This is a genomic window from Pseudomonas entomophila, assembly GCF_029193575.1.
In the GTDB taxonomy this organism is placed as follows: Bacteria; Pseudomonadota; Gammaproteobacteria; order Pseudomonadales; family Pseudomonadaceae; genus Aquipseudomonas; species Aquipseudomonas entomophila_G.
Genome location: NZ_JARGCS010000024.1, coordinates 110,004 through 164,902 on the forward strand (window position 1 = coordinate 110,004; position 54,899 = coordinate 164,902).

The 54,899-nt window shown below is 64.9% G+C and carries 54 protein-coding genes and 1 pseudogene (2 of these 55 cut by a window edge); 35 read left to right on the forward strand and 20 right to left on the reverse strand.

What is annotated here, in order from left to right; all coding sequences use genetic code 11:
- On the forward strand, positions 1-436 hold the final stretch of the coding sequence (locus tag P0Y43_RS11680) for an MFS transporter (protein WP_275637418.1). 746 nt of this gene lie to the left of the window's left edge; the window shows 436 of its 1,182 coding nt (coding positions 747-1,182); its start codon lies off the left edge, out of view; its stop codon occupies positions 434-436.
- Positions 436-1,545 carry a class II histone deacetylase gene (locus tag P0Y43_RS11685; protein WP_275637419.1) on the forward strand — a complete coding sequence of 370 codons (1,110 nt, stop codon included), beginning with the start codon at positions 436-438 and terminating at the stop codon, positions 1,543-1,545. The genes P0Y43_RS11680 and P0Y43_RS11685 overlap by 1 nt, the downstream gene beginning before the upstream one ends.
- A 41-nt stretch (positions 1,546-1,586) precedes the next feature.
- On the opposite strand, the gene P0Y43_RS11690 is transcribed toward P0Y43_RS11685, so the two are convergent.
- Entirely contained in the window at positions 1,587-2,588 is a 1,002-nt protein-coding gene (locus P0Y43_RS11690; protein ID WP_275637420.1) for a GlxA family transcriptional regulator, read from the reverse strand.
- Positions 2,589-2,687: 99 nt separating this feature from the next.
- On the opposite strand from P0Y43_RS11690, the gene P0Y43_RS11695 reads away from it, so the two are divergent.
- The 5 genes and pseudogenes from P0Y43_RS11695 (at position 2,688) to P0Y43_RS11715 (ending at position 8,088) form a co-directional block, all read left to right on the forward strand.
- Positions 2,688-3,242 (forward strand): cysteine hydrolase family protein, encoded by a 555-nt coding sequence (locus P0Y43_RS11695; protein WP_275637530.1) that lies wholly within the window; start codon positions 2,688-2,690, stop codon positions 3,240-3,242.
- A gap of 19 nt (positions 3,243-3,261) precedes the next feature.
- Positions 3,262-3,633: pseudogene (locus P0Y43_RS11700) on the forward strand (transposase); the annotation flags it as partial.
- Positions 3,634-4,517: 884 nt separating this feature from the next.
- Positions 4,518-6,017 (forward strand): DUF262 domain-containing protein, encoded by a 1,500-nt coding sequence (locus P0Y43_RS11705; protein WP_275637421.1) that lies wholly within the window; start codon positions 4,518-4,520, stop codon positions 6,015-6,017.
- A complete protein-coding gene (locus P0Y43_RS11710) occupies positions 6,014-7,132 on the forward strand; it encodes a DUF3696 domain-containing protein (protein ID WP_275637422.1) in 1,119 nt (372 codons plus the stop codon). Before P0Y43_RS11705 ends, P0Y43_RS11710 begins: the two co-directional genes overlap by 4 nt.
- Positions 7,129-8,088, forward strand: coding sequence for a hypothetical protein (locus P0Y43_RS11715; RefSeq protein ID WP_275637423.1), 960 nt, complete (start codon positions 7,129-7,131; stop codon positions 8,086-8,088). Before P0Y43_RS11710 ends, P0Y43_RS11715 begins: the two co-directional genes overlap by 4 nt.
- 325 nt (positions 8,089-8,413) lie before the next feature.
- Here P0Y43_RS11715 and P0Y43_RS11720 read toward each other — a convergent pair whose 3' ends face one another.
- Positions 8,414-9,115 (reverse strand): LexA family transcriptional regulator, encoded by a 702-nt coding sequence (locus tag P0Y43_RS11720; RefSeq protein WP_275637424.1) that lies wholly within the window; start codon positions 9,113-9,115, stop codon positions 8,414-8,416.
- Between the two features lie 333 nt (positions 9,116-9,448).
- On the opposite strand from P0Y43_RS11720, the gene P0Y43_RS11725 reads away from it, so the two are divergent.
- The 8 genes from P0Y43_RS11725 (at position 9,449) to P0Y43_RS11760 (ending at position 17,186) form a co-directional block, all read left to right on the forward strand.
- Positions 9,449-9,961 carry a sigma-70 family RNA polymerase sigma factor gene (locus P0Y43_RS11725; RefSeq protein WP_275637425.1) on the forward strand — a complete coding sequence of 171 codons (513 nt, stop codon included), beginning with the start codon at positions 9,449-9,451 and terminating at the stop codon, positions 9,959-9,961.
- Complete coding sequence (locus tag P0Y43_RS11730; RefSeq protein ID WP_275637426.1) at positions 9,958-10,932, forward strand: FecR family protein; 975 nt, start codon at positions 9,958-9,960, stop codon at positions 10,930-10,932. Before P0Y43_RS11725 ends, P0Y43_RS11730 begins: the two co-directional genes overlap by 4 nt.
- A 97-nt stretch (positions 10,933-11,029) precedes the next feature.
- A complete protein-coding gene (locus P0Y43_RS11735) occupies positions 11,030-13,780 on the forward strand; it encodes a TonB-dependent receptor (RefSeq protein ID WP_275637427.1) in 2,751 nt (916 codons plus the stop codon).
- 9 nt (positions 13,781-13,789) lie between these two features.
- Entirely contained in the window at positions 13,790-14,242 is a 453-nt protein-coding gene (locus P0Y43_RS11740; protein ID WP_275637428.1) for a PPC domain-containing DNA-binding protein, read from the forward strand.
- Positions 14,239-14,820 carry a hypothetical protein gene (locus tag P0Y43_RS11745; protein WP_275637429.1) on the forward strand — a complete coding sequence of 194 codons (582 nt, stop codon included), beginning with the start codon at positions 14,239-14,241 and terminating at the stop codon, positions 14,818-14,820. The genes P0Y43_RS11740 and P0Y43_RS11745 overlap by 4 nt, the downstream gene beginning before the upstream one ends.
- Positions 14,817-15,581 (forward strand): energy-coupling factor transporter transmembrane component T family protein, encoded by a 765-nt coding sequence (locus P0Y43_RS11750; protein WP_275637430.1) that lies wholly within the window; start codon positions 14,817-14,819, stop codon positions 15,579-15,581. The genes P0Y43_RS11745 and P0Y43_RS11750 overlap by 4 nt, the downstream gene beginning before the upstream one ends.
- A complete protein-coding gene (locus P0Y43_RS11755) occupies positions 15,572-16,414 on the forward strand; it encodes an energy-coupling factor ABC transporter ATP-binding protein (protein WP_275637431.1) in 843 nt (280 codons plus the stop codon). Before P0Y43_RS11750 ends, P0Y43_RS11755 begins: the two co-directional genes overlap by 10 nt.
- Positions 16,407-17,186 (forward strand): energy-coupling factor ABC transporter ATP-binding protein, encoded by a 780-nt coding sequence (locus P0Y43_RS11760; protein ID WP_275637432.1) that lies wholly within the window; start codon positions 16,407-16,409, stop codon positions 17,184-17,186. Before P0Y43_RS11755 ends, P0Y43_RS11760 begins: the two co-directional genes overlap by 8 nt.
- Positions 17,187-17,258: 72 nt before the next feature.
- On the opposite strand, the gene ppa is transcribed toward P0Y43_RS11760, so the two are convergent.
- The 8 genes from ppa to exaC all read right to left on the reverse strand — a co-directional run bounded on the left by ppa (position 17,259) and on the right by exaC (position 25,650).
- Entirely contained in the window at positions 17,259-17,786 is a 528-nt protein-coding gene (ppa, locus tag P0Y43_RS11765) for an inorganic diphosphatase (protein WP_275637433.1), read from the reverse strand.
- Positions 17,787-17,879: 93 nt separating this feature from the next.
- Positions 17,880-18,695: a zinc-dependent peptidase gene (locus P0Y43_RS11770; RefSeq protein WP_275637434.1), complete on the reverse strand. Its 816-nt coding sequence runs from the start codon at positions 18,693-18,695 to the stop codon at positions 17,880-17,882.
- A 7-nt stretch (positions 18,696-18,702) separates the two neighbouring features.
- On the reverse strand, positions 18,703-19,353 hold the full coding sequence (locus P0Y43_RS11775; protein WP_275637435.1) for a DedA family protein: 651 nt from the start codon (positions 19,351-19,353) through the stop codon (positions 18,703-18,705).
- 318 nt (positions 19,354-19,671) lie between these two features.
- Positions 19,672-20,130: a GNAT family N-acetyltransferase gene (locus P0Y43_RS11780; RefSeq protein ID WP_275637436.1), complete on the reverse strand. Its 459-nt coding sequence runs from the start codon at positions 20,128-20,130 to the stop codon at positions 19,672-19,674.
- A gap of 109 nt (positions 20,131-20,239) precedes the next feature.
- The gene (gene eutC, locus P0Y43_RS11785) at positions 20,240-21,058 is read right to left on the reverse strand and encodes an ethanolamine ammonia-lyase subunit EutC (RefSeq protein ID WP_275637437.1); all 819 of its coding nucleotides are present in this window, start codon (positions 21,056-21,058) and stop codon (positions 20,240-20,242) included.
- Between the two features lie 8 nt (positions 21,059-21,066).
- Positions 21,067-22,461: an ethanolamine ammonia-lyase subunit EutB gene (locus P0Y43_RS11790; RefSeq protein WP_275637438.1), complete on the reverse strand. Its 1,395-nt coding sequence runs from the start codon at positions 22,459-22,461 to the stop codon at positions 21,067-21,069.
- A gap of 49 nt (positions 22,462-22,510) precedes the next feature.
- Positions 22,511-23,959 (reverse strand): ethanolamine permease, encoded by a 1,449-nt coding sequence (gene eat, locus P0Y43_RS11795; protein ID WP_275637439.1) that lies wholly within the window; start codon positions 23,957-23,959, stop codon positions 22,511-22,513.
- Positions 23,960-24,129: 170 nt separating this feature from the next.
- The gene (gene exaC, locus P0Y43_RS11800) at positions 24,130-25,650 is read right to left on the reverse strand and encodes an acetaldehyde dehydrogenase ExaC (protein ID WP_275637440.1); all 1,521 of its coding nucleotides are present in this window, start codon (positions 25,648-25,650) and stop codon (positions 24,130-24,132) included.
- 268 nt (positions 25,651-25,918) lie between these two features.
- On the opposite strand from exaC, the gene P0Y43_RS11805 reads away from it, so the two are divergent.
- From P0Y43_RS11805 to P0Y43_RS11820, 4 genes are all read left to right on the forward strand, one after another.
- Positions 25,919-27,811, forward strand: a complete 1,893-nt coding sequence (locus tag P0Y43_RS11805; protein ID WP_275637441.1) for a sigma-54-dependent Fis family transcriptional regulator — start codon at positions 25,919-25,921, stop codon at positions 27,809-27,811.
- A gap of 66 nt (positions 27,812-27,877) precedes the next feature.
- Complete coding sequence (gene mpl / locus P0Y43_RS11810) at positions 27,878-29,227, forward strand: UDP-N-acetylmuramate:L-alanyl-gamma-D-glutamyl-meso-diaminopimelate ligase (protein WP_275637442.1); 1,350 nt, start codon at positions 27,878-27,880, stop codon at positions 29,225-29,227.
- The gene (gene ubiX, locus P0Y43_RS11815; protein ID WP_275637443.1) at positions 29,224-29,853 is read left to right on the forward strand and encodes a flavin prenyltransferase UbiX; all 630 of its coding nucleotides are present in this window, start codon (positions 29,224-29,226) and stop codon (positions 29,851-29,853) included. Before mpl ends, ubiX begins: the two co-directional genes overlap by 4 nt.
- Positions 29,850-30,137 carry a YceK/YidQ family lipoprotein gene (locus P0Y43_RS11820; RefSeq protein ID WP_275637444.1) on the forward strand — a complete coding sequence of 96 codons (288 nt, stop codon included), beginning with the start codon at positions 29,850-29,852 and terminating at the stop codon, positions 30,135-30,137. Before ubiX ends, P0Y43_RS11820 begins: the two co-directional genes overlap by 4 nt.
- Positions 30,138-30,184: 47 nt before the next feature.
- Here P0Y43_RS11820 and P0Y43_RS11825 read toward each other — a convergent pair whose 3' ends face one another.
- From P0Y43_RS11825 to P0Y43_RS11835, 3 genes are all read right to left on the reverse strand, one after another.
- Entirely contained in the window at positions 30,185-30,829 is a 645-nt protein-coding gene (locus tag P0Y43_RS11825) for an oxidoreductase (protein WP_275637445.1), read from the reverse strand.
- Positions 30,830-30,856: 27 nt separating this feature from the next.
- Entirely contained in the window at positions 30,857-32,590 is a 1,734-nt protein-coding gene (locus P0Y43_RS11830) for a C13 family peptidase (protein ID WP_275637446.1), read from the reverse strand.
- A 198-nt stretch (positions 32,591-32,788) separates the two neighbouring features.
- Positions 32,789-33,244 (reverse strand): MaoC family dehydratase, encoded by a 456-nt coding sequence (locus P0Y43_RS11835; protein ID WP_275637447.1) that lies wholly within the window; start codon positions 33,242-33,244, stop codon positions 32,789-32,791.
- Positions 33,245-33,392: 148 nt separating this feature from the next.
- On the opposite strand from P0Y43_RS11835, the gene P0Y43_RS11840 reads away from it, so the two are divergent.
- Genes P0Y43_RS11840 through P0Y43_RS11850 form a run of 3 tightly spaced genes read left to right on the forward strand, consistent with a single transcriptional unit; the run spans position 33,393 to position 35,068 of the window.
- Positions 33,393-33,755: a CidA/LrgA family protein gene (locus P0Y43_RS11840; protein ID WP_275637448.1), complete on the forward strand. Its 363-nt coding sequence runs from the start codon at positions 33,393-33,395 to the stop codon at positions 33,753-33,755.
- Entirely contained in the window at positions 33,752-34,468 is a 717-nt protein-coding gene (locus P0Y43_RS11845; RefSeq protein WP_275637449.1) for an LrgB family protein, read from the forward strand. Before P0Y43_RS11840 ends, P0Y43_RS11845 begins: the two co-directional genes overlap by 4 nt.
- A gap of 9 nt (positions 34,469-34,477) precedes the next feature.
- Positions 34,478-35,068 carry an LON peptidase substrate-binding domain-containing protein gene (locus P0Y43_RS11850; protein ID WP_275637450.1) on the forward strand — a complete coding sequence of 197 codons (591 nt, stop codon included), beginning with the start codon at positions 34,478-34,480 and terminating at the stop codon, positions 35,066-35,068.
- Positions 35,069-35,126: 58 nt separating this feature from the next.
- On the opposite strand, the gene P0Y43_RS11855 is transcribed toward P0Y43_RS11850, so the two are convergent.
- The gene (locus P0Y43_RS11855) at positions 35,127-36,443 is read right to left on the reverse strand and encodes a bifunctional DedA family/phosphatase PAP2 family protein (protein ID WP_275637451.1); all 1,317 of its coding nucleotides are present in this window, start codon (positions 36,441-36,443) and stop codon (positions 35,127-35,129) included.
- A 3-nt stretch (positions 36,444-36,446) separates the two neighbouring features.
- Positions 36,447-37,139: a DNA-3-methyladenine glycosylase gene (locus P0Y43_RS11860; RefSeq protein ID WP_275637452.1), complete on the reverse strand. Its 693-nt coding sequence runs from the start codon at positions 37,137-37,139 to the stop codon at positions 36,447-36,449.
- A 318-nt stretch (positions 37,140-37,457) separates the two neighbouring features.
- Here P0Y43_RS11860 and P0Y43_RS11865 point away from each other — a divergent pair, with 318 nt between their 5' ends.
- The 13 genes from P0Y43_RS11865 (at position 37,458) to P0Y43_RS11925 (ending at position 49,821) form a co-directional block, all read left to right on the forward strand.
- The gene (locus P0Y43_RS11865; RefSeq protein WP_275637453.1) at positions 37,458-38,729 is read left to right on the forward strand and encodes a glutamate-5-semialdehyde dehydrogenase; all 1,272 of its coding nucleotides are present in this window, start codon (positions 37,458-37,460) and stop codon (positions 38,727-38,729) included.
- The gene (gene nadD, locus P0Y43_RS11870; RefSeq protein ID WP_275637454.1) at positions 38,698-39,390 is read left to right on the forward strand and encodes a nicotinate-nucleotide adenylyltransferase; all 693 of its coding nucleotides are present in this window, start codon (positions 38,698-38,700) and stop codon (positions 39,388-39,390) included. Before P0Y43_RS11865 ends, nadD begins: the two co-directional genes overlap by 32 nt.
- A gap of 45 nt (positions 39,391-39,435) precedes the next feature.
- On the forward strand, positions 39,436-39,855 hold the full coding sequence (gene rsfS / locus P0Y43_RS11875) for a ribosome silencing factor (protein ID WP_275637455.1): 420 nt from the start codon (positions 39,436-39,438) through the stop codon (positions 39,853-39,855).
- 9 nt (positions 39,856-39,864) lie between these two features.
- Complete coding sequence (rlmH, locus tag P0Y43_RS11880; protein ID WP_275637456.1) at positions 39,865-40,332, forward strand: 23S rRNA (pseudouridine(1915)-N(3))-methyltransferase RlmH; 468 nt, start codon at positions 39,865-39,867, stop codon at positions 40,330-40,332.
- Positions 40,333-40,345: 13 nt separating this feature from the next.
- Positions 40,346-42,235, forward strand: a complete 1,890-nt coding sequence (gene mrdA / locus P0Y43_RS11885) for a penicillin-binding protein 2 (RefSeq protein WP_275637457.1) — start codon at positions 40,346-40,348, stop codon at positions 42,233-42,235.
- A gap of 38 nt (positions 42,236-42,273) precedes the next feature.
- A complete protein-coding gene (rodA, locus tag P0Y43_RS11890) occupies positions 42,274-43,377 on the forward strand; it encodes a rod shape-determining protein RodA (protein ID WP_275637531.1) in 1,104 nt (367 codons plus the stop codon).
- 17 nt (positions 43,378-43,394) lie between these two features.
- Positions 43,395-44,405: a lytic murein transglycosylase B gene (gene mltB / locus P0Y43_RS11895; RefSeq protein WP_275637458.1), complete on the forward strand. Its 1,011-nt coding sequence runs from the start codon at positions 43,395-43,397 to the stop codon at positions 44,403-44,405.
- The gene (locus P0Y43_RS11900) at positions 44,405-45,400 is read left to right on the forward strand and encodes a septal ring lytic transglycosylase RlpA family protein (protein WP_275637459.1); all 996 of its coding nucleotides are present in this window, start codon (positions 44,405-44,407) and stop codon (positions 45,398-45,400) included. The genes mltB and P0Y43_RS11900 overlap by 1 nt, the downstream gene beginning before the upstream one ends.
- Before the next feature lie 172 nt (positions 45,401-45,572).
- Positions 45,573-46,733: a D-alanyl-D-alanine carboxypeptidase family protein gene (locus P0Y43_RS11905; protein WP_275637460.1), complete on the forward strand. Its 1,161-nt coding sequence runs from the start codon at positions 45,573-45,575 to the stop codon at positions 46,731-46,733.
- A gap of 73 nt (positions 46,734-46,806) precedes the next feature.
- Positions 46,807-47,082 (forward strand): DUF493 domain-containing protein, encoded by a 276-nt coding sequence (locus P0Y43_RS11910; RefSeq protein ID WP_213658440.1) that lies wholly within the window; start codon positions 46,807-46,809, stop codon positions 47,080-47,082.
- Entirely contained in the window at positions 47,082-47,729 is a 648-nt protein-coding gene (gene lipB, locus P0Y43_RS11915; protein WP_275637461.1) for a lipoyl(octanoyl) transferase LipB, read from the forward strand. The genes P0Y43_RS11910 and lipB overlap by 1 nt, the downstream gene beginning before the upstream one ends.
- Positions 47,730-47,731: 2 nt before the next feature.
- Complete coding sequence (gene lipA, locus P0Y43_RS11920) at positions 47,732-48,748, forward strand: lipoyl synthase (RefSeq protein WP_275637462.1); 1,017 nt, start codon at positions 47,732-47,734, stop codon at positions 48,746-48,748.
- 137 nt (positions 48,749-48,885) lie between these two features.
- Positions 48,886-49,821 (forward strand): S66 peptidase family protein, encoded by a 936-nt coding sequence (locus P0Y43_RS11925; protein WP_275637463.1) that lies wholly within the window; start codon positions 48,886-48,888, stop codon positions 49,819-49,821.
- A gap of 110 nt (positions 49,822-49,931) precedes the next feature.
- Here P0Y43_RS11925 and P0Y43_RS11930 read toward each other — a convergent pair whose 3' ends face one another.
- The 5 genes from P0Y43_RS11930 to leuS all read right to left on the reverse strand — a co-directional run.
- On the reverse strand, positions 49,932-51,248 hold the full coding sequence (locus P0Y43_RS11930) for a lytic murein transglycosylase (protein WP_275637464.1): 1,317 nt from the start codon (positions 51,246-51,248) through the stop codon (positions 49,932-49,934).
- Positions 51,249-51,301: 53 nt separating this feature from the next.
- The gene (arfA, locus tag P0Y43_RS11935; protein ID WP_275637465.1) at positions 51,302-51,466 is read right to left on the reverse strand and encodes an alternative ribosome rescue factor ArfA; all 165 of its coding nucleotides are present in this window, start codon (positions 51,464-51,466) and stop codon (positions 51,302-51,304) included.
- A 134-nt stretch (positions 51,467-51,600) separates the two neighbouring features.
- On the reverse strand, positions 51,601-52,638 hold the full coding sequence (holA, locus tag P0Y43_RS11940; protein WP_275637466.1) for a DNA polymerase III subunit delta: 1,038 nt from the start codon (positions 52,636-52,638) through the stop codon (positions 51,601-51,603).
- A 36-nt stretch (positions 52,639-52,674) separates the two neighbouring features.
- Complete coding sequence (gene lptE / locus P0Y43_RS11945; RefSeq protein WP_275637467.1) at positions 52,675-53,280, reverse strand: LPS assembly lipoprotein LptE; 606 nt, start codon at positions 53,278-53,280, stop codon at positions 52,675-52,677.
- 61 nt (positions 53,281-53,341) lie between these two features.
- On the reverse strand, positions 53,342-54,899 hold the 3' portion of the coding sequence (gene leuS / locus P0Y43_RS11950) for a leucine--tRNA ligase (protein ID WP_275637468.1). The gene runs 1,049 nt beyond the window's last position; the window shows 1,558 of its 2,607 coding nt (coding positions 1,050-2,607); its start codon lies off the right edge, out of view — the gene reads right to left on this strand; its stop codon occupies positions 53,342-53,344.

Consider the following 54,899-nt stretch of genomic DNA (forward strand, 5'->3'; position numbering starts at 1 on the left):
ACTGCTGGGGATCGTCGGCTCCATCGTTGCCACGCTGATCGGCCCGCGCTGGCCACGTACCGTGCTGTTGCTGCTCGGCTATGCGCTGATGGTCGGTGCCGTGTGCCTGCTGCTGGGAACGCCTGACGCCGCACGCTTCGCGTTAGCGGCGTTGCTGTTCAAGTACAGCTGGACCTTCGTGCTGCCGTTCGTGCTCGCCAGCCTCGCTGACCGCGATCACCAGGGGCGCCTGATGAACAGCGTCAACCTGGTCATTGGCGGTGGCCTGGCCCTCGGCCCGGTCATCGCCGGGCCCGTACTGGAAAGCCCCCTGGGCATGTCGACGGTACTGCTGGGCAGCGCCTGCTGCCTGCTGCTGTCGCTCGTTGTACTGATGCCTGGCCAGCTTCGTCGGCCTGGTGTCATTCATTCTCTGACCACAAAAGGAGTTTCCTGATGACACGACGGACAGCGTTCTTCTCCGATGAACTGTGCTTCTGGCATAGCGCGGGCATGCATGCACTGGTGCTCCCGGTCGGTGGCTGGGTACAGCCGCCTGCGGCCACCGGCTTCGCCGAGTCCCCTGAAACCAAGCGGCGGCTCAAGAGCCTGCTGGAGGTGTCGGGGCTCAGCCGCGCGTTGAAACAGTGCACCGCCGAGCCCGCCAGCGAAGCTGACTTGCTGCGTATCCACCCAGCAGCCTACCTGGCACGCTTCAAGGCACTCAGCGATGCCGGCGGTGGCGAATTGGGCCCGCAGGCACCGATCGGCCCAGGCTCTTATGAAATCGCCAAGCTCTCCGCTGGCCTGGCGATCGCAGCCGTCGATGCGGTGATGCGCGGTGAGGTCGACAACGCCTACTCGCTGTCCCGCCCACCGGGGCACCATTGCTTGGCCGACCAGGCCATGGGCTTCTGCTTCCTGGCCAACATCCCGATCGCCATCGAAGCGGCCAAGGCACGCCATGGCCTCAAGCGGGTCGCGGTGATCGACTGGGACGTCCACCATGGCAATGGCACGCAATCAATCTACGAAAACCGCAGCGATGTGCTGACCATTTCGTTGCACCAGGAGCACTGCTACCCACCGGGCTACAGCGGTGTCGAGGACCGCGGGCGTGGCGAAGGCCAGGGCTGCAACCTGAATATCCCCTTGCTCGCGGGCAGTGGCCATGACGCCTATCTGCAGGCCATGCAACAGATCGTGGTGCCGGCGTTGGCGCGTTTCCAGCCAGAGTTGATCGTGGTCGCTTGCGGCTATGACGCCAATGCGGTGGACCCGTTGGCCCGTATGCTGTTGCACAGCGATTCGTTCCGCGCCATGACCGCGATCGTGCGTGAGGCCGCCGAGCGCCATTGCAACGGGCGCCTGGTGCTGGTGCACGAGGGGGGGTACGCGGAAGCCTATGTGCCGTTCTGCGGCCTGGCCGCTATCGAGGAATTGGCGGGCCTACGCACGTCGGTGGAAGACCCGATGCTCGAGCTTATCCAGATGCAGCAACCGGGTGCTGAACATAGCCGGTTCCTGGAGGGCTATGTCGAGGGCCTGGCCCAGCGCTTGGCCTGATGCGCAGGGCGTGCCTGGCGGTGGCCGGGCATGCCGCCCCCCTAGGTTCGCGAAGCCGGAGGCGACTCGTGCAAGGCGAACTTCTTGCGGTATTCGCGGGGTATCAAGCCAGTGAACTTCTTGAACATCTGGCGAAAGGTGCCGGCATCCTGGTAACCCACTTCTCCGGCCACGCTCTCGATGGGGCGCTGGGTAAGCTCGAGCAGTTCACGGGCCTTCTCGATGCGCATGCGTTGGAGGTATTCGTTGGGTTTGTAGCCCGTGGCGGCGCTGAACCGGCGCAGGAAGGTGCGTTCGCCCAGGGCTGCACAAGTGGCCATCTGCGCGGAGGTGATCCCGCCCAGCGATTGGTTGCTCAGCCAGCGCTGCACTTTCAATATCACTTCATCACCGTGGCTGAAGTTGGGTTTGAAGGTGATGAAGTGCTGTTGTGAGTGGCGACCTGGGTCAGCGACCAGGAAGCGTGCGGTATGGCTGGCGATGGTCGCGCCCAGCAGGCGGTTGACGATCGAAAGGCCCAGGTCGATCCAGGCGGTCAGCCCGCCAGCGGTAATGATGTCGCCTTCGTCGATGAGCAGTTTGTCCGCTTCTACCCGTACCTTCGGAAAACCGTTGGCGAGTTCGTGGGCCAGGGCCCAATGGGTGGTTGCACGGCGGCCATCGAGCAGTCCTGAGTGCGCCAGAATGAAGGCCCCCGCGCACACGGAACCGATGATTGCGCCCTGCTGGTACTGCTCCCGTAGCCAGTCGATCAAGGGGGCGATCTGCACCGGGGCCGGGCGCTGGTTCAGGCAGGGCGGCGCGAGGAGGATCGTGGCGTTTTCGTCGTGGCCGGGGTGGGTATCGAAGTCGCACTCCATGCGTTTCAAATCATCCGCCAAACGCCAATGGCGCACCCTGATCGGCGGTTGCTTCGCGCCCAGTTGTTCCAGTGCAATACGGTTGGCGACATGAAAGAGATCGGTCAAGCCGTGCACCGCCGCCAACTGAGCGCCAGGATAAAGCAGCAAGCCAATATCCTTCATCGTGCGGTCGATGGGCATGTGTCAGTATTCCTTGTGTAAATGTCGTTATATACCGTGTTAACTGCGAGTTGGCGTGTTTACGCTTTGCACTCATTGTTTATTGAGTGAGGGATGACCATGGCAACGCAGGCGCTGATTATTGTCGACTTCCAGAACGATTATTTTCCGGGTGGCAAATGGTTGTTGGAAGGGATCCAGAGTGCTGCCGATAATGCGGTGCGAGCGCTGGAGCACGCAAGGGCGACAGGGCAGGCGGTGATTCATGTGCGGCATGAGTTCGCTGACGAGCAAGCACCGTTCCTGGCCGCGGGCTCCGAGGGCGCGCGCGTCTACCCGGGCCTGGCGGAGCAGGGCGATGAGCCGGTGATCGTCAAGCAGCAGGTCAATGCCTTCAAGGACACGCGGTTGGAGGCCCTGCTGGATGAGTTGGGCATTGAGCAGTTACTGGTGGTCGGCAACATGAGCCATGTTTGTGTCGATGCCATTGTGCGAGCCGGTGCGGACCTTGGCTATAAGATCACCGTGCTGCACGATGCGTGCGCCACGCATGATCAAATGTTCAATGGCGCGAAGATTTCGGCGGCTGAAGTGCAAGGTGCATTCATGGCGGGGCTGGCATTTGGGTATGCCGAGGTTGTGTCCACGGATAATTACTTGGCGACCTATCGCTGACAGGTGTGTCGCGCGATAAGTGGCCATGTTGTTGCATGGCAATGAAAACATCGTATGCGCCGATGCGGGCTACACCGGCCTGGAGAAAAGGCCAGAGCATGCGGGACGGCAAGTGATCTGGCAGATCGCAGCCCGCCGCAGTACCTACAAGCACCTGAGCAAACGCAGTGTGCTCTACAAAGCCAAACGTCAGATCGAGAAGGTCAAGGCACAGGCCCGGGCGAAAGTCGAACATCCCTTCCGTGTGATCAAGCGTCAGTTCGGTTATGTGAAAACCCGCTTCCGTGGCTTGGCCAAGAACACGGCACAGCTGAGCACGCTGTTTGCGCTGTCGAATCTGTGGATGGTGCGCCGCCATTTATTGGCTGTTGCGGGAGAGGTGCGCCCGTGAGAGCAGATAACCAAGGCGTTGCCTTGGTTATCCAATAATCAGCGGCTGAAAATCGGGCGTTTCGGCATCCCCAAGCCGCCTATTTCCGGCTGATGGACAACTTGTTCGGAGTTTCCCTAGGTTGGGCTAAATTTGTCAGTCCCCAAATGAAGCAGTACTTCCGTCGCTATCTGCTGTGTACGAAGTTTGACGCAAAAACGATCACAATCCGGCTAGATCACGATTCTGCTGAGGCATCGCTGAGGGCGCCACGAGGTCCAGCAAATCATCTTGCCGAGGTGATCAAGCGGACCTTGGCAAAACTGGGCATCGAGGCTGAGCTTGCCTTCAATTTAGAGTTCAATCATACCGGCAACACTGAGAACCATCCGCTCCACATCCATGGTGCACTATGTCTCCCGGGGGCCAGGGTAGATGAGGTCTCAGGGGCACTCAGGAAAGCGTTGGCGATGGATTACAGGCAACGCTACTCGAATCTTGCCGTGTACATAGAAAGGCCTCGAAGCGCTCACTTGTGGGCTGTGTACTGTATTAAGGAATGTGGCATCACCGCTTGTAGGCTCGAGGCTGAGCGAGGCCGAAAAGGCAGTCCGGACTACTCCTCTCAAAAATTGACACAGGAGGCGAAAGCTTTCTATGAGGAGATCGCTGCTTGGCTTCTCGCCTGTGGATAGCCTAGCCGGGATGACTTGCATGGCTGTTTTGTTATGCTTTCAGGGCTATGCTCTGTCTCGAGCTCTGAAGAAGCCGAGTAGGCGTCTGCGCGTAGAATCTAAGCTGGGCTCAGCATCTGCTGGCTTCTGATGGTAGAGTCCGAATACTCCTCCAAACCTGAGCCTGTCGCCCCGTTTGGTAACCCCACAAAACGTATTACTGAGGGCCCCATGTCAAAGTCTCTTGGAATGAGCCGTGTCGCTCAGGCGCGCGATGAACCATCGGTTATTTCGTCGTTGTCAAAGCTTACCGGCTTATCCGAAGAAATCGTCAGCGATCGACTTGGTTCGGCAAACGGCTTGACGTTGTTACGCAATGCGTTTAGTGATGTCTGGCCAACAGAGTCGCAACTCGGGCGCTGGACAGTAGCATTTGCGAAAAAACATGGTTTGGATCGTGACCTGGCCCAGATCACTGGAGCAACCCCTCGGGCAGTTTCTAAGCGGCTGGAAGATGCTCCAGTAAGGATGCTATTACGAAATGTTTTCAAAGACTGCTGGCCTGATAATGGTGTCTCGGAAAAACTTGATGAAGAAATAATTTTCGACGACGTGGATAGCGGGGAGAGCGTCGGGGTTGAGGCGGAAACGACCTCGAGTGGTGCAATTATACGCCCGTTCGATCCGAATAAGATCCGTGTCAAGATGTGGACGCCAACGGTTGATCTCGTCCTGAAACGCATTAATGCAAATGAAATAGATCTGGCTCCTGATTTTCAACGAGCAACTGGGGTCTGGAAGGATCGAGCGCAAAGCAGGCTAATAGAATCACTGTTAATTAGAATTCCTCTTCCCGCATTTTACGTCGATGGTGCAGATGAAGATCGCCTGCTGGTAATTGATGGGATACAGCGGCTCAATGCTCTGCGGCGGTTTGTTTTAGAGAAGGGCTCTGGTAAAAGGCTTATTCTTCAAGATTTGGAATACCTTACGGATCTCGAAGGTAAGAGCTTCGATGATTTACCTAGGCCGTTCCAGCGTCGTATTGAAGAAACTATGCTGACAGTGCACCTCATCGATAAGGGTACACCTGAAGAAGCTAAGCTCAATATTTTCAAGCGCCTGAATACTGGCGGGTCTCCATTGACCTTACAAGAAATTAGGCACGCGATGACTCCTGGCCCGGTCCGAAATTATCTTAAGAAGCTGGTTCAGTTGCCCTCCTTCCAGCAAGCAACTCAAGGCAGGTTCAGTGACGATCGTATGACTGATCGAGAGTGTGCCCTACGTTTCTGTGCATTTTGCTTGACCCCGCCGGACGAATACCCGGTGGACGCCGATTTAGACGGTTTTCTTCAGCAGGCCATGCGAAAGATTAATGAAATGTCTGAGGTTGAGCGGAAAGCTCTATCTTTACGATTTGAACGAGCTAACTTGGCTGCGTACAGCGTCCTTGAGGACGAAGCATATCGGAAGCCTACGCAAAACAATCGACGCTCTCCAGTGAACAAGGCTTTATTTGAAGCTTGGACTGTTGGTTTCGATGGTCGCTCGGATGCTGAGCTCAAGCGCTTAGTGAAGCGTAAGGCAACGGTTATCGACGGATATTCAAAGATTTTCCATGGGAGTCGAGAATTACAGGAGGCTCTCTCACAAGGTACAGGTGACCAAAGAAAAGTCCGCCTGAGATTTGCTGAAATCGATGGGCTCTTAAGGGAAGTTGCATCATGATCTCCTCAATACAGCTGCACAACTTCAAGTGCTGGACGGACGCGACTCTCCCTCTAGGTGCATTAACTCTTGTAAGTGGATTAAACGGTGCTGGAAAATCCAGCGTGCTTCAATCGCTTCTCGTTCTTCGACAATCCCACGACCAGGGGCTGCTTGCCAATGGACGGCTCGCTATCAATGGTGATCTCGTTACACTTGGCACTGGTGCTGATGCGTTTTGTGAGCAGGCAGAAGACGATGAGCTTCGCCTTGGTATTAATTGGATTGACGGCGAATGCGCTACTTGGAGCTTTGCATACGACAGGCTCGCCGACGTTCTGGGTACCATGGATGAAACTACTAATCAGGTGCCTGCTCGGCCTCCTTTTTTGGGTGAGGTCTTTTACCTGTCTGCAGAGCGTATGGGCCCTCGTGTGTCTGGCGAGGTTTCCGATTACCGGGTGCGGGATCGACGAGAGGTTGGTTCGCGCGGTGAGCTCGTAGGTCATTTTCTAGCTGTCCACGGACGTGACCCTATAGGGTGCTCCGAGTTGGCTCATCCTGATGGGTTGTCCGACTCCCTTGAAAGTCAGGTTGAGGCATGGCTAGGTGAGGTTACGCCAGGTACTCGGCTTCACCTTAACGATCATCGTGGTTTGGATGCAGTACAGATTCGATATTCGTTTGAGGGTGGGGCCGGAGGAACAAACGAGTACCGAGCTACGAACGTAGGGTTTGGTCTTAGTTATACGTTGCCAATCTTAGTCGCCACGCTAGCAGCTAAGCCAGGAGGGTTGCTAATCATTGAAAATCCCGAAGCTCACTTGCATCCCCGAGGCCAAGTCAGAATCGGAGAGTTGCTAGCTGGCGCAGCTGCTGCCGGAGTGCAAGTAATTGTAGAGACTCACAGCGACCATATTCTGAATGGTCTTCGGTTGGCCGTCCATGCGGGGGGCCTTTCGCCCTCAGAGATGAAGGTTCACTTCTTTGAACGACGAGATTCGCTTACCGGCCCGCGTGCTGATTTTCTGACTCCAGTTCTCGACGAAGATGGTCGGCTGACCCCATGGCCATCGGGCTTTTTTGATGAAATTGAAACCTCGCTTTCGCGCCTATTGGAGCCCAGAAGTAAATGAATCCATTTGTCTTCTGGAATGAACTCTCTGAACACCCCCTCGCAGAGGAATCCAGTGCGGCGAATGCGCGAATGAATGCGTTGATCGATACGCTTTCATCATTAAAGAGACACGCTGAACGCCTGCCCCCGATTCAGTTGCGTACATGCGTTCCAATGGCAAGTATTGAAATTGCCCCGAACTATTACGTTAGTAATTGGCTTGCCCAGACTGATCAAATTCGTCGTGTGATCTTCCTCCGTATGGAAACTTCTGCCCCACTTTTGCAATCCGCTAGGGACAATGACGACGCAATTGATCGGTTTGGATGCACAGAATGTACGATATCTGGCAATGCAGCTGAGGGTTGTCGGGCGGCATGGGCGACAGAAGAACTCACGGCTAGTCTGAGTTCGGGTGATCAATGGCAGGGTCATCTGCTCGACGTCGAAATCATGGCGCTCGATGCTGACGGCAACCTAACTAACCGCCATAGCACAGTGCGTCATATTGCGATGCCGGAACACGTCGCAGAGCATGCTGCCTGGATAGCTGAGCGGGTGCGAACTTCGATTCGCGATGGACAGGACCTGTGGGAGAGGCGTTCCACTTTGTTTCCGAATCTTGATTGGTGCCATCAGACGGAAAGGCAAGTGAAAGCATTTGGAGTAGGCTCACCGCATCTCAGAAACATTGTGCTCCGCTTAATAGAGTTGGACACAGCGTTCTCTACTTGGAATGGAAGCTCTATTGGCCCGGATTTTGTTCCGTCTAAATGTACGCCCGAAACCCAAAAAACTTTAGCTGACGAAGCAGCGGATCACACAGCCACCCTTCCGGATGGGACGCAGCATCTATTTTCTTGGCATGTGCGGTTTACACCAAATGGCGGGCGAATTTTCTTCGATGGCGACACTGCGACGAATCGAGGGCAGGTTGGGTATGTGGGCCTGAAGAATGATGGACGACTGACGTAGACTGCAAGCGGGCAAAAGACAGGGTATGAAGTATGGGCTCAGGTATGGGCTCATATTTTTTTAAGGGAAAAAACGTTATTTTATAGATATTAGGGCATTAAAAAGCCGGCTTGTGGCCGGCTTTCGGGGACGGTCTTGGCTAATTTTTGATAAGCCGCAACCGCCTTAACAGGTTGGCCACGAAGGCCTGAAAGAAGATGGCGGATGACCGAGTGTGGCATCGCCAGGTGCTCTGGAACGCGGCTGAGCCGGACCAGGGCAAAAGGTGCCGCGTAGCATACTAGGGGCCGTGCAGGTTGCCCAGCGAAAATTGGCAACTGATGTGTCAGCCGGGGCGCTGCTGGCTGAACCACGACCACCAGAACACCCAACCGAGAATCTGCATGCCCTGGGCCTGGCGTTGGGCGGCGGTGTAGCGTTCGACCGCGTAGTTGCGTCGGTCGTGGCTGTGCAGGCACAAGGTGTCGTTCTGCCCCAGGCTCAGGCTGTGCACGCGCAGTCGACCGTCATGCAGCAGGGCGTAGGTCTGGCCATCGATGACCTGGGTCAGGCTGCGGTCGATGGCCAGGGTGGCGTCCATGGGGATCAGCGGCGCCATGTTGCTGCCGGGCATCTCCAGGCAAACGGCGTTGCGTGGCGAAACGCCCAGCGTCGCCAGGGCCTTTGCCGACAGGCGCAGGTAGCGACGCGGGAGCGGGGCCAGGCGGCCTTCGCGCACGGCATGGTAGAGGATGCGCACCTGGCGCCAGTCATGTTCGGGCGTGTCTGGCGTCGTGGGCGTCGGGGCCGGGTTTGGCATGCAGGGGCGCATGATCGGGCTGGGGTGCTTGGGGCCTTCGCCTGAGCGCAACCAGCGGCGATGCACGCAGAACAGGTCGGCGATCTCGTCGAGGCGCGCCAGGGGCACGCCGCGCTTGAACCAGTTGTTCACATGCTGGGGCGTGACGTTGCGCTGGGCGGCAAAATCGGAAGGGGTCAGGGCGCACTCCTGCAGGAGGGCTTTCAGGCGGTCACCGGACGTGTTCATGGCGGTGAGTCTAAAGGCCTGCCAAGCGTAGGGAAATGAACCCGTGGTTGATGGAATGCGTGGGAAATTGCTTGCTGTGCAGGGCTTTGGTGAAGGAAGTTGTAGGATTTTTCTATTTTGCTAAGGGACCATTCTGGAGCGGGGTGTTTCACAAAGGAATAATCTAGTTATTTTTTATTCTTTTTTGTCAGAGTAACTTTTTGACATACTCGCTGGCACGCCGGGCCGTGCCACTGCCACCAGCCAGGCGACTTCCTCTCTTCTCGATAAAGACAGCTTCTCGGCGACCTCTGCAAAAGCGGCCGGACGCTCGACGTGCGGTGCTGCCCGATCATGAGCAACGAGCCTGGATTCAGCCGACATTTCGTCAGCCAGCTGTTCGCATCCAACTACAACTGGCTGTGTTCAAGGGTGCGTCGCCAGGTGGGTTGCCCGGCGAACGCCGAAGACATCGCCGCGGAAACCTTCCTGCGGGTCCTTACCCTGCCCGACCCTGCTTCGCTGCGCGAACCGCGCGCCTTTCTCTCGACCATCGCCCGGCACCTGATCTATGACACCTGGCGCCGGCGTGACCTGGAAAGCGCCTATCTGCAGTCGCTGGCCGACGTGCCCGAGGCGTTGCACCCCTCACCCGAGGAGCACCTGATCATGGTCGAGGCCCTGGTTTCGCTGGACCGCATGCTCGACAGCCTGCCCGGGCAGGGCAAGGCGGCGTTCATCCTGCGCCAGTTCGGCAACCTGACCTTCGAGCAGATCGGCGAGCGCCTGGGGATCTCCGCCCCGCGTGTGCACCAGTACGTCGCCCAGGCCTATCGTCACTGCCTGCAGGTGTTGCAACCACTATGAGCGACAACGCCGAACAACGGATTTTCGACGAGGCCGCACAGTGGCTGGCGCTGCTGGACTCCGGGCATATCAGTACCCAGGAGGCGCGCGCGTTCGAGCAATGGCAGGCGCGCGACCCGCGCCATGCCCGCTGCATCCAGGCGGTCACCGGGCAGGTGTCGCAATTGCGTGGCGCCGGCTTGCAGCGGTTGGACCACGAGCATTTGCTCAAGACCCTCGAGGCGCCGCCGGCCAGCCGTCGTGCGTTCATCCGCAAGGGGGCCGGGCTGCTCGGCGTCACGGCCGCCGCGCTGCTGGTGGCGCGCCTGCGGCCGGACGACTGGCTGGGCCTGGACGACCTGGCCACGGGCACCGCGCAGCGCCGGCAACTGCGCCTGCCGGATGGCAGCGAGCTGTTGCTCAATGCCCGTAGCCGGGTGACTCCGAGCTTCGACAGCGGCCAGCGCCAGCTCACCCTGCGCGAGGGCGAGCTGCAGGTCGGCATCGCGGGCGGACAGCCGCGGCCGTTGCGCATCCAGACCCCGGCCGGGGTGGTCAGCAGCCTCGACGCGCGCTTGCAGGTGCGCCTGGACGACCAGCAGACCCGTGTGCTGGTGCTCTCGGCGAACGCCGAGCTGATCACCCAGGATGGCCAGCGGCGGGCGCTCAAGGCTGGGCAGGGCGCCTGGTTCGATGGGCGCGGCCAACTGGCGGTGCACGCTGCCAACCCCGATGCGCAACTCTGGGTGCGTGGCTTGGTGAAGGTGCATGACGAGCCCCTGGGGCAAGTGATCGATGCCCTGCGCAGCTACCGCCGCGGCATCATTCGCCTGAGCCCGGAAGCGGCGCGGCTGCGCGTCAGCGGCATCTACTCGCTGGACGACACACGCAAGACCCTGTTGGCCCTGCGCGACAGCCTCGGGTTGAACGTGGACTTCTACACCGACTACTGGGTGAACATCGAGGCGGCTGACCGGCCACACGCTGGCTAGGCATATCGATAGAAGAAAACGTTCCACCCGGCGCATTTAATTTCGCCCCCTGCCATCGCTCATCACCGGTAACCCTCCCGCTCACGAGTGAACACCGATGGCTTTCCCGCATTCCCGATTTCCCCTCGGCCGCCTGGCCCTGACCCTGTCCCTGGCCGGGTTCGGCAGCCTGGCGCCGAACCTGGCGGCGCAGGCGGCCAGCGAGGTCGCGGCGAGTACGCGCCTGCACTTCGAACTGGCCCCCGGCCCGCTGGACCAGGTCCTGCTGAACCTCTCGCAGCAAAGCGGCGAGACGATCTCGTTCGACCAGCGCTTGCTGCAGGGGCGGCGCTCGAGCGCGGTGATCGGTGACTTCACCGCTGACGAGGCGATGAGCCAGGCCCTGCGCGGCACCGACCTGACCTTCTCGCGCAACGCCCAAGGCACGCTGATCGTCCTCCCGGCAGCGGTCCAGGACGCCCGCGCGCTGCCGTCCGCGCCGCCACCGCGCAGCGCCGCCCAGGCGCCGCAACTGGACCAGGTGGTGGTGCTGGGCACACGCCGCTCCGACGTCACCGCCCTGAGCTCCAGCGCGCCGGTGGACATCATCGACGCCCAGCAACTCGAGCGCACCGGCGCCACCACGATCAACCAGGCACTGGAGCGCCTGACGCCGTCGTTCAACTTTCCGCAGAGCGGCGGCACCGGGCTGAGCGCCTGGAACGGCAAGTCGGCTTCGCTGCGTGGGTTGTCCCCGGACCAGACGCTGGTGCTGGTCAATGGCAAGCGCCGGCATGCCTCTGCCTACGTGAAGGTGCAGGAGGACTGGGGCTACGGTTCGCAACCGGTGGACATCAGCACCCTTCCGATCAGTGCCGTCGACCACATCGAAGTGTTGCGCGATGGCGCCTCCGCCCAGTACGGCTCGGACGCCATCGCCGGGGTGGTCAACATCGTCCTGCGCAAGGACGCCAGCGGTGGCCACTTCGCCACCCAGGTCGGCCAGTACCGCCAGGGCGATGGCCTGAGCCGTGAGGTCAATGGCTGGAAAGGGTGGCAACTGGGCGAGGACGGTTTCTTCAACGTCAGCTTCGACGGCACGCGCAACAACCCGACCGACCGTGGCTACGACGATAACCGCCAGTTCTATTTCAGTGGCGACCCCCGCGAAGCCACCGCCGACCGCGACAAGACCTGGGGGGCCAGCGGCATGCGCAAGTTCAACCTGGCCTTCAATGGCGAGGTCGGCCTGAGCGAGCAACTGCGCGCCTATTCCTTCGGCACCTTCGGCCGCACCTTCAACGAGGTGAAGTTGCTGTTCGTCCGGCCGCAGGACAACGGCACCGTCCGTTCGATCTACCCGGATGGCTTCATGCCGGAACTGACGGTGCGCCAGGACGATGTGGCAGGCACCGTTGGCCTGAAGTACGACCTGGGCGAGGAGGGGCGTTTCGACCTGTCCGCCACCTACGGCCAGAACCGCCAGTGGGACTGGATCGACAATACCGTCAACGCCAGCCTCGGCGCCGCCAGCCCGACGCACTTCTACAACGGTGAGCGGATCAATGCCCAGAGCGTGCTCAACCTGGACTACACCCGCGACCTGAACATCGCGGCGTTGCGCAACCCGGTGACGCTGTCCACCGGTATCGGCGCCATCGAGGACCGCTACGCGCTCAAGGCTGGCGACACCGCGTCGTGGATCAACGGCGGGCAACCGGTGATCGGCAACCCGATTCTCGACGGCAGTGGCACCCTTGTCCCAGCCCCGGCTGGCGCGCAAGCCTACAGCGGCCTGACCCCCACCGACGCGAGCACGAGTTCGCGACATTCGTTCAACGCCTACTTCGACCTCGAGAGCCAGTTCACCGAGCAGTTCCAGGCCGGCCTCGCGCTGCGCCAGGAGCACTACAGCGACTTCGGTGACGCCACCACCGGCAAGCTCTCGGCGCGCTACGACTTCACCCCTCAGGTCGCCGTGCGCGCCACGGCCAGCACCGGTTTCCGTGCCCCTACGCTTGGCCAGCAATACACCTCGTCGACGTCGCTGACCTTCTTCGGCAACGAGGTGTTCCAGTCGCGCACGCTGCCGGTCGCCAGTGGTGCCGCCAAGGCCCTGGGCGCCAGCGACCTGAAGGCGGAGAAGTCGCGCAGCCTCTCGCTCGGCCTGGTGCTGCGCCCGACCACCAACACCGACCTGTCCATCGACGCCTACCAGATCGGTATCCGCGACCGCATCACCCCGACGCAGAACCTCACCGGCGCCTACGTCCAGGGCGTGCTTGCCGGCGCCGGGTATTCGGACATCGGCTCGGCGCGCTTCTACACCAATGCCATGGACACCATGACCCGCGGCGTCGATGTCGTTGGCCACTACCGTCCCGAGCTCAGCGTGCCGGGCAAGTTGGAGTTGAGCCTGGGCTACAGCCGCAGCAAGACCACCATCACCGGCATCGCGCCCAACCCCGGTGCGTTGGCCGGTAGCAACCTGGTGCTGATCGGCCGGCAGATCCAGGGGTTGATCGAGGACGCCTCGCCCGAGAGCAAGCTGGTGCTCGGTGCGCTGTACCGCTGGCAGGACTGGGACCTGAACCTGTCCCAGGTGCGCTACGGCCGCTATACCTATACGCACGCGAACGACCCGGCGCTGGACCAGCGCATGAGCCCGCAGTGGGTCACCAACCTGGACATCACCCATCACCTGACCGACGCGCTGAGCCTCAGCGTCGGCGCGAACAACCTCTTCGACAGCTACCCCGACAAGCTGCTGCCAGGCAACCGTTCGCGCGGTGTCTCCAAGTACACCAGCCTGGCGCCGGACGGCTTCAACGGCGCCTTCTACTACGTGCGCGCCAGCTACGACTTCTGAGGAAACGCCATGACCACGCCCCAGTACCAACCCATCGCCAGCAGTGCCCGCTACTACGCCGTGCGCTTCAAGCCCGGCGACGACCTGCTCGAGGAGCTGCGTCGCTTCATGGGCGCCGCCGGCCTGCGCGCGGCCACCATCGTCACCTGCGTCGGCAGCCTGACCCGGGCCACCCTGCGTTTCGCCCATACCGGCGTGTGGACCGAGCACACCGGGTTCTTCGAGATCGTTTCGCTGGTGGGCACGCTGGATGCCCAGGGTGAGCATATCCACATCGCCATCTCCGACAGCCAGGGCAAGACGCTCGGCGCCCACCTGGTGCCCGGTTCGAGCGTGTTCACCACCGCCGAGGTGGTGCTCGCCGAACTGCCGGAGCTGGATTTTCGTCGTGAGCCCTGCGCGCAGTCCGGTTACCCGGAGCTGATCGTCGAGCGCCGCCAGCCACCGCTGGAGGACGAATGAGGTTCAGCACCCAGACCCTGACGCTCATGGCCGTGGCGGTAACCATCAATATCGTGGCGGCGCTGATCGCCAAGTGGTTCCGCCTGCCCATTTACCTGGACTGCATCGGCACCTTGCTGGTGGCGGTGCTGCAAGGCCCGCTCGCCGGCGCGCTGACGGGGGTGGCGAGCAACCTGCTGCTGGGCGTGATGGTCAACCCGATGAGCGCGGTGTTCATCCCGGTGTCGCTGGTCATCGGCCTGAGCGCCGGCTGCCTGGCCGCGCTCGGCGGCTTCTCGCGCTGGTGGGCGGCGTTGTTCAGCGGCCTGCTGATCAGCAGTGCGCTGATGCTGGTAGCGATGCCTATCAATATCTACCTGTTCGGTGGGGTCACCGGCTCGGGCACCGACCTGTTCCTGGCCTGGCTGCTGCACGGGGGGAAATCGCTCTACGCCTCGGTGGGCTTGACCATCTTCAGTGCCAACGTGGTGGACAAGACCCTCACCGCGCTGCTGGTGTGGCTGCTGGTCAAGCGCCTGCCGCTGCGCATCGAGGTGCAGTACCCGTTCCTGCGTCACAGCCAGAGGCGCGCGCCATGAGCCGACATGCCCTGTACCGTGCCGGGGACAGCGCCCTGCACCGCCTGGAGCCCGGCCTCAAGTTGTGCCTGTTGGCGTGGGTGGTGAGCTGTCTGTTCGTCTACCCCTGGCCGCTGCTGCTGGCCGGCGCGCTGGCGCTGGTGGCCTGGGCGTGCACCTTCGGCCTTGGGCGCTTCGTCGCCCTGCGCGTGCTACTCATGGCCGGGCCGTTCGCCGTGGCGCTGGCGCTGGTGCATGCCTGCCTGTTGCCAAAGGCCGACCGCCAGTGGCTGAGCCTGTTCGGCTGGGCCGTGCCCTACAGCGCGGTGGGGCTGGACTACGCCCTGGTCATCGCCAGCCGCTTCATTGCCTTCGTCAGCGCTTCGTTGTTGTTCGTCGCCACCACGCAGCCCTTGGCGCTGTTGCGCAGCCTGGAGGCCATGGGGGTGCCGGCGAGCCTGTCCTACCTGCTGAGCAGCCCGATGCTGCTGCTCGAACAGTTCTCCCGGCGCAGCCAGGCGATCCGCGACAGCCAGCAGACCCGTGGGATGAACATTCAGGATTCATGGCTGGGCCGGCTGACGAGCCTGCCCAGCCTGTTCGTTCCGTTGGTGACGCTGGCGCTGTCCGACACCAGCGAACGTGCCCGCGTGCTCGAGGCGCGCGGTTTTCGACATGCCGCGCCACGGCCTGCGGCGGCGCCTGCACAGCGGTGGCTGAACGGTCGGCGGCTGGTGCTGGCCGTGGCCTGCCTGCAAGGGGTGATCAAGTCATGCCTCTGATCGATGTCCAGCACCTCAGCTTCGCCTACCGCGGGCACGCGGTGCTCAGCGACGTGAACCTGCGCCTCGCCCCGGGAGAGCACCTCGCGGTGATCGGCGCCAACGCCAGTGGCAAGACCACCCTGGGGCATTGGCTCAGTGGCCGCCTGCGGCCTGGCCCGGGCATCGCCAGCAGCGGCTCGGTACGGCTGTTCGGGCAGCCGTGGGAGGCCTATGCGCCACTGGAAAGCGCGCGCCGGGTGCAGTTCGTCGGCCAGCTACCGGAGCAGCAGATCACTGGCCTGGCGGCGAGCGTGGCCGAGGAGGTCGCGTTCGGCGTGCGCAACCTTGGGCTGCCCGAGGCCCAGGTCCACGAGCGCACCGAGCACGCCCTGCGCGCCTGTGGGTTGCAGGCCCTGGCGCAGGCCGATCCGTTCGAACTGTCGGGTGGCGAGTTGCAGCGCCTGGGCATCGCGGCGGCCATGGCGATGCGTCCGACGCTGCTGATCCTCGACGAGCCCGGCAGCAATCTCGACCCGACCAGCCGTCAGGCGCTGGTGCACAGCCTGCGGCAATTGCAGGCGCACAGCACGTTGTTGCTGCTCGATGTGTCGGTCGAACTGGCGCTGCGACTGGCCACCCGTTTCGCCTTGCTGCACGAGGGGCGGTTGGCGCTGTTCAGCGACGTGGACGCGTGGTTGCGCGCGGCGCATCGGCACGGCGTGCTCAGTGGCAACCCTTGCGCTGAAGCGGGCCTTGCGCTGCGCGAGGCGCAGCGGGTCGATGCGGCGGCGACGCTGCCATTGTCGGTCGACGCGCTGGCCGTTGAACTGGAGGCCTCGTGCCATGCTTGAAGTCCATGACCTGCATTTTGCCCACCCCGGCCGGGCGCCCCTGTTCGAAGGGCTGGGTTTCACTGTGCGGCCGGGCCGCGTGCTGGCGCTGATTGGCCGCAACGGCGCCGGCAAGAGCACGCTGGTACGGGTGTTGAATGGGCTGGGCAGCGCGTCGCGTGGCCGCGTGCTGCTCGATGGCCAGGACATCACGGGCGAACGGCCGGATCGGCTGGCCGACCGCATCGGCACGTTGTTCCAGGTGCCGGAGCAGCAGATTTTCCACGCCAGCGTCGCCCGTGAAGTCGGTTTCGGGTTGCCCCGTGATGCCGTCGAGCCGCGCGTGGAGGATGCGCTGCGGCGCAGTGGCCTGCAGGCGCAGCGCGAGGCCCACCCGCTCGACCTCGACCACGCCGCCCGGCGCATGGTGGCGATGGCCAGCCTGCTGGCCCGCCAACCCCGCGTGCTGCTGCTGGACGAGCCCCAGCGGGGGTTGGACGCGCGGGCCACGGCGCGGATGTCGCAACTGATCGAGGATGAGCGCGCGCGGGGTGCGATGCAGGTGCTGATCTGCCATGACATGGAGTTCGTCGCCCGCCACGCCGACGAGGTGCTGGCGCTGGGCGCGGCAGGCCCCACTTGGGCGCCCGCTACGCAGTTCTTCGCCGATGCCGGGCAGGTAGCCGCGGCAGGGGCGCAGTTGCCGCTGGCCATGGCCTTGAGCCAGCGGCTTGCGATGCCACCCACCTTGCGCCTGGAGCGATTGTTGGCAGGGCGGTGTGTCAGCGGTTAGGACTGGCGGCGCGGCGCCTGCAAGACGCCCACAAAAAACCCTGCCGAGGCAGGGTTCTTCGTGGGGCTTCGATCAGTCCTTCTTGAACGACTCGATCGACTTGGTGATCTCGGCGCGGGCTGCGTCAGCACCTTTCCAGCCTTCGATCTTGACCCACTTGCCCTTCTCGAGATCCTTGTAGTTCTCGAAGAAGTGCTCGATCTGCTGGATCAGCAGGGCGGGCAGGTCGGTGTATTCCTTCACGTCGACGTACAGCTGGGTCAGCTTGTCGTGCGGCACGGCCAGGACCTTGGCGTCGCCGCCGCCGTCGTCGGTCATGTTCAGCACGCCGACCGGGCGGGCGCGGATGACCGAGCCTGGCGCCACTGGGTAGGGGGTCACGACCAGCACGTCGAGCGGGTCACCGTCGTCGCCCAGGGTGTTCGGGATGAAGCCGTAGTTGGCCGGGTAGAACATCGGGGTCGCCATGAAACGGTCGACGAACAGGGCATCGCTGTCCTTGTCGATCTCGTACTTGATCGGCGCGTGGTTGGCCGGGATCTCGATGGCAACGTAGATATCGTTGGGGTCTTCTTTAGGCAGAATCTTGCTGTAGCTCATTGGGCAGTGTCCCCGTCTATGGCCGAAAAAGTGGCGGCGATTATAGGCACATTCTGACAGGGCATGCCACGCCTGGCCGGATGTGCGGGCGCGTCAGGCGTGGCTCTCACGGTAGTCGGGGTGCTCGGCCTGCAGGCGGGTCAGGCGCGCCAGTGGGTCCTGGCGGTAGAACAGTGACAATTGCTGATACACCTGCGGGTAGGCCTGCTGCAAAAGGTCCGGGGCGCTGAAGAAATATTCGCTGGTGACGGCGAAGAATTCCGCTGGGTTCTCGGCGGCGTAGGGGTCGATGGCGGTCTCGGCGTCGGGGTTGGCGTCGAGCTGGCGGTTGAGGTCGTCGTAGGCCTGCTGCATCGCCTGCGCCCAGTCGCCCACAGGCATGCCCTGGTGCAGCGGTGGCAGGCCGTTGGCGTCGCCGTTGAGCATGTCGAGCTTGTGCGCCAGCTCGTGGATCACCAGGTTGTAGGCGTCCCAGCCGCCGCTGGCCAGCACCCCTGGCCAGGCCATGATCACCGGGCCTTGCTGCCACGCCTCGCCGCTGTGCTCGGCGTCCCACATGTGCTCCACGCCGCTGGCGTCGCGGTGGCGCTGGGGGCTCTTGAAGTCGTCGGGGTAGAGGATCAGCTCGTGGAAGCCCTGGTACCAGTTCAGCTCGCCCAGGTGCAGCAGCGGCAGTTGCGCCTGGGCGGCGAGGAACAGGCGTTGTTCGTCGTCCAGCTCGACGCCGGGCAGGGTGCTCAGGTGCTTGTCGGCCAGGAACAATACGCTGGCCTCGCGCAGCCAGCGGTCTTCCTCGTCGCTGATACCGTCGAGCAGCGGCAGGCGCTCACGGATCACCTGCCACAGCTGCGCGTCGACCGGGTAGCGCGCCAGGGTGCGCTTGCGCCGCCAGGCGCGCCACGACCACATGGAGCGGTCAGTGCGCCTTGGCCGCGCGGCGGCCCAGGCGGCCACGCAGCAAGCCGAGGATCATCGGCACCAGCGACAGGATGATGATGGCCACGACCATCAGCGACAGGTGCTGCTTGATGAACGGCACGTTGCCGAAGAAGTAGCCCAGGGTCACCAGGCCGCCGACCCACAGCAGCGAGCCGACCACGCTGAAGGTCAGGAAGCGCGGGTAGTGCATGTGGGCGATGCCGGCGACGAACGGCGCGAAGGTGCGCAGGATCGGCAGGAAGCGCGCCAGGGTCACGGTCTTGCCGCCGTGGCGTTCGTAGAAGTCATGGGTGCGCTGCAGGTAGTCGCGGCGGAAGATCTTCGAATTGGGGTTCTGGAACAATCGCTCGCCGGCCGTGCGGCCGATCACGTAGTTGGTGCTGTCGCCCAGGATCGCCGCCAGCATCAGCAGGCCCGACAGCAGCACCGGGTCCATGCCGCCGCCCGCGGCCACGGCGCCGGCGATGAACAGCAGCGAGTCGCCGGGCAGGAAGGGCATCACCACCAGGCCGGTTTCGCAGAAGATCACGGTGAAGAGGATGGCGTAGATCCAGGGACCGTAGTTGGTCACCAGCAGGTCGAGGTAGGCATCGAGATGCAGGATGAGGTCCAGCGGGTTGAATTCCATGTACAGCACCTGAGTTCTTGACCCGCTTCCACGGGCGCGCGATGACGGACAGCGTCAATGGCGTGGGCATGTTCCCCGGGGTATAGGTAACTTTTCACACATGACGAAGGGGGCATTATACGGCGAAGTGGTGAAAGTGCCCGGTGAGTTTGTAGCGGGGGGTTACGGGGTCGAGACGCTGCACCACCTCCCTGCAGGAGCGCGCTTGCCCCGCGATGGCGCCCGGCCAGGCAACACCCCTGGCGCTGCCGCCGCCATCGCGGGGCACGCCAGCTCCCACAGGTATCGCGCCGCTCTTGACGCGCATGCGTGCGCGGCTCAGTCGGCGTTGATCGGCAGCACGTAGTTGTCGAACTCGGTGTCCTTGCGAAAGCCCATGGATTCGTAGGTCTTCTTCGCCACCTCGTTGTCGCTGCTGGTGGACACCCGCATGCGCACGGCGTTGGTGTCCCTGGCCATTTTCTTCGCTTCGCGCATCAGGTGGTCGGCCACCAGCATGCGCCGCGAGTCTTCGGCCACGTAGATGTCGTTGAGAATCCACACGCGCTTGAGCGACAGCGAGGAAAAGCTCGGGTAGAGCTGGCAAAAACCCATCAGCCGGTCGTCGCCATCATCGGGCAGGGCCAGGTAGATCACCGACTCGCCGCGCTTGAGGCGCTTTTCCAGAAAGGACCGGGAGCTGTCCGGGTAGGGCAGTTGGCCGTAGAACTCACGGTACTTGACGAACAGCGGCGTGAGCAGGTCGAGGTGTTCCAGGGTTGCCTTGATGATGCGCATGTGCGGGCCTCAGAGTCCATTTTGGGATACGGCGGATTGCCAGCAGCGTTCAGGTCGCATGCTGCCTAAAGCAGGCTAGAAGCGCAATGCACCGTCCATTACATGTTTTTTACCCTTCTCCGAGTAGGAAGTTTCCGCCTTTATTGGAGGAATTTTCGCTGTCGAGGCTGTGGACCTCGGCCTCGTCCTTGAGATTGACCCCCGAAAGCTGGCGGCGACAGGCCTCGCGCATCAGGTACAGCAGGCGGTGGGCGGCCATGCCGTAGCTCAGGCCTTCCAGGCGCACGTTGGAGATGCAGTTGCGGTAGGCGTCGGTCAGGCCGACCTTCGGGGCGTAGGTGAAGTACAGGCCCAGGCTGTCTGGCGAACTCAGGCCGGGGCGTTCGCCGATCAGCATCACCGTCATGCGCGCGCCCAGCAGCTCGCCGACCTCGTCGGCCACCGCCACGCGCCCCTGTTCCACCAGGACCACCGGCGCGCGGCGCCAGCCCTCGGCGGCCGCCTGCTCGTCGAAACGGGCCAGCAGCGGCAAGGTGTGGCGGTGCACGGCCAGGGCCGAAAGGCCGTCGGCGACGACGATGGCCAGGTCGACGCCACCCGGGTTGGCCTGGGCATGCTCGCGCAGGCGCTGGGCCGAGCCCTCGTCGAGGCGTCGGCCCAGGTCGGGGCGTTGCAGGTACTGGTGGCGATCGCTGGCGGCGCTGTGCAGCAGCAGGCTGGCGTGGCCACGTTCGTCGAGCTGTTGGCGCAGGCCCGCGTGGTCGAAGGGCAGGTGCACCGCGTCGCGGGCCTGGGCGTGGGCGAACTGGAAATCCAGCTGTGCGCCGGTCGGCAGGCTGATGCCGGTGCGGCCCAGGGCGATGCGCGCCGGGGTCAGGTTGCGCAGGGCCAGCCAGGGGTTCTCGGGGGTGGGGGTGTGTCGGTCCATGGTCATCCCTATGCAAGCTGCGCCAGGGCCTGGCGGAAGGCAGGCGGCAGGTTGTCGCCGAAGCGCACCTGGCCATCGGCCTGGGTGAAGATACCGGTGCGCTCCAGCCAGGCCTCGAATTCCGGACCGGGCTTCAGGCCCAGGGTCTGGCGCGCGTACAGCGCGTCGTGGAACGAGGTGGTCTGGTAGTTGAGCATGATGTCGTCGGAGCCCGGGATGCCCATGATGAAGTTGATCCCGGCCACGCCCAGCAGGGTCAGCAGGGTGTCCATGTCGTCCTGGTCGGCTTCGGCGTGGTTGGTGTAGCAGATGTCGCAGCCCATGGGCACGCCGAGCAGCTTGCCGCAGAAGTGGTCTTCCAGGCCGGCGCGGATGATCTGCTTGCCGTTGTACAGGTACTCCGGGCCGATGAAGCCGACCACGGTGTTGACCAGGAACGGCTTGAAGTGCCGGGCCACGGCGTAGGCGCGGGTTTCGCAGGTTTGCTGGTCGACGCCGTGGTGGGCGTTGGCCGACAGCGCGCTGCCCTGGCCGGTCTCGAAATACATCAGGTTCTGCCCGAGGCTGCCGCGTTTGAGCGACAACCCGGCCTCGTAGCCTTCCTGCAGCACGTTGAGGTTGATGCCGAAGCCGGCGTTGGCCGCCTCGGTGCCGGCGATGGATTGGAACACCAGGTCCAGCGGCACGCCGCGGTTGATCGCCTCGATCGAGGTGGTGACGTGGGTCAGCACGCAGGCCTGGGTGGGGATCTGGTAGCGCTGGATGATCGCATCGAGCATTTCCAGCAGGGCGCAGATCGAGGCGATGCTGTCGGTGGCCGGGTTGATGCCGATCATGGCGTCGCCGTTGCCGTACAGCAGGCCGTCGAGGATGCTGGCGGCGATGCCGGCCGGCTCGTCGGTGGGGTGGTTGGGTTGCAGGCGCGTCGACAGCCGCCCGCGCAGGCCCATGGTGCCGCGAAACGCGGTGACCACGCGGATCTTCTGCGCTACCAGCACCAGGTCTTGCACGCGCATGATCTTCGACACGGCGGCGGCCATTTCCGGCGTGAGCCCCGGCGCCAGGGCGCGCAGGCTGGTTTCGTCGGCGGCCTCGCTGAGTAGCCAGTCGCGCAGGCCGCCGACGGTCAGGTGGCTGACCGGGGCGAAGGCTTGCGTATCGTGGGTGTCGACGATCAGCCGGGTGATCTCGTCCTGTTCGTAGGGGATCAGCGCTTCAGTGAGAAAATGCGTGAGTGGAATGTTGGCCAGGGCCATCTGTGCGGCGACCCGTTCGCCGTCGTTGCCGGCGGCCACGCCGGCGAGGAAGTCACCCGAGCGCGCCGGGCTGGCCTTGGCCATGACCTCCTTGAGGCTGTCGAAGCGGTAGACCAGGTTGCCCACCGTGTGTACGAAACTTGCCATACAGACTCTCCAGAACGCCGCGAGCCGGGCTCGCGGCGTGTGTCGGCGATCAGTGCAGGGCCTCTTCGGCCTTCTGGATCGCGGCGAATTCCTCTTCCGGCGTCCCCGCCACCAGGTGGTGACGGCTGTAGAAAGCAAAGTAGGCAATTAATACCCCATAGATCACCGCCGCGCCAATCACCACGCGCGGGTCGACCAGGAACCCGGCCACCACCGCCAGGCACGCCAGCACCAGCGCCACGCCCGAAGTGAAGATGCCGCCAGGGGTGCGATACGGGCGCTCCATCTTCGGCCGGCGGATACGCAGGGTGATGTGCGCAGCCATCATCAGCACGTAGGACAGCGTCGCGCCGAACACCGCCACCAGGATCAGCAAGTCGCCCTGGCCGGTCAGCGACAGGACGAAGCCGATGATCCCGGGGATCACCAGGGCCAGCACCGGGGCCTTGCTCTTGTTGGTTTGCGAGAGCTTGCGAGGCAGGTAACCGGCGCGGGAAAGGGCGAAGATCTGCCGCGAATAGGCATAGATGATCGAGAAAAAGCTGGCGATCAGGCCTGCCAGACCGACCAGGTTGACGAACCCGCCCATCCAGGTGGAGCCGCCGTAGGCCTTGGCGAGCGCTTCGACCAAGGGGTTGCCCGAGGCCTTCAGCGCCTCGGAGCCGGCGCCGCCGGGGCCAACCACCAGGATCAGCAAGGCGAAGGCCAGCAGCACCAGCATGGCGCCGATCAGGCCGCGCGGCAGGTCGCGCCGTGGGTTCTTGGTTTCCTCGGCGGCCAGCGGCACGCCTTCGACGGCGAGGAAGAACCAGATCGCGTAGGGGATCGCCGCCCAGATGCCGACGTAGCCGAACGGCAGGAAGCTGCTGGCGCCGACGGCGCTGGTCGGTGCGATATCGAAGAGCTTGGCTGCATCGAAATGGGGCAGCATGCCGACCAGGAACACCACCAGGGCGATCGCGGCCACGGCGGTGATGATGAACATCAGCTTGAGCGCCTCGCCGACGCCGAAGATGTGGATGCCGATGAACACGATGTAGAACGCCAGGTAGATCATCCAGCCGCCGATGCCGAACAGCGATTGGCAGTAGGCGCCGATGAACACGGCGATGGCCGCGGGGGCGATGGCGTATTCGATGAGGATCGCGGTGCCGGTGAGGAACCCGCCCCACGGCCCGAACGCGCTGCGGGCGAAGCCGTAGCCGCCGCCGGCGGTGGGGATCATCGAGGACAGCTCGGCCAGCGAGAAGCACATGCACAGGTACATGGTGGCCATCAGCAGTGTGGCGAGGAACATGCCGCCCCAGCCGCCCTGGGCCAGGCCGAAGTTCCAGCCGGCGTAGTCGCCGGAGATCACGTAGGCCACGCCCAGGCCCACCAGCAGGACCCAGCCTGCGGCGCCTTTTTTCAGTTCACGTTGCTGGAAGTAGTCGGAGCCTACCTTTTCGAAATCGACGGAAGAACCTGCCGGTGCACCGGCGGAGTGATCGCTTGGCATGGGTGTTCACCTGTTGTTTTTCTTGGTGGCCGCAGGGATTGTCGGCCCGTGGTGAAGGGTGTTGCAGGAAGGGTGCCAGGGAAGCCCCCAGCGCGGGACAAGCCCACTCCCACAGGGACATGGTGAGCCCTGTGGGAGTGGGCTTGCCCCGCGCTGGGGGCCGCCTCGGTTTAGAAGAAGCCCAACGGATTGATGTCGTAGCTCACCAGTAGGTTCTTGGTCTGCTGGTAATGGTCGAGCATCATCTTGTGGGTTTCACGGCCGACGCCGGACTTCTTGTACCCGCCGAACGCCGCGTGCGCCGGGTACAGGTGGTAGCAGTTGGTCCACACCCGCCCGGCCTTGATGCCACGGCCCACGCGGTAGGCGCGGTTGATGTCGCGGGTCCACACGCCGGCGCCGAGGCCGAACTCGGTGTCGTTGGCGATCGCCAGGGCCTCGGCTTCGTCCTTGAAGGTGGTGACGCTGACCACCGGGCCGAAGATTTCCTCCTGGAACACGCGCATCTTGTTGTTGCCCTTGAGCAGGGTCGGCTGGATGTAGTAGCCGGTGGCCAGCGAGCCTTCGAGTTTTTCCACCTTGCCGCCGGTCAGCAGCTCGGCGCCTTCCTTCTGGGCGATGTCCAGGTACGAGAGGATCTTCTCGAACTGCTGCTGCGAGGCCTGCGCGCCGACCATGGTGTCGGTGTCCAGCGGGTCGCCGCGCTTGATCTGCAGCACCTTCTTCATCACCACTTCCATGAACTGCGGGTAGATCGACTCCTGCACCAGCGCCCGCGATGGGCAGGTGCACACCTCGCCCTGGTTGAAGAACGCCAGCACCATGCCCTCGGCGGCCTTCTCGATGAAGCTCGGCTCGGCCTGCATGATGTCTTCGAAGTACACGTTCGGCGACTTGCCGCCCAGCTCGACGGTGGAAGGAATGATGTTCTCGGCGGCGCACTTCATGATGTGCGAACCGACCGGCGTGGAGCCGGTGAAGGCGATCTTGGCGATGCGCTTGCTGGTGGCCAGCGCTTCGCCGGCCTCGCGGCCATAGCCTTGCACCACGTTGAGCACGCCTGGCGGCAGCAGGTCGCCGATCAGCTCGACCAGCACGCTGATGCCCAGCGGGGTCTGCTCGGCGGGCTTGAGCACGACGCAGTTGCCGGCGGCCAGGGCTGGGGCGAGCTTCCAGGCGGCCATCAGGATCGGGAAGTTCCACGGGATGATCTGCCCGACCACGCCCAGTGGCTCGTGGATGTGGTAGGCCACGGTGCCTTCGTTGATCTCGGCTGCGCCACCTTCCTGGGCGCGGATGCAACCGGCGAAGTAGCGGAAGTGGTCGACCGCCAGCGGGATGTCGGCGTTGAGGGTTTCGCGGATCGGCTTGCCGTTGTCCCAGGTTTCGGTGATGGCCAGCACTTCGAGGTTCTGCTCGATGCGGTCGGCGATCTTCAGCAGCACGTTGGAGCGGTCCTGCACGCTGGTGCGGCCCCAGGCGTCGGCGGCAGCGTGGGCGGCGTCCAGGGCCTTGTCGATGTCTTCGGCAGTGGAGCGGGGGAATTCGGCGATCAGCTTGCCATTCACCGGCGAGGTGTTCTCGAAGTATTGCCCTTTGACCGGAGCTACGAACTCGCCGCCGATGTAGTTGCCATAGCGGCTCTTGAACGAGACCTTGGCGCCCTCGGTACCGGGATGTGCGTAACGCATGGTGTGTCTCCTGGCTATTGTGTTTGTTGGGGAGTTGAAAAGCGTAGAGCAAAGGTTGGGCCAGCGTTTTTGCAGCTTGGCAAATCAATGACTTGGATCAGTTTCCCGGGCTGGGGTGACGGCGCCGTGCGCCAGTGCTGACACGGCCTGCGTGACACTTTGTGCCGTTTGCGTGACGTCGCCCGCCTCGCCAGGCGCGTGCCGTTGCAAAGCCTTCCCGGGTGGAGGATGCTGGTTGGACGCTCTTGTCTGCGGAGAACAACAACCCATGCAGAACAACCACCTGAGCCGCCATGCCCATCAAGTGCTGACCGTCGCGCACGGCCAGGCCAGCGCTCCGGGCAGCGACCCTTCCATTGCCCGCTCCTGGCTGCGCTGCCTGGAGGACTACCACCTCGACCCGTCGCTGGCCCAGGCCCCCGTGGTGCTGGAGCACGGCCGCCTGCTGGAGAGCCGCGAGCGCCTGCAGCAGGTGTTGCAGATCGCCGATGGCGAGATGAACAGCCTGCACCAGCAACTCTCCGGCTCGGGCCACGCGGTGCTGCTCACCGACGCCCGTGGTGTGATCCTCAACTGCGTCACCACCCCCAACGAACGGCGCATCTTCGAGCGCGCCGGGCTGTGGCTGGGCGCCGACTGGAGCGAGGCGCGCGAGGGCACCAACGGCATCGGCACCTGCCTGGTCGAGCGCCAGGCCCTGACCATTCACCAGGACGAACACTTCCGTGGCCGCCACACTGGGCTGACCTGCTCGGCCAGCCCGGTGTTCGACCCGCATGGCGAGCTGCTGGCGGTGCTCGATGTGTCGTCGGCACGCCCCGATGTGTCGCGCCAGAGCCAGTTCCACACCATGGCGCTGGTCAACCTCTCGGCGAAGGTGATCGAGAGTTGCTACTTCCTCCGTCATTTCGAACACCAGTGGCTGCTGCGTTTCCATTTGCAGGTCGAGTCGGTGGGGCTGTTCAGCGAGGGGCTGCTGGCCTTCGATGGCGATGGGCGCATCGTTGCGCTCAACCAGAGCGCGCTGAACCTGCTGGGCGGCAGCCGTGGCGGCGTGCTGGGCAAGCCGGTCGAGCAGTTCTTCGCCTGTGGCCGTGACGAGTTGTTCAGCCGCGCCACGCCCCAGGGCAGCACGGCGTGGCCGCTGCATACCCGCGATGGCCGCCAGGTGTTCGCCAGCCTGCGTGGGCAGGCGCGCACGCCGCTGTGGTCGGTGCCCCAGGGGCTGGCCAGCCAGGCGCCGCAGCCGGGCATCTGCCTGCTCGACCCGGCCTTGCAGAACGATTTCCGTCGCGCCCTGCGGGTGTACGAGCGCGACGTGCCGCTGCTGCTGCGCGGCGAGACCGGTTGTGGCAAGGAGGCGTTCGCCCAGGCCGTGCACCAGGCCAGCCGGCGCCGGGGCAAGCCGTTCGTGGCGGTGAACTGCGCGTCGATCCCTGAGAGCCTTATAGAAAGCGAGCTGTTCGGTTATCGCGGCGGCAGCTTTACCGGTGCGCGCAAGGAGGGCATGCGCGGCAAGCTGTTGCAGGCCGATGGCGGCACCTTGCTGCTGGACGAGATCGGCGACATGCCACTGGCCTTGCAGACCCGCTTGTTGCGGGTGCTGGAAGACCGCCAGGTGGTGCCCGTCGGTGGCGAGCCGCAGGCGGTGGACGTGCGGATCGTCAGCGCGACCCACCGCGACCTGCTGGAGCGGGTCGAGCAGGGGGCGTTCCGCGAAGACCTGTATTACCGCCTCAATGGCCTGGAGGTGGCGATGCCGGCATTGCGTGAGCGCAGCGACAAGGCGCAGTTGCTGGACTTGCTGTTGCATCAGGAGGCCGAAGGGCAGGCCATCGAGATCGCGCCCGAGGCGCGCCAAACCCTGCTGAATTTCGCCTGGCCAGGGAATGTGCGGCAGATGCGCAACGTGCTGCGCACGTTGGTGGCGTTGTGTGACGGCCAACGCATCGAGTTCGAGGACCTCCCCCACGTTGTGAAAGCGACACCCCTCCCTGTGGGGGCGGGGCAAGCACCGCTTGAGAATGCGGAACGGCAAACCCTGCTCTGCATCCTCGAACAACACCGCTGGCACATCACCCACGTCGCCGAGCACCTGGGCATCAGCCGCAATACCTTGTATCGAAAACTGCGCAAACACGGCCTCGCCCGGGCTGGCTGAGCGAAACAGCGGGTGCGATTTCCCTCGCCCTGGGCTACCCTGCCTCGACGTTTTGCGAGGTCGACCATGCACATTCACATTCTCGGTATTTGCGGCACTTTCATGGGTTCGCTGGCGGTGCTCGCCAAGGAACTCGGCCATCGCGTCACCGGTTCCGACGCCAACGTCTACCCGCCGATGAGCACTCAGCTCCAGGCGCAGGGCATCGAGCTGACCCAGGGCTACGACCCGGCGCAGCTGGAGCCGGCACCCGACCTGGTGGTGATCGGCAACGCCATGTCGCGCGGCAACCCGGCCGTGGAGCACGTGCTGAACAAGGGCCTGCCCTACGTCTCCGGCCCGCAGTGGCTGGCCGACCACGTGCTGCAGGGCCGCTGGGTGCTGGCGGTGGCCGGCACCCACGGCAAGACCACCACCAGCAGCATGCTGGCCTGGGTGCTGGAGCACGCGGGCATGAGCCCGGGCTTCCTGATCGGCGGCGTGCCACAGAACTTCTCGGTCTCGGCGCGCCTGGGCGGCACGCCGTTCTTCGTGGTGGAGGCCGACGAGTACGACAGCGCGTTCTTCGACAAGCGCTCGAAGTTCGTGCACTACCACCCGCGTACCGCGATCCTCAACAACCTTGAGTTCGATCATGCGGACATTTTCCCGGACCTGGCGGCCATCGAACGGCAGTTCCACCACTTGGTGCGCACCATTCCCAGCGAAGGCCTGGTGATCCACCCCACCACCGAGCAGGCCCTGGAGCGGGTCATCGGCATGGGCTGCTGGACCCCGGTGCAGACCACTGGCGAAGGCGGCCAATGGCAGGCGCGCCTGCTCAGCGCCGACGGCTCGCGCTTCGAGGTGCTGTTCGACGGTGAGGCGCAAGGCGTGGTGGACTGGGCGCTGACCGGCCAGCACAACGTCGCCAACGCCCTGGCCACCCTGGCCGCCGCGCGCCATGTCGGCGTGGTGCCGGCCATGGCGATCGAGGGGCTGAGCGCCTTCAAGAGCGTCAAGCGGCGCATGGAGAAGGTCGCCGAGGTTCAGGGCGTGACCATCTACGACGACTTCGCCCACCACCCGACCGCCATTGCCACCACCCTCGATGGCTTGCGCAAGCGGGTCGGCGAGGCGCCGGTGATCGCGGTGATCGAGCCGCGCTCCAACTCCATGAAGCTTGGCGCCCACCGCGATGGCCTGCCGGAAAGCGTCAACGATGCCGACCAGGTGATCTGGTACGCGCCGCCCAACCTGGGCTGGGACCTGGCCGCCACGGCGGCGCAGTGCAAGGTGCCCTCGGTGGTGGCCGACAGCCTCGAGGCGATCATCGAGCGGGTCAAGGGCCAGGCGCGCCCCGGCACGCAGGTGGTGATCATGAGCAACGGCGGCTTCGGCGGCCTGCACGGCAAGCTGGCCGAGGCCCTGAAGTGAGCGGGCCGGAACGCATCACCCTGGCCATGACCGGCGCCTCCGGTGCGCAGTATGGCCTGCGCCTGCTCGACTGCCTGGTGCGCGAGGACCGCGAGGTGCACTTCCTGGTCTCCAAGGCCGCGCAACTGGTGATGGCCACCGAGACCGACGTGGTGCTGCCGGCCAAGCCCCAGGCCATGCAGGCCTTCCTCACCGAGTACACCGGCGCCGCCGATGGGCAGATTCGCGTGTACGGCAAGGAAGACTGGATGTCGCCGGTGGCCTCCGGCTCGGGTTCGCCCGCGGCGATGGTGGTGGTGCCGTGTTCCACCGGCACGCTCTCGGCGATCGCCACCGGGGCATGCAACAACCTGATCGAGCGCGCGGCGGACGTTACCCTCAAGGAGCGTCGCCAACTGATCCTGGTGCCGCGCGAGGCGCCACTGTCGACCATCCACCTGGAGAACATGCTCAAGCTGTCGCAGATGGGCGCGGTCATCCTGCCGGCGGCGCCGGGGTTCTACCATCAGCCGCAGACCATCGACGACCTGGTGGACTTCGTCGTCGCACGCATTCTCAACCTGCTGAACATTCCCCAGGACATGCTGCCGCGCTGGGGCGAGCACCACTACGGGGTCGACGATTGAAGCGCGCACTGGTGGGTTTGCTGGCGGCGGGGCTGCTGGGTGGTTGCGCGACGGCGCGCACGCTGGATGCCGCCAAACCGGGCGCGCCGGTGGTGTATGCCGGTACGCGCCTGAACCTGTACGTGATGAATGGCGGCTGCTGCCCGCTGGACCGCTTTGGCGCCGAGGCCCCGGCGTATCCGGGGCTGGACCTGCCGGGGAGTGCGTTGCTCGATACGCTGCTGTTGCCGTTGTCGGCGCTGACGGCGCTAGGGGTTGGGTTCAACGCCACGGGTGGTCTTTGATACGCAATCGCGGGCTTGCCCCGCGATTGCGCCTGAAGACCTACAAATCACTTCCTGCCTAGCTTGCGCAACTCATCCGACTCGACCACGCGCACCCCATCCTCCTCTTCCAGCGCCAACCGCCACAGCGCCCGCGCCAGGGTGCACGCCTCGATCCCCCGATACTTCCCAGGCATGAACCGCGAGAACGGCGCCGCGAGGCGCTCGCCCAACCGCGGTTCCATGCGCTCGCCCAGCAGCAGCGAGGGCCGCACGATGGTCAGTTGCGGCCAGTCCTGCGCCTTGAGCGCCTCTTCCATCTCGCCCTTGACCCGGTTGTAGAAGATCGACGATTTCGCGTCCGCGCCGATTGCGCTGATCACCAGCAGGTGCCGCGCGCCCAGTTCCCGCGCGCGTTTGCTGAAGGCCACCACCATGTCCAGGTCGACGGCGCGGAACGCCCGTTCGGACCCCGCCTGCTTGAGCGTGGTGCCCAGGCAGCAGAAGGCGATGTCGACACGACCGGCCAGTTGCGGGAGAAACACCGCCGGGTCACCCACCGGGTTTTCCAGGTGCGGGTGCTCGGCCAGGGGACGGCGCGTGGGCGCCAGGACGCGGCTGATGGTGGGTTCGCTGAGCAGGCGGTCGAGCAGGTGTTCACCCGTCAGGCCTGTAGCACCGGCAAGCAGGACATGCTGAGGCGTCAAATACATGATGTCTCTCCCTTGTTACAGCTCAGCTTAGCGGGTGCCAGGCTTTTTCGCCTGCGCGCCCGAGGCTGGCTGGGCCTCGTTACGCAATGCTTCCTCGGCCTGCTGCTGGCGCAGTCGTTGCCAGTGCGCCAGCACCTGGGGCGGTGCCCACAGCTGCGGCTCGGAGGCCTCGAAACCTTCCCTTCGTTCCCGTTCGGCAACACTGGCGCGCGCCAGTTCAAACGCCTGTTTCAGGTCGTCGGTCTGGTTCAGCGCCTGGGCGAACAGGGCGTCGCCGAAGTAGGTGAAGTCGGCCTCTTCCGAACAGCCGAACGACACCCGGTCCGGGCGGGCGGCGGTCATGATCAGGGTCCGGTCGTCCTTGAGCGGGGCGATGTAGCCCCCGGAATAGCAGGCGGAGATGACAATCACCTTGTCGCGCTCCTTGAGCGGCGCCAGGGCGCCGGCCAGCTCGTTGGCCGACAGGTCGGCCAGTTGCAGGCGCGGCTGGTCGAGCACCAGTTGGTGGTCGTGGCTGCCGTGGCTGGTCAGGTAGACGAAGACGATGTCTTCCGGGCCGCTGCGCTCGGCCAGGGTGCGGGCGGCGCGGGTGAGGTTCTCGCGGGTGGCCATGGGCCGGTCGGCCAGGTGGTCGCGGTGGTTGACCAGGGTGACCTGGCCGCGAGCGCCGAAGCGCACCTTGAGCATGTTGCTGACGTAGTCGGCCTCGCGCAGGAACACGCTCTGCTGGCCATCGCCGGCCAGCACCAGGCTGTACAGCTGGATCGGCGGCGCCGAGCGCGGCACCTTGGCCAGCGCATCGTCCAGCAGCTTGCCCTGGTTGAGCAGGGCCAGGTCCAGCGGGTCGGGCAGCAGCGTGCCCTTGTCGTCGCGCACGCGCACGCCGTTGATCCAGTAGCCGCCCGCGACGCGGCCATCGGCCTGGATCAACCGGCCGGCACCCTGGTAGGCGTCGTTGTCGAAGCCGCCGATGTACTGGCTGCCGTCGGCCAGGTGCAGGTGGCCCTGGCCGTTGAAACGCCAGTCGACGAAGCCGCCCTTGTAGCGGCTGCCGTCGCTGCCCAGCAACTCGCCCTGGCCGCTCAGCGAGCCGTCCTTGAAGTCGCCGATCCACACGTCGCCGTCGGCATTCTCGTAGCGGCCACGCCCCTCGAGGCGGCTGTCCTTGAACTCGCCGATGTACTGCTCGCCGTCGACGCTGTCGTAGGTGCCGGCGCCCTGCAACTGGCCGTCGCTGAAGTGGCCGCTGAAGCGGTTGCCGCTGGCATCGCTGCGCACCCCGGCGCCGTTGGGCTTGCCCTTGGCGAACAGGCCCTGGTAGCGGCTGCCGTCGGCCAGTTGCAGTTCGCCGGCCCCTTCGTACTGGTCGTCCTTGAACTGGCCCCGGTAGGTCTGGTCGTGTTGCTTGAGGGTGCCTTCGCCGTCGCGTCGGCCGTGCTTGAAGGTGCCGGCGTAGTGGCTGCCGGGGGTGGTCAGGTCGCCCAGGCCGTCGAACAGGCCCAGGGCGAACTGGCCACGGTAGACCTCGCCATTGCTGCCGTGCCATTCGCCCTGGCCATGCCACTGGCCATTCTGGAAGGTGCCGGCGTACCAACTGCCGTTGGGGTAGTCGATGCGCCCTTCGCCTTGCAGCAGCCCGTCGACCACCTGGCCACGGTAGCGGCCGCCGTCGGGCAGGCGCGCATCCGGGGGCGACAAGGGTTCACCTTCGCCGCAGGCGGCGAGCAGCAGGGTCAGGGCGAGGGGGAGCAGGGGACGCATGGCGGAATCCGGGCACAGAGACTTTCCGAGTATGCCGCAGAATCGGGGGGTGAGACAGCCATTGGGCGAGGGTGCACGGTGTCCTCAGCGCGGGGCGAGCCCGCACCTACAGGCGCTGCGCAGTGCTCAGGAGCGACGCGGTGCCGGTAGCAGCGGGCTTGCCCCGCGATGGGCCGCGAAGCGGCCCTGGGCGGCAGGTCAAACGAAGCAGAGCGAAAGCGGCTCGGCAATGTACGCCGGCTTGTCCTCACCTTCGATTTCCAGGGTGACGGTGGCTTTGAGCAGCCACTGGCCCGGCTTCTTTTCGGTGGCATCGGTCAGGTCGACCTTCAGCCGAACACTGCTGTCGACCTTCACCGGCTGGATGAAGCGCACGCTGTCCAGGCCGTAGTTGACCACCATCTTCAAGCCCTCGGGCAGGACCAGGATGTCCTCCATCAGCTTGGGAATCAGCGAAAGGGTGAGAAAGCCATGGGCGATGGTGGTGCCGAACGGGGTCTTGGCGGCCTTCACCGGGTCGACATGGATGAACTGGAAGTCGCCGGTGGCCTCGGCGAACAGGTTGATGCGTTGTTGATCGATTTTCAGCCATTCGGAACGTCCCAGTTCCTTTCCAACGTACTGCGAAAGCTCTGTAACGGGTACATAGGGCATCGCGACTCTCCAGGTTGTCTTTTGGTACGAGGGTGCAAGATCAGCACGCTGCGCGGCTGCGGTCAAGTCATTGGCTTTTCGGCGAATATCGCCTTATAGGCAAAAGGGGGCGTGCTTATAATGGCGCCAATGCCCCAAGGAGATGCTTATGCTGTTGCGTGGTTTGACCTGGCTGGTGCTGTTCCAGCTGCTGGGTACGGCGATCAATCACCTGGTGTTGCCCATCCTGCCGGGGCCGATCATCGGCCTGCTGCTGTTGCTGGCGTACCTGATGATCCGCGGCGAGGTCGGCAAGCCACTCAACGAAGCGGCCGGCAGCCTGCTGCGCTACCTGCCGCTGCTGCTGGTGCCGCCAGCGGTGGGGGTGATGGTCTATGCCAGCGACATCGCCGCGGACTTCTGGGCCATCGTCGGCGCGTTGGTGATCTCCTGCCTGCTGACGCTGGTGTTCGTCGGCATGCTGATGCAGAAGCTGATCCACCGCCAGGGCAAGCGCGAGGAGCAGCCATGAGCCTCGATTGGCACGGCGCGCTCGAGGCGGTCATCCACCACCCCTTGTTCGGCATCGGCGTCACCCTGGCGGCCTACCAGTTGGTGCTGGCGGCTTACGAGCGCACCCGCTGGATCTTCCTGCAACCGGTGCTGGTGTCGATGCTGGTGGTGATCGGCGTATTGCTGCTGTGCGGCATCGACTACGCCGAGTACCGGCGCAGCACCGAGATCCTCAACATCCTCCTGGGCCCGGCCACCGTGGCGCTGGCGGTGCCGCTGTACCTGAACCTGCGGCGCATCCGCCAGCTGTTCTGGCCCATCTTTACTACGCTGGTAATCGGAGGCCTGTTCGCCACCGTGGCCTGCGTGGCCCTGGGCGCGTGGTTCGGGGCCGAGCATATGATCCTGATGACCATGGCGCCGAAGTCGGTGACCTCGCCGATCGCCATGCTGGTGGCCGAGCAGATCGGCGGCGTGGCCGCGCTGGCGGCGGTGTTCGTGCTGATCACCGGGGTGATCGGCGCGATCTTCGGCCCGGCGCTGCTGACCCGCTGCGGCGTGCTCAGCCCCGAGGCGCGCGGTATGGCCCTGGGCGTGACGGCGCATGCGGTGGGCACCTCGGTGGCCTTGCAGGAAAGTGACGAATGCGGCGCCTTCGCCGCGCTGGCGATGAGCCTGATGGGGGTGGCCACAGCGGTGTTCCTGCCGTTGGCGGTCAGCCTGGTGGCTTGAGGAATGACGATGACGCTACCGCTGTTTCCCCTCAATACCGTGCTGTTTCCAGGGTGCCTGCTGGATCTGCAGATCTTCGAAGCGCGTTACCTGGACATGATCGGCCGCTGCATGAAGCAGGGCGAAGGTTTCGGCGTGGTGTGCATCCTTGAAGGCGAGCAGGTGGGCAAGGCCCCGCCGGCCGTGGCCTCGCTCGGGTGCGAGGCGTTGATCCGCGATTTCGTGCAGCAGGACAACGGCCTGCTGGGCATCCGTGTGGAGGGGGTGCGGCGCTTCCAGGTGCAGAGCACCGAGGTGCTCAAGGACCAGTTGCTGGTGGGCGAGGTGCACTGGTTGCCGGACCTGCCGGACAGCCCGCTGGTGGAGCAGGACGACGACTTGCTGGCGCTGTTGCTGGCCCTGGGCGAACACCCGATGGTCGAGGCGCTGGACATGCCGCGCGACGTCGACGGGCGGCAGTCGCTGAGCAACCAGTTGGCCTACCTGTTGCCGTTCATGGAAGAGGACAAGCTCGATTTGCTGGCGATCGATTCGCCGCAGGAGCGATTGGTGGCGATCCAGGCGTTGCTGGAGCGGATCCAGGGGGAGTTGTTTGCCTGATGGCGTTCAGGGGATTGTGCCGGCCCCGCGAGAGGGCCGGTGAACCCGGCGCATCACCTCAATACTGGTAGCGCAGCAACGCCTTCGGCAGTGAGTGCAGGGCAAAGAACGCCAGCAACGCGATGCATGCCGGCAAGATCAACCACCACACCCGTTGCGGCAGCGCGCTCAGCGTCTGGCGATGCTGCACTGCGGTCAGGCTGATCGCGCACACGCAACACGCCAGCAGTGCTCCCGCGAGGATATCCGTCGGCCAGTGCGCCCCCAGGTACACCCGCGACAGGGCGATCGACAGCGCCGGCAATACCCCCAGCAGTACCCAGGTCAGGCGCATGCGCGGCGGTTGCCCGCGCCCGGCCAGTATCGCCAGCACCAGGAAGAAGGCGAACGACGCCGAGCTGTGCCCGCTGGGCATGCTGTAGCTGGTCAGCGGGTCGCTCAGTACCTCCGGGCGCGCGCGGGCGAACAACCATTTCAGGGTGCCGTTGGCCAGCGCCGTGCCCATCAGCGCGCTGCCGGCGAAGATCGCCTGGCGCCATTGCCGTGCCAGCAGCAGCAAGCCGGTCAGCAGGCCGCCGAGGAAGAACTGGGTGCGGAAGTCGCCCAGGCGGGTGACCAGCACCACGATGCCGTCGATGGCCTGGCTGCGATGCTCCTGCACCAGGGTCATCAGGCCCTGGTCGAATTCATGCAGGTACGGCCAGCCGAGGAACAACGCCACCAAGGCCACCAGGCTCAGCGCGGCGATCAGCCGGGTGCCGTGGCGCTGGTCGCGGATGCTGCTGTTGAGGCTCAGGCCCACCAGTACCGCCAGGCTGCCGGCGACGATCCCGGCATCCAGCCAGAAGCCTTCCGGCAGCGGCAAGCGCATGGCGGCGCCGGTGGCCCAGCCGGGCAGCAGGTAGGCCACCGACCAGCCGGCGCCCGCCACCAGGCTGACGGCGATGAAGCGCGGCAGCGGCATGTCGAACATGCCGGCGACCATCGGCAGCATCGGCCGCAGCGGCCCGATGAAGCGGCCCACCAGCAGGCTGGCGATGCCGTAGCGCTGGAAGTAGGCCTCGGCGCTGCCGATCCATTCCGGGTGGCTGCGCAGCAACGGCAGGCGACGAATGTTCTGGTGGAAATACTTGCCGATGCCGTAGGACAACGCGTCACCGAGCATCCCGCCGAGGAAGCCCAGCAACAGGGTTTCGCCCAGGCTGAAGGCGCCGCTGCCGGCCAGCACGGCCACGGCGAACAGCAATACGGTGCCCGGCACGACGATGCCGGCGATGGCCAGGCATTCGATGCAGGCCACCAGGAAAATTGCCAGGCCAAGCCACTGGGGGTTGGCGCCGAGCCAGCCGGTCAGGCTGTCGAGCCATTGGCTCATGGGTCAGCTTCCTTGTTCGAGGGTAAAGAAGTCCCGTCCTTCGACCTGGCCCCGACGCAGCGGGTTCCGGGTGCAGAAACGGGCGAATTCGGCGTCGACGAAGCGGTACGGCAGGTGCTCGTCGCGGCCTTTGGGGATGCCCAGGCGTGTGGCCTGGATCACCCGTGGCACGGTAATGCCGCAGTCTTCGACGTAAAGGCGCTCGGGGTCGAAGCGCTGGGCGTCCCAGTGCGGCACCTTCAGGCCCAAGGCCCGGCACAACAGGGTCTGGCCGGCGCACAGGCGCTCGGCTGGGCGCAGGTTGCCGCTGGCGTCGGGGTTGTTCAGTTGCATCTGCGCCAGGCTGTTGGCGCCCGAGAGGGCATCCACCCAGGGGTAGGCGGACTTGATCAGCACCGCGTTGCCCGGGCCCTGGGCGCTGAAGTTCAGCGAATCGCCGCCGCGAGCGTAATACATGTAGATGTGCCCGCCGTCGAGGAACAGCGCCTTGCGCTTCTCGGTGTAGCCCAGCGAGGCGTGGCTGCCCTTGTCGGTGAGGTAGTAGGCCTCGGTCTCGATGATCCGCGCGGCCAGCCACAGGTCGCCGTGGCGGTGGCGGATGACCTTGCCCAGCAGGTCGCGGGCGAGGGTCTGGGCGTCGCGGTCGAAGAAGGGGGCGGGCAGGGCGCGGGCCGGGCAGGGGGCTGGGGCTTGCATGGGGCGCGGTTCGTCGTTGGGAGGGCGGGGATCATAGCAATTAATTGCTTAATCGATGCTGAACCGGACGGCCCTATCGCGGGGCAAGCCGGCTCCTGCAGGTCCCCCCGCAGCCATCATGAACGAGGCGAACCCTATGGGGGCGGGCTTGCCCCCGCGATAGGGGGGGGCACTGGCAACGGAAATTTCGATATGCCCGGTTACATCTTTCCTACACATAGCCCCCGGCATTTTCTACCATCCGCCACCCGCCGCTGGGCGTATACCAGCGCGGCAGTTATAATCAGCCGATTTCCCCTTTGGCAAGACACCGAACCCATGACCGAGTCCGTTCTTGACTACATGACCCGCCTGGGTCGCGCCGCCCGTGAGGCCTCGCGGGTGATCGGCCGTGCCAGCACCGCGCAGAAGAACCGCGCCCTGCAGGCCGCCGCCGACGCGCTGGACGCCGCTCGCACCGAGCTGGCCGCCGCCAATGAACGTGACCTCGCCAGCGGCCGTGCCAACGGCCTGGAACCCGCGCTGCTCGACCGCCTGGCCCTGACCCCGGCGCGCATCGACGGCATGATCACCGGCCTGCGCCAGGTCGCCGCCTTGCCGGACCCGGTCGGCGCGATCCGCGACATGAGCTACCGCCCGTCGGGCATCCAGGTCGGCAAGATGCGCGTGCCGCTGGGTGTCATCGGCATCATCTACGAGTCACGCCCGAACGTGACCATCGACGCCGCCAGCCTGTGCCTGAAGTCGGGCAACGCCACCATCCTGCGGGGCGGCTCCGAAGCCATCCACTCCAACCGCGCCATCGCCACCTGCATCCAGCGTGGCCTGGCCGAGGCCGGCTTGCCGGCGGCGGTGGTGCAGGTGGTCGAGACCACCGACCGCGAAGCCGTGGGCGCGCTGATCAGCATGCCCGAGTTCGTCGACGTGATCGTCCCGCGCGGTGGCCGTGGCCTGATCGAGCGCATCAGCCGCGACGCCCGGGTGCCGGTGATCAAGCACCTCGACGGCATTTGCCACGTCTATGTCGCCGAACACGCCGACCTCGACAAGGCCACGCGCATCGCCTTCAACGCCAAGACCTACCGCTACGGCATCTGCGGCGCCATGGAGACCCTGCTGGTCGACGCCAGCGTGGCCCCGGCGTTCCTGCCGCAGATGGCCCGCCGCTTCGTCGACAAGGGCGTCGAGCTGCGTGGCTGCGAGCGCACCCGGGCGATCATCGAGGCCAAGCCGGCCAGCGAAGACGACTGGCACACCGAGTACCTCGACGCGATCCTGTCGATTCGCGTCGTCGACGGCCTGGACCAGGCCATCGAGCACATCAACCACTATGGCTCGCACCACACCGACTCGATCGTCACCGAGCACCAGGGCCAGGCCCGGCGCTTCATGGCCGAGGTCGACTCGGCGTCGGTCATGCTCAACACCCCGACCTGCTTCGCCGACGGCTTCGAATACGGCCTGGGTGCCGAGATCGGCATCTCCACCGACAAGCTGCACGCCCGTGGCCCGGTCGGCCTGGAAGGCCTGACCTGCGAGAAGTACGTGGTGATCGGCGATGGCCAGCTGCGCGGCCAGGAGTCCTGCTGAGTTGAGCAAGGCCCAGGCAGCCCGGCGCATCGGCATCCTTGGCGGTACCTTCGACCCCGTGCATATCGGCCACCTGCGCAGCGCGCTGGAAGTCGCCGAGTTCATGGGGTTGGATGACCTGCGCCTGCTGCCCAATGCCCGGCCGCCACACCGCGACACCCCGCAGGTGGCTGCCGAGGCGCGCTTGGCGATGGTGCGCAGTGCGGTCGAGGGTGTTGACCGCCTGAGCGTCGATGCCCGCGAGCTGGCCCGCGACAAGCCGTCGTACACCATCGACACCCTGGAGTCGATTCGTGCCGAACTGGCTGCCGATGACCAGCTGTTCCTGGTGCTGGGCTGGGATGCCTTTTGCGGCCTGCCCGGCTGGCATCGCTGGGAAGAGCTGTTGCAACACTGTCACATCCTGGTGCTGCAACGCCCGGATGCCGACGTAGAACCCCCTGACGCGCTGCGCAACCTGCTGGCTGCGCGGTCACAGAGCGATCCCACCGCCATGTCCGGCCCGGCGGGGAACATTTCGTTCGTCTGGCAGACGCCGCTCGCGGTGTCCGCCACACAGATCCGACAGCTGCGGGCCAGCGGCCAGTCGGTGCGGTTCCTGGTGCCGGACGCAGTACTGGCCTATATCGAGGCGCACGACCTTTACCGTGCGTCGAACTGAGGGCGCCATGGGGCGCCTCATTCAATAGAGTTGAACGAGTTTTATATGACCAAGCAGAAAATCAATGGCGAAGAACTGGTCGAACTGACCAAGGCCGCGCTGGAAGACGTCAAGGCCCAGGATATCCAGGTCATCGACGTGCGCGACAAGCACAGCCTGACCGACTACATGATCATCGCCACCGGTACCTCCAACCGGCAGATCAACGCCATGCTGGAAAAGGTCCGCGAGGCGGTCAAGGCCAAGGGCGCGCAGCCGCTGGGCGAGGAAGGCAAGGGCGACAGCGACTGGGTCCTGCTGGACCTCAACGACGTCATCGTGCACATGATGACCGCCGCCGCCCGTCAGTTCTACGACCTGGAGCGCCTGTGGCTGGGTGCCGAGCAGAGCCGTTCGGCCGATGGCAAGCACCACAGCCCGGAGAACGTGCATGAGTACTCCGACAAGCTCAAGGACCGGGAATAACCCCGCGCCATGCGCCTGCGCCTGATCGCGGTGGGTTCGCGCATGCCCAAGTGGGTCGAGGAAGGCTGGCATGAATATGCCAAGCGCCTGCCCCCTGAGCTTGCGCTGGAGCTGGTGGAGATCCCGCTGAACACCCGTGGCAAGAACGCCGATGTCGCCCGCCTGATCCGTCAGGAAGGCGAGGCGATGCTCGCCAAGGTTCAGCCTGGGGAACGGATCGTCACGCTCGAAGTCCATGGCAAGCCCTGGAGCACCGAGCAACTGGCGGTCGAGCTGGACCGCTGGCGCCTGGATGCGCGCACGGTCAACCTGATGGTGGGCGGCCCGGAAGGGCTGGCGCCGGAAGTCTGTGCACGCAGCGAGCAGCGCTGGTCGCTGTCACCGCTGACCCTGCCGCACCCGCTGGTACGGATACTCCTGGGCGAGCAGATCTACCGCGCCTGGACCGTGCTGTCCGGGCATCCCTACCACAAATGAACCTGTAAGCCCGATGCCGCAGCAGATCCGCCTCAAGGACCACGAGAAAGACGCCCGCCTGGTGCGCAACCGCGTCGTGGTCGGCGCGGTGGCGATCGTGCTGCTGGTGTGCGTGCTCATCGCGCGGCTGTACTACCTGCAGATCATCCAGTACGACTACCACTCCACGCTGTCGGAGAACAATCGGGTGCACGTGCAGCCGATTCCGCCGACCCGTGGGTTGATCTTCGACCGTAACGGGGTGATCGTCGCCGACAACCGCCCCAGCTTCAGCCTGACCATGACCCGTGAGCGCGCTGGCAAATGGCAGGAAGTGCTCGACACCATCGTCGAGGTGCTGGAGCTGACTGCGGATGACCGCACGCTCTTCGAAAAGCGCATGAAGCAGGGGCGCCGGCCCTTCGAGCCGGTGCCGATCCTGTTCGAGCTGAACGAAGACCAGATCGCCCGCATCGCCGTCAACCAGTTCCGCCTGCCCGGTGTGGAAGTGGCGGCGCAGTTGGTGCGGCACTACCCGCAGGGGCCGCATTTCGCCCATTCGGTGGGCTACGTGGGGCGCATCAACGAGAAGGAACTCAAGACCCTCGACCCGGTGAACTACAGCGGTACCCACCATATTGGCAAGACCGGCGTCGAGCGTTTCTACGAAGACGAGCTGCACGGCCAGGTGGGCTACGAGGAAGTCGAGACCAACGCCCGGGGCCGCGTGTTGCGGGTGCTCAAGCGCACCGACCCGATCCCCGGCAAGGACATCGTGCTGAGCCTGGACATCAAGCTGCAGGAAGCCGCCGAAGCGGCCTTGGCTGGCCGGCGCGGCGCCATCGTGGCCCTCGACCCGCGTACCGGCGAGGTGCTGGCGATGGTCAGCCAGCCGAGCTTCGACCCCAACCTGTTCGTCACTGGCATCAGCTTCAAGGCCTACGCCGAGCTGCGCGACTCGATCGACCGGCCGTTGTTCAACCGGGTGCTGCGTGGCCTGTACCCGCCGGGCTCGACGATCAAGCCGGCAGTGGCCATCGCCGGCCTCGACAGCGGCGTGGTCAACGCCGGCACGCGGGTCTTCGACCCGGGCTACTACCAATTGCCCAACTACGACCACAAGTACCGCAACTGGAACCGCACCGGCGACGGCTGGGTGGATCTTGATGTGGCGATCATGCGGTCGAACGACACGTACTTCTACGATCTTGCGCACAAGATGGGCATCGATCGGCTGTCCAGCTACATGAACAAGTTCGGTATCGGCCAAAAGGTCTCGCTGGACATGTTCGAGGAATCGCCTGGCCTGATGCCGTCCCGTGAATGGAAACGCGCCACCCGCCGCCAGGCTTGGTTCCCCGGCGAGACGCTGATCCTCGGCATTGGCCAGGGCTATATGCAGGCCACGCCCCTGCAACTGGCCCAGGCCACCGCGTTGATCGCCAACAAGGGCAAGTGGAACCGCCCGCACCTGGCCAAGACCATCGAAGGCAAGCCGCCCGTGGACGAGAACCCCATGGAGGACATCGTCCTGCGCGACAAGTCCGACTGGGCCAAGGTGACCCACGGCATGGAGCAGGTGATGCACGGTGCCCGTGGCACCGCGCGCAAGGCGTCGATCGGCGCGCAGTACCGCATCGCCGGCAAGAGCGGCACCGCCCAGGTGGTGGCGATCAAGCAGGGCGAGAAATACGACCGCAACAAACTCCAGGAGCGCCACCGCGACCACGCGTTGTTCGTCGCCTTCGCCCCGGCCGACGATCCGAAGATCGTGGTCTCGGTGATGGTCGAGAACGGTGAGTCCGGCTCTGGCGTCGCCGCGCCGGTGGTGCGCCAGGTGATGGACGCCTGGCTGCTCGACGAGAGCGGCCGGCTCAAGCCCGAGTTCGCTCCTGCCACCGTCGCCCAGGAATCGGCCCCGTGAAGAACAATTTCGATCGCATGCTCTCCAGCGAGGACGTGATGCGCAGGCGCGCAAGCTTCCTGCAGCGCATCCATGTCGACGGCCCGCTGCTGCTCATCCTGCTGACCCTGGCGGCTGGCAGCCTGTTCGTCCTCTATTCGGCCAGCGGCAAGAACTGGGACCTGCTGATGAAGCAGGCGACCTCGTTCGGCATTGGCCTGGTGTCGATGTTCGTCATCGCGCAACTGGAGCCGCGCTTCATGGCGCGGTGGGTGCCGCTGGCGTACGTCGCCGGGGTGGTGCTGCTGGTGGTGGTGGACGTCATGGGCCACAACGCCATGGGCGCCACGCGCTGGATCAACATCCCCGGGGTGATCCGCTTCCAGCCCTCTGAGTTCATGAAGATCATCATGCCGGCGACCATCGCCTGGTACCTGTCCAAGCGCACCCTGCCGCCGCACCTCAAGCACGTGGCGATCAGCCTGGTGCTGATCGGCTTGCCGTTCATCCTCATCGTCCGCCAGCCCGACCTCGGCACCGCGCTGCTGATCCTCGCTTCGGGCGCCTTCGTGCTGTTCATGGGCGGCCTGCGCTGGCGCTGGATCATCAGCGTGATCACCGCTGCGGTGCCGGTGGCGGTGGCGATGTGGTTCTTCGTCATGCACGACTACCAGAAGCAGCGTGTATTGACCTTCCTCGACCCGGAAAGCGACCCCCTGGGCACCGGCTGGAACATCATCCAGTCGAAGGCGGCGATCGGCTCGGGCGGGGTGTTCGGCAAGGGCTGGCTGCTGGGCACCCAGTCGCACCTGGACTTCCTGCCAGAAAGCCACACCGACTTCATCATCGCCGTGCTCGGCGAGGAATTCGGCCTGGTGGGCATCTGCCTGCTGCTGATCGTCTACCTGCTGCTGATCGGCCGCGGCCTGGTGATCACCGCCCAGGCCCAGACCCTGTTCGGCAAGCTGCTGGCTGGCAGCCTGACCATGACCTTCTTTGTTTATGTATTCGTCAATATCGGTATGGTCAGCGGCCTGTTGCCCGTGGTGGGTGTGCCGCTGCCCTTCATCAGCTATGGCGGAACTTCGTTGGTGACGCTGCTGTCAGCGTTTGGCGTTCTGATGTCGATCCACACGCACCGCAAATGGATCGCGCAAGTTTGAAAAAGGTGAAGAATTCAATGCAAGCAGTGCGTGGCTGGATGGCCCGTTGTGCGCCATGGGTTGGCGCGGTGGGGTTGTTCGGCGCAGTCCAGCAAGCCAATGCCGGTGACTACGACGGCTCGCCCCAGGTGGCCGAGTTCGTCGGGCAGATGACCCGCGACTACGGCTTTGCCAGCGAGCAACTGATGGGCGTGTTCGGCGAGGTGCAGCGCAAGCAGGCGATCCTCGACGCGATCTCGCGGCCGGCCGAGCGGGTCAAGCCGTGGAAGGAATACCGCCCGATGTTCATCACCGATGCGCGCATCGCCCGTGGCGTCGACTTCTGGCGCCAGCACGAGGCCGTCCTGGCCCGTGCCGAGCAGGAATACGGCGTGCCGGCGCAGTACATCGTCGCCATCATCGGCGTGGAGACCTTCTTCGGCCGCAACACCGGCAACTACCGGGTGATCGATGCGTTGTCGACCCTGGGCTTCGACTACCCGCCGCGCGCCGAATTCTTCCGCAAGGAGCTGCGCGAGTTCCTCCTGCTGGCCCGTGAAGAGCAACTCGACCCGCTCACCCTCAAGGGCTCCTACGCCGGTGCCATGGGCCTGCCGCAGTTCATGCCGAGCAGTTTCCGCAATTACGCGGTGGACTTCGACGGCGACGGCCACATCAATATCTGGACCAACCCGGACGATGCCATCGGCAGCGTCGCCAGCTACTTCAAGCGCCACGGCTGGGTGGCCGGGCAAGCGGTGGTCAGCCGTGCCCAGGTCAGCGGCGCGCGGGCCGACGAGGGCCTGACCACCGGCATCGAACCGGTGAAGACGGTCGGGGAGTTGCGAGCGCTGGGCTGGTCGAGTCATGATGCGCTGCGCGATGATCTGCCGGTCACCGCTTTCAGGCTCGAAGGCGAATACGGCCCGGAATACTGGATGGGCCTGAAGAACTTCTACGCGATCACGCGCTACAACCGCAGCGTGATGTACGCCATGGCGGTGCATCAGCTTTCGGAACAGCTGGTCCAGGCACGGGGCGTCAAGTAATGCGCGAACTCTTTACAGCCAATACCTTCAAGCTGCTGACCTGCCTGGCCGTGGGCCTGGTGCTGGCCAGTTGCTCCTCCAGCCGCCCCACGCCGCAAGCCGGCAACACCGTGCGTGCGCAGCCGGGCCTGGACATCAACCGCGCGCACAAGGACGGCGCGCCCTGGTGGGACGTGGACGTCAACAAGATCCCCGACGCCACCCCGACCGTGCACAACGGTGCCTACAAGGCCAACCCCTACACCGTGCTGGGCAAGACCTACTACCCGATGCAGGACTCGCGCAACTACCGCGCCGAGGGCACGGCGTCGTGGTATGGCACCAAGTTCCACGGGCAGAACACCGCCAACGGCGAGCTCTACGACCTTTACGGCATGAGCGCGGCGCACAAGACCCTGCCGCTGCCGGCCTACGTGCGGGTGACCAACCTGGCCAACGGGCGCAGCGTGATCCTGCGGGTCAACGACCGTGGCCCGTTCTACTCCGACCGCATCATCGACTTGTCCTACGCCGCGGCGAAGAAGCTCGGCTATGCCGAGATCGGCACCGCCCACGTGCGCGTCGAGGGCATCGACCCGCAGCAATGGTGGGCCCAGCGTGGCCAGCAGCCGCCTTTGGTGCTCAAGGAGCCGCAAGTGGCCCAGGCCCAGCCGATCCCGGCCAGCACCGGCCGCGTCGAACAGTGGACCCCGCCGCCGCAGCAGCACGCGGCGCCCGTGGTGCCGGTGCAGGTCGCGGGCAATAACGTGCCGGGCAACAGCGGCGGCAGCTTCCTGCAGGTGGGCGCATTCGCCAACCCGGATGCCGCCGAGCTGCTGCGCTCCAAGCTCAGCGGCATGGTCAGCGCGCCCGTGTTCATCAGCTCCATCGTGCGTAACCAGCAGACCCTGCACCGGGTACGCCTGGGGCCGATCAACAGCCAGGGCGAAATCCAGCAGACGCAGGACAGCATTCGCCTGGCCAACCTCGGCCAGGCCAAGCTGGTCACCGACTGACCGCGCAGAAGCCGACGCCGACCTGTCGGTTTGTTCATGAATTGCCAGCCCCGGCCATGTACAATGGCCGTTTTGCCCCTTGAGGCATGGGCTGTCCGCCAGCCCTGAAGCAGACTGAAACGCCATGGCACGTCCATGGAACATCAGACCCTTAGCGATTTACGAGAGACGGATGAACATCACCAACCTTGCCAAACGACTTTGCCTGCCCGTACTGCTGATGATCATGCCCGCTGCCTTCGCAGCGGAACAGATGATGCCGGCACCGCCGCAGCTGGCGGCCAAGTCCTATGTACTCATGGATGCGTCCAGCGGCAACGTGCTGGTCGAGAACAACGGTGACGAGCGCCTGCCGCCAGCCAGCCTGACCAAGCTGATGACCGCCTACATCGCCACCCTCGACATCCGTCGTGGCCAGATCGGCGAGAACGACCCGGTGACCGTCAGCGAGAACGCCTGGCGCACCGGCGGGTCGCGGATGTTCATCAAGGTCGGCAGCCAGGTCACCGTCAGCGACCTGCTGCACGGCATCATCATCCAGTCGGGCAACGATGCCTCGGTCGCCCTGTCCGAGCACATCGCCGGCAGCGAAGACGCCTTCGCCGACATGATGAACAAGACCGCCGGCGACCTCGGCATGTCCAACTCGCACTTCATGAACCCCACCGGCCTGCCGAACCCGGAGCACTACTCCTCGGCCCACGACATGGCCCTGCTGGCGCGCGCGATCATCAACGAAGACCCGGCGCACTACGCGATCTACTCGCAGAAAGAGTTCTACTGGAACAACATCAAGCAGCCCAACCGCAACCTGCTGCTGTGGCGCGACAAGACCGTCGACGGCCTGAAGACCGGCCACACCGAAGAAGCCGGCTACTGCATGGTCGCCTCCGCCGTGCGTGACGGCCAGCGCCTGATCGCTGTGGTGTTCGGCACCAACAGCGAACAGTCCCGCGCCGCCGAGACCCAGAAGCTGCTGACCTACGGCTTCCGCTTCTTCGAAACCCAGACCTTCTACCAGAAGGGCACCGAGCTGAGCCAGGCACCGGTCTGGAAGGGCGCCACCGGCCAGGTGAAGGCCGGCCTGGCCAACGACCTGACCATGACCATGCCTAAAGGCCAGTTGAAACGCCTGCAGGCTTCGATGACCATGAACCCGCAGCTGACCGCGCCCATCGCCAAAGGTGACGTGATCGGCAAAGTGGAAGTCAAACTGGACGAGAAAGTGGTCCACAGTGCCGACCTCATCGCCCTCGACGGCGTCGAGGAAGGTGGTTTCTTCCGTCGTATGTGGGATAGCATTCGCCTATTCTTCTACGGGTTGTTCAACTGACACGTGACCTGCACGCCCCCGCGAACCCTGCGGGGGCGTTGTTGTTGCCACGGCTTACGAGGCCGTTTCCGCCATGAGCGAACCTGACGTCAAGTCGCATAAAATCGAATTCCCCTGCGAGGATTACCCGATCAAGGTGATCGGCGATACCGTGGTCGGTTTCCGGGACACCGTGATCGAGATCCTCAGCAAACACGCCAAGGTCGACCTGAGCACGTTGGCCGAGCGCCAGAGCAAGGAAGGCAAGTACACCACCGTGCAGCTGCATATCGTCGCCGAGAGCGAGAACCAGCTGCACGACATCAACAGCGCCCTGCGAGCCACCGGCATCGTGAAAATGGTGCTGTGATGCAAGCGAGTCTCGGTTTCCGCGATCTTGGCCTGCAGCCCTATGAGCCGGTGCTGGAGGCCATGCGTCGCTTTACCGAGCAGCGCGGCCCGCAAAGCCAGGACGAAGTATGGCTGGTCGAGCACCCGCCGGTGTTCACCCAGGGCCAGGCCGGCAAGGCCGAGCACCTGCTGGTGCCAGGCGAGATCCCGGTGGTGCAGACCGACCGCGGCGGCCAGGTCACTTACCATGGCCCCGGCCAGTTGGTGGCCTACCTGTTGCTGGACGTGCGCCGCCTGAGCATTGGCGTGCGCGAGCTGGTCAGCCGCATCGAGCAGACCCTGATCGACCTGCTCGCCAGTTACGGCGTGCAGGCCGCGGCCAAGCCCGATGCGCCGGGTGTCTATGTCGACGGGGCGAAGATCGCCTCGCTCGGCCTGCGAATCCGCAACGGTCGTTCGTTCCACGGCCTTGCCCTGAACGTGGACATGGACCTTGCGCCATTCCGCCGAATCAACCCCTGCGGGTATGCGGGGCTGGCGATGACCCAGCTGCGCGACCTGGCAGGCCCGATCGAACTCGACGAGGTCAGGACAAGGCTGCGCGGACAGCTGGTCAAGCACCTCGACTATGCTGAGCAGACGACCCTCACGGGCGGAATCGACTGATTATGACAACTGTGCAAGAAGCCGTGCCGAACCTGATACCTACCCAGGATGTCACCCCGCGCCCCGCGCCGAAGAAGGTGGAAGCTGGGGTGAAACTGCGTGGCGCCGAGAAGGTGGCGCGCATCCCGGTGAAGATCATCCCCACCGAAGAGCTGCCGAAGAAACCCGACTGGATCCGCGTGCGCATCCCGGTCTCCCCGGAGGTCGACCGCATCAAGCAACTGCTGCGCAAGCACAAGCTGCACAGCGTCTGCGAAGAGGCGTCCTGCCCGAACCTGGGCGAGTGCTTCTCTGGCGGCACCGCGACCTTCATGATCATGGGCGACATCTGCACCCGTCGCTGCCCGTTCTGCGACGTCGGCCATGGCCGGCCGAAGCCGCTGGACCTGGACGAGCCGAAGAACCTGGCCATCGCCATCGCCGACCTGCGCCTGAAGTACGTGGTGATCACCTCGGTGGACCGCGACGACCTGCGTGACGGCGGCGCCCAGCACTTCGCCGACTGCATTCGCGAGATCCGCGCACTGTCGCCGGGCGTGCAACTGGAGACCCTGGTGCCGGACTACCGTGGCCGCATGGACGTGGCGCTGGAAATCACCGCCCAGCAGCCGCCGGATGTCTTCAACCACAACCTGGAGACCGTGCCACGCCTGTACAAGGCCGCGCGTCCAGGTTCGGACTACGACTGGTCGCTGGACCTGCTGCAGAAGTTCAAGCAGTTGGTGCCGCACGTGCCGACCAAGTCGGGCCTGATGCTCGGCCTGGGCGAGACCGACGACGAGGTCATCGAGGTGATGCACCGCATGCGCGAGCACGACATCGACATGCTGACCCTCGGCCAATACCTGCAACCGTCGCGTAGCCACCTGCCGGTGCAGCGTTTCGTGCACCCGGACACCTTTGCCTGGTTCGCCGAGGAAGGCTACAAGATGGGCTTCAAGAACGTCGCCTCCGGCCCGCTGGTGCGCTCCTCGTACCACGCAGACCAGCAGGCTCACGAAGCCAAGATCAAGCTCTGAGCCTGGTTTGACCCGTCAATGCCGATGCGCGCCGTGAGGCGGCATCGGCATTTTCGTTTCAGGGCGCCGTTTCCCGATGGGCGCAGCCGCCATCGGCACCCACAGTGTCGGCCCCTGTATCCGCATGGAGTTGCACGATGAACTGTGTTGAAACCCTCGCCTCACCCTTGCCCAAGGCACTGACCGGCAATGCCCGCTTCGCCATCGTCGCGCCGGCCGGGCCTGCACGCCTGGATGCCGACAAGGCTCGGCAGTGGTTCGAACGCCGCGGTTACCAGTGCCGGCTCTTCCCCGGTGTCGACCAGGCCGATGGCTACTTGGCCGGTAGTGATGCGCAACGCCTGCAAGACCTGCACGACGCCTTCGCCGACCCTGAGATCGACGCGATCCTGTGCATGCGTGGCGGCTATGGCAGCATGCGCCTGCTCGACCGCCTCGATTTCGAGCTGATCCGTCGCCACCCCAAACCCTTGATTGGCTACAGCGACATCACCGCCCTGCACACGGCGATCGCCCGACATGCCGGGTTCATCACCTTTCATGGCGCAATGCTCAACGCCGACTTGCTGGGGGAGAAGCAGCCACCGACCGAACGCTCGTTGTTCGAGCAATTGCAGGGGCTGAAAGGCGCAGGTGACAGCTTGGGCCACCCCGCAGCCTATCCGCTGACCAGTGTGGTGCCGGGCGTTGCCAGCGGGCGGCTGGTCGGTGGCAACCTGTCGATGCTGGGCGCCACCCTGGGTACCCTGGCGGAGGTCGATACACAGGGTTGCATCCTGTTCATCGAAGACGTCAACGAGCCGCTGTACCGGGTGGACCGCTTGCTGACGCAGTTGCGCCTGGCAGGCAAGCTCGACGGGGTGAGCGGGGTGCTGGTGGGGGATTTCGCCGGGATCACGGTGGCGGCACTGACGCCATTGCTGCGGGAGATTTTCGCGCCGCTGGGCGTGCCGGTGCTGGCGGGGTGGCGCAGTGGGCATTGCGACCCGAACCTGTGCCTGCCACTGGGCGCGCGGGTGCGCTTGGACACTGAAGTGCGGGGGCTGGTGCTGGAGCAGGCGCTGTTCCTGTAGGCCGCGTCGCCTTCATCGCGGGGCAAGCCCGCTCCTACAGGGACCGCGTTGCGCCAAGGGCCTGCGGTGAACCTGTGTGGGCTTGCCTCGCGATAGAGGCGCTGCCGCGCTCAGCGCTGGCGTAGGCTGTCCAGCAACTGATGCGTCGGGTAGCCATCCGCTGGCCAGCCCCGGGCCTGCTGGGCATTGCGAATGGCCTTGCGGGTATTGGCACCGATGATCCCGTCGGCGTTACCGGCTTCGTGCCCACCGCTATTGAGCAGGTTCTGCAGTTCCATGCGCTCGCTGCGGCTCAGCGGCAGGTCGTCCTTCGGCCAACTGCCGGCAATGAACCCCCAGCCCGAGAAGCGATCGCCCAGTAGCCCGACGGCCAGCGCATAGGACGACGAATTGTTGTACTTCAGGATGGCGCGGAAGTTGTCCAGCACCAGGAACGCCGGGCCGCGCGCACCCGCAGGCAGCAGCAGGGCGGCGGACAGTTGGCTGCTGCCGTTCGGCAGTTGGGTGCCAGCGGGCAGCTTCACCCCCAGTTGCAGCCAGTCGCTGACCGGCTTGCGCAGCGAGCCATCGGCCAGCCAGTAATCGAAGCCCGCCGGTACCTGCACCTCGAAGCCCCACGGCTGGCCGTGCTTCCAGCCCGAGGCCTGGAGGTAATGGGCGGTCGAGGCCAACGCGTCGGCGCTGCTGCTCCAGATATCGCGGCGGCCGTCGCCGTCGAAGTCCACCGCGTGGGTGTTGTAGGTGGTGGGGATGAACTGGGTCTGGCCCATGGCGCCGGCCCAGGAGCCGCGCATGGCCTCGGGCTGGATATCGCCGTTCTGCAGGATCTGCAGCGCGGCGATCAGCTGGTCCTGGGCGAACTGTGGGCGACGGCCCTCGTAGGCCAGAGTGGCCAGCGAGCGGATCACCGATTTGTTGCCCTGGAACTGGCCGAAGTTGCTCTCCATGCCCCACACCGCCACCAGCGTCTGGCGGTCGACGCCATAGCGCTGTTCGATGCGTGTCAGCAGCTCGGCATTCTGCTCGAGCAGTTTCTTGCCATTGCGCACGCGCAGCGGCGACAGCGCGCCGTCGAGGTATTCCCACACCGGGCGGGTGAATTCCGGCTGGCTACGGTCGGCCTTGATCACGTCCATGTCCGGGGTGACGCCGAGGAAGGCGCGGTCGAACAGGGCGGGGCTGATACCGGCTTGCAGCGCCTGTTGGCGGAAGCCGGCCTGCCATTGGGCGAAGGTTTGCAGGGGCTGGATTTCGGTGCTCACGTCAGGCGTGGCGGTTGGCAGGGTGACGACAGGCGTCGGCTGGGCGGGTGCCAGCGGCAGGGCGTCGGCGGCGGTGGGTTTTTCCGCGCAGGCGACGAGCAGGATGAAGCTGGAGGCCGCGATCAGCTGGCGGGGTTGCCAGCGTTGGGAAAGGCTGAAGGGCATGCACAGATCCAGGTTTGCAGTTCAGGTGCCGACCATACCATGACTGCGCCTTTTCATGCCGCCAGAAAGCAAGAAGCCTCCCAATCTCTCGATTGGAAGGCTTCGCGGCGGTAGCTGCCCTTGCCCTTTTCCGGTCGTTCCTGGCGGCAGCGGAACAGGGGTTGGGCGACGATCGACTTGGCCTTGTTCGGGCCGTGCTTTTTCGGCTTCTTGCTCATGGCGGGGTTCCCGATGGGGGTGGGTTTCGGGGCGCACTTTAAGGCTGGGGGTGGGGGAGGACCAATTGATTGTGTTTATCGCGGCTGACCTCGTCGCGGTGCAAGCCGGCTCCCACAGGTGGGCGAGCTGGGGCTTATTCCGGTGGAAGGGCGATGCGCTGGCCGGCCATCAGCAGCGACAGGCGCGCCAGGCTGGTCCACGGCGAACCCTCGGCCTGGCCCTTGATCTGCGCATCGATGCGCTGGGCATCCTGCAGCAGCTGTGCCCAGCGTTGCGCGGAAAGGCGTTGCAGGGCCTTGCTGACCAGCGGTCGGCGCTTGTCCCAGACCGGCGGGCGGGCTTGGCTGAATGCCTTGTCCAGCGGCACGCCCTGGCTGAACTGCTGGGCCAGGCCGGCCAACTGGCGCAACTCGCGGGCCAGCGCCCAGAGAATCACCGGCGGCTCCACCCCTTCACCACGCAGGCCTTCGAGCATGCGCAGGGCGTGGGCGGCTTCGCCGTTGAGGATGGCGTCGACCAACCCGAACACGTCGAAACGCGCGCTGTCGGCCACCGCCGCCTGCACGGTCTCGACGGTGATCTGGCTGCCCTCGGCGAGCAGCTTGAGCTTCTCGATCTCCTGGGCGGCGGCCAGCAGGTTGCCTTCGACCCGTGCGGCGATCAGGTCGACCGCGTCGCGCTGGGCCGACAGCCCGGCCTGGGTCAGGCGTTGGTTGATCCACTGGGGCAACTGCTGCGCGTCGACCGGCCAGATCTGGATGAACTGGCAATGCTCGCCCTCGATCAACGCCTTGCCCCACTTGGTCTTCTGCGCACTGCCATCGAGTTTGGGCAGGCTGATCAGCAGCAGGGTGTCTTCAGCGGGGCGGGCGCAGTACTCCATCAATGCGGCAGCGCCTTTGTCGCCGGGTTTGCCCGAGGGCAGGCGCAGTTCCAGCAGGCGTCGTTGGGCGAACAGCGACAGGCTGGCGCCGGCCAGCAGCAGGCTGCCCCAGTCGAAGTTGGCGTCGGCGCTGAACACCTGGCGTTCGTCGTAGCCTTGCTGGCGCGCGGCGTTGCGGATGGCGTCGGCGGCTTCCTGGCACAGCAACGGGTCGTCGCCGCTGATCACGTAGACGGGCGCGAGGTTGCCTTGCAGGTGCTTGTTGAGCTGGGCGGGGGAGAGCTTCATGGGATAGGCGGGGCACCTGGGGTGCCCCGTTCAGGCTCAGTGGGCCGGGACTTCCAGCGGCGATTGCTGGGGGGTGGCGTCCTGGATGCGCTGGGCTTCTTGCAAGGCTTGGGCTTCGGCGCGGGCGCGTTCGTCGGCCTGTTGCTGGAGCTGGTCGAGGCGGGCCGGCGTCAGCTGTTGCAGGCGGACCATCATGCCCTGCACCAGGTCGCGGCGAAGTTCCTGGCGAACCTGCGTGGCTTCCTGGCCGGAGCCGGTGATGTTGTTGCCGTCATACACGCAGACCTTGCGAACCTCCAGCTTGTCCTGCAGCAGCTCGGCATCGTTCAGGCCTTGAACCGAGTACCTCAAAACGGTGGTCAGCTCGTACTCGGCGGAGCGGCTGCCGCCGGTGTAGGTCGCCGCGCGCTGGCTTTCCTGTTCATCGGTCAGCACCAGCTTGTACGGCGCGCCGACGTGAACCTTGACGCCGCTGTTCTCGAGCGAGCGGCGCAGCTGGTTGACGGTCTCGCCGAAGGCGTTACGCGCGCTGAGGTCCAGCTCCTTGAAAGCCAGTTCGGTGGTGCCGGTGCCGCGCAGCTGGAAACCGCAGGCGCTGAGCACGACGGCCAGGCCCATTACCAGCAGATTGCGTTTGATCATGTTGTTGCTCCCTTGTGGGCCTGTTCCGCCCGCCCGCGCACTGCGCGGGCGGGCGTTGCCATCAGTTGGCGACGATGTTGACCAGCTTGCCCGGCACCACGATGACCTTGCGGATGGTCAGGCCATCGATGAAGCGCAGGACGTTCTCGTTGTTGCGGGCGGCGGCTTCGATTTCCTCGCGGCTGGCGGCGGCAGGCATTTCGACCTGGCCACGCAGCTTGCCGTTGACCTGCACCACCAGGGTGAGGGTGTCCTGCACCAGGGCGCTTTCGTCGACCGACGGCCAGGTGGCGTCGATGACGGCCTGGTCGTGGCCCAGCTGCTTCCACAGCTCGTGGCTAAGGTGTGGGGTGATCGGCGACAGCAGCAGCACCACGGCCTCCAGGCCTTCCTGCAACAGGGCGCGGTCCTGTTCGGTGGCTTGCGGGGCTTTTTCCAACACGTTCATCACGGTCATCACCTGGGCGATGGCGGTGTTGAACTTGTGGTACTGCCCCACATCGGTGCTGGCTTGCTTGATTGCGGCATGGATAGCGCGACGGATGACTTTCTGCTCGTCGCTCAGCGCGCTGACCTCCAGCTTGCCCGGCAGGCCCTGGCTGACATGAGCGTGGGCCAGGCGCCAGACACGGCGCAGGAAACGGCTGGCGCCTTCGACGCCGGAGTCGGACCACTCCAGGCTCATGTCGGGCGGCGAGGCGAACATCATGAACAGGCGGCAGGTGTCGGCGCCGTAGGCATCGATCATCGCCTGCGGGTCGACGCCGTTGTTCTTCGACTTCGACATCTTCTCGGTGCCGCCGATTTCCACCGGCAGGCCGTCGGTCTTCAGGCGCGCGCCAACGATCTTGGCCTTGGCGTCACGCTCGATCTCGACGTCGGCCGGGTTGAACCAGTCCTTGCCGCCGTTGCTGGCCACGCGGTAGTAGGTCTCGGCGACCACCATGCCCTGGGTCAGCAGGTTCTTGAACGGCTCGTTGGACGTCACCAGGCCTTCGTCGCGCATCAGCTTGTGGAAGAAGCGCGCGTACAGCAGGTGCAGGATGGCGTGCTCGATACCGCCGATGTACTGGTCGACCGGCAGCCAGTGGTTGGCCGCTTTCGGGTCCACCAGGCCGCCCTCGTAGTTCGGCGAGGCGTAGCGGGCGAAGTACCAGGACGACTCGACGAAGGTGTCCATGGTGTCGGTTTCGCGCTTGGCCGCGGTGCCGCATTTCGGGCAGGTGCATTCGTAGAATTCGGGCATGCGCGCCAGTGGCGAACCGGCGCCGTCCGGCACCACGTTCTCCGGCAGCACGACCGGCAACTGGTCTTCCGGCACTGGCACGTCGCCGCAGGACGGGCAGTGGATGATCGGGATCGGGCAGCCCCAGTAGCGCTGGCGGCTGATGCCCCAGTCGCGCAGGCGGAACTGGGTGCGCGACTTGCCGAGGTCCTTGCGGATCAGCGCGGCTTCGATGGCGTCGAAGGCGCCCTGGAAGTCCAGGCCGTCGAACTCGCCGGAGTTGATCAACTGGCCGTGCTCGCCGTAGGCAGCCAGCCACTCGTTGCCGACTTCGTCGCCGGCGCTGGTGCGCACCACGGCCTTGAACGGCAGGTCGTACTTGTGGGCGAACTCG

Excerpts from the sequence above, each read along its gene's own strand:
- P0Y43_RS11905 (WP_275637460.1), top strand. The coding sequence starts at position 45,573 with ATGAACATCACCAACCTTGCCAAACGACTTTGCCTGCCCGTACTGCTG.
- P0Y43_RS11790 (WP_275637438.1), bottom strand. The coding sequence starts at position 22,461 with ATGGCAAGTTTCGTACACACGGTGGGCAACCTGGTCTACCGCTTCGAC.
- P0Y43_RS11780 (WP_275637436.1), bottom strand. The coding sequence starts at position 20,130 with ATGCGCATCATCAAGGCAACCCTGGAACACCTCGACCTGCTCACGCCG.
- P0Y43_RS11860 (WP_275637452.1), bottom strand. The coding sequence starts at position 37,139 with ATGCAAGCCCCAGCCCCCTGCCCGGCCCGCGCCCTGCCCGCCCCCTTC.
- nadD (WP_275637454.1), top strand. The coding sequence starts at position 38,698 with ATGGCCAGCTGCGCGGCCAGGAGTCCTGCTGAGTTGAGCAAGGCCCAG.
- P0Y43_RS11775 (WP_275637435.1), bottom strand. The coding sequence starts at position 19,353 with ATGGAATTCAACCCGCTGGACCTCATCCTGCATCTCGATGCCTACCTC.
- exaC (WP_275637440.1), bottom strand. The coding sequence starts at position 25,650 with ATGCGTTACGCACATCCCGGTACCGAGGGCGCCAAGGTCTCGTTCAAG.
- arfA (WP_275637465.1), bottom strand. The coding sequence starts at position 51,466 with ATGAGCAAGAAGCCGAAAAAGCACGGCCCGAACAAGGCCAAGTCGATC.
- P0Y43_RS11805 (WP_275637441.1), top strand. The coding sequence starts at position 25,919 with ATGCAGAACAACCACCTGAGCCGCCATGCCCATCAAGTGCTGACCGTC.
- ppa (WP_275637433.1), bottom strand. The coding sequence starts at position 17,786 with ATGAGCTACAGCAAGATTCTGCCTAAAGAAGACCCCAACGATATCTAC.
- rodA (WP_275637531.1), top strand. The coding sequence starts at position 42,274 with ATGCGCAGGCGCGCAAGCTTCCTGCAGCGCATCCATGTCGACGGCCCG.
- P0Y43_RS11705 (WP_275637421.1), top strand. The coding sequence starts at position 4,518 with ATGTCAAAGTCTCTTGGAATGAGCCGTGTCGCTCAGGCGCGCGATGAA.
- P0Y43_RS11830 (WP_275637446.1), bottom strand. The coding sequence starts at position 32,590 with ATGCGTCCCCTGCTCCCCCTCGCCCTGACCCTGCTGCTCGCCGCCTGC.
- P0Y43_RS11840 (WP_275637448.1), top strand. The coding sequence starts at position 33,393 with ATGCTGTTGCGTGGTTTGACCTGGCTGGTGCTGTTCCAGCTGCTGGGT.
- P0Y43_RS11695 (WP_275637530.1), top strand. The coding sequence starts at position 2,688 with ATGGCAACGCAGGCGCTGATTATTGTCGACTTCCAGAACGATTATTTT.
- P0Y43_RS11725 (WP_275637425.1), top strand. The coding sequence starts at position 9,449 with ATGAGCAACGAGCCTGGATTCAGCCGACATTTCGTCAGCCAGCTGTTC.
- P0Y43_RS11850 (WP_275637450.1), top strand. The coding sequence starts at position 34,478 with ATGACGCTACCGCTGTTTCCCCTCAATACCGTGCTGTTTCCAGGGTGC.
- P0Y43_RS11930 (WP_275637464.1), bottom strand. The coding sequence starts at position 51,248 with ATGCCCTTCAGCCTTTCCCAACGCTGGCAACCCCGCCAGCTGATCGCG.
- P0Y43_RS11750 (WP_275637430.1), top strand. The coding sequence starts at position 14,817 with ATGAGCCGACATGCCCTGTACCGTGCCGGGGACAGCGCCCTGCACCGC.
- holA (WP_275637466.1), bottom strand. The coding sequence starts at position 52,638 with ATGAAGCTCTCCCCCGCCCAGCTCAACAAGCACCTGCAAGGCAACCTC.
- eat (WP_275637439.1), bottom strand. The coding sequence starts at position 23,959 with ATGCCAAGCGATCACTCCGCCGGTGCACCGGCAGGTTCTTCCGTCGAT.
- P0Y43_RS11715 (WP_275637423.1), top strand. The coding sequence starts at position 7,129 with ATGAATCCATTTGTCTTCTGGAATGAACTCTCTGAACACCCCCTCGCA.
- mltB (WP_275637458.1), top strand. The coding sequence starts at position 43,395 with ATGCAAGCAGTGCGTGGCTGGATGGCCCGTTGTGCGCCATGGGTTGGC.
- rlmH (WP_275637456.1), top strand. The coding sequence starts at position 39,865 with ATGCGCCTGCGCCTGATCGCGGTGGGTTCGCGCATGCCCAAGTGGGTC.
- P0Y43_RS11760 (WP_275637432.1), top strand. The coding sequence starts at position 16,407 with ATGCTTGAAGTCCATGACCTGCATTTTGCCCACCCCGGCCGGGCGCCC.
- P0Y43_RS11900 (WP_275637459.1), top strand. The coding sequence starts at position 44,405 with ATGCGCGAACTCTTTACAGCCAATACCTTCAAGCTGCTGACCTGCCTG.
- rsfS (WP_275637455.1), top strand. The coding sequence starts at position 39,436 with ATGACCAAGCAGAAAATCAATGGCGAAGAACTGGTCGAACTGACCAAG.
- P0Y43_RS11755 (WP_275637431.1), top strand. The coding sequence starts at position 15,572 with ATGCCTCTGATCGATGTCCAGCACCTCAGCTTCGCCTACCGCGGGCAC.
- P0Y43_RS11845 (WP_275637449.1), top strand. The coding sequence starts at position 33,752 with ATGAGCCTCGATTGGCACGGCGCGCTCGAGGCGGTCATCCACCACCCC.
- P0Y43_RS11710 (WP_275637422.1), top strand. The coding sequence starts at position 6,014 with ATGATCTCCTCAATACAGCTGCACAACTTCAAGTGCTGGACGGACGCG.
- P0Y43_RS11730 (WP_275637426.1), top strand. The coding sequence starts at position 9,958 with ATGAGCGACAACGCCGAACAACGGATTTTCGACGAGGCCGCACAGTGG.
- P0Y43_RS11825 (WP_275637445.1), bottom strand. The coding sequence starts at position 30,829 with ATGTATTTGACGCCTCAGCATGTCCTGCTTGCCGGTGCTACAGGCCTG.
- lipB (WP_275637461.1), top strand. The coding sequence starts at position 47,082 with ATGCAAGCGAGTCTCGGTTTCCGCGATCTTGGCCTGCAGCCCTATGAG.
- eutC (WP_275637437.1), bottom strand. The coding sequence starts at position 21,058 with ATGGACCGACACACCCCCACCCCCGAGAACCCCTGGCTGGCCCTGCGC.
- mpl (WP_275637442.1), top strand. The coding sequence starts at position 27,878 with ATGCACATTCACATTCTCGGTATTTGCGGCACTTTCATGGGTTCGCTG.
- P0Y43_RS11685 (WP_275637419.1), top strand. The coding sequence starts at position 436 with ATGACACGACGGACAGCGTTCTTCTCCGATGAACTGTGCTTCTGGCAT.
- P0Y43_RS11720 (WP_275637424.1), bottom strand. The coding sequence starts at position 9,115 with ATGAACACGTCCGGTGACCGCCTGAAAGCCCTCCTGCAGGAGTGCGCC.
- P0Y43_RS11690 (WP_275637420.1), bottom strand. The coding sequence starts at position 2,588 with ATGCCCATCGACCGCACGATGAAGGATATTGGCTTGCTGCTTTATCCT.
- P0Y43_RS11735 (WP_275637427.1), top strand. The coding sequence starts at position 11,030 with ATGGCTTTCCCGCATTCCCGATTTCCCCTCGGCCGCCTGGCCCTGACC.
- P0Y43_RS11925 (WP_275637463.1), top strand. The coding sequence starts at position 48,886 with ATGAACTGTGTTGAAACCCTCGCCTCACCCTTGCCCAAGGCACTGACC.
- P0Y43_RS11855 (WP_275637451.1), bottom strand. The coding sequence starts at position 36,443 with ATGAGCCAATGGCTCGACAGCCTGACCGGCTGGCTCGGCGCCAACCCC.
- mrdA (WP_275637457.1), top strand. The coding sequence starts at position 40,346 with ATGCCGCAGCAGATCCGCCTCAAGGACCACGAGAAAGACGCCCGCCTG.
- P0Y43_RS11740 (WP_275637428.1), top strand. The coding sequence starts at position 13,790 with ATGACCACGCCCCAGTACCAACCCATCGCCAGCAGTGCCCGCTACTAC.
- lptE (WP_275637467.1), bottom strand. The coding sequence starts at position 53,280 with ATGATCAAACGCAATCTGCTGGTAATGGGCCTGGCCGTCGTGCTCAGC.
- lipA (WP_275637462.1), top strand. The coding sequence starts at position 47,732 with ATGACAACTGTGCAAGAAGCCGTGCCGAACCTGATACCTACCCAGGAT.
- P0Y43_RS11910 (WP_213658440.1), top strand. The coding sequence starts at position 46,807 with ATGAGCGAACCTGACGTCAAGTCGCATAAAATCGAATTCCCCTGCGAG.
- P0Y43_RS11835 (WP_275637447.1), bottom strand. The coding sequence starts at position 33,244 with ATGCCCTATGTACCCGTTACAGAGCTTTCGCAGTACGTTGGAAAGGAA.
- P0Y43_RS11770 (WP_275637434.1), bottom strand. The coding sequence starts at position 18,695 with ATGTGGTCGTGGCGCGCCTGGCGGCGCAAGCGCACCCTGGCGCGCTAC.
- P0Y43_RS11865 (WP_275637453.1), top strand. The coding sequence starts at position 37,458 with ATGACCGAGTCCGTTCTTGACTACATGACCCGCCTGGGTCGCGCCGCC.
- P0Y43_RS11745 (WP_275637429.1), top strand. The coding sequence starts at position 14,239 with ATGAGGTTCAGCACCCAGACCCTGACGCTCATGGCCGTGGCGGTAACC.